This window comes from Streptomyces sp. NPDC090032, from assembly GCF_044748025.1.
Classification (GTDB): Bacteria; Actinomycetota; Actinomycetes; order Streptomycetales; family Streptomycetaceae; genus Streptomyces.
This window is the reverse complement of record NZ_JBIVFF010000003.1, coordinates 228,457-283,655: the sequence shown is the minus strand read 5'-3', so window position 1 is coordinate 283,655 and position 55,199 is coordinate 228,457. Positions and strand designations below refer to the sequence as shown.

At 71.7% G+C, this 55,199-nt stretch carries 55 protein-coding genes, 1 other RNA gene and 1 riboswitch (2 of these 57 only partly in view); of the genes, 29 read left to right on the top strand and 27 right to left on the bottom strand.

Annotated features, from left to right (window positions below):
- From ACIPWY_RS08355 to ACIPWY_RS08345, 3 genes are all read left to right on the top strand, one after another.
- On the top strand, positions 1-290 hold the end of the coding sequence (locus ACIPWY_RS08355; RefSeq protein WP_393698295.1) for an SDR family oxidoreductase. Its footprint begins 490 nt before the window's first position; only the last 290 of its 780 coding nucleotides appear in the window; its start codon lies off the left edge, out of view; it ends in the stop codon at positions 288-290.
- A 104-nt stretch (positions 291-394) separates the two neighbouring features.
- Entirely contained in the window at positions 395-856 is a 462-nt protein-coding gene (locus tag ACIPWY_RS08350) for a lamin tail domain-containing protein (RefSeq protein ID WP_389542979.1), read from the top strand.
- A 120-nt stretch (positions 857-976) separates the two neighbouring features.
- A complete protein-coding gene (locus ACIPWY_RS08345) occupies positions 977-1,855 on the top strand; it encodes a PhzF family phenazine biosynthesis protein (RefSeq protein WP_393698293.1) in 879 nt (292 codons plus the stop codon).
- Positions 1,856-1,898: 43 nt separating this feature from the next.
- Here ACIPWY_RS08345 and ACIPWY_RS08340 read toward each other — a convergent pair whose 3' ends face one another.
- On the bottom strand, positions 1,899-2,222 hold the full coding sequence (locus ACIPWY_RS08340; RefSeq protein WP_362899721.1) for a nuclear transport factor 2 family protein: 324 nt from the start codon (positions 2,220-2,222) through the stop codon (positions 1,899-1,901).
- A gap of 214 nt (positions 2,223-2,436) precedes the next feature.
- Between ACIPWY_RS08340 and ACIPWY_RS08335 the strand changes: the two genes are divergently transcribed.
- From ACIPWY_RS08335 to ACIPWY_RS08310, 6 genes are all read left to right on the top strand, one after another.
- Positions 2,437-2,997 (top strand): DoxX family protein, encoded by a 561-nt coding sequence (locus ACIPWY_RS08335; RefSeq protein ID WP_362899719.1) that lies wholly within the window; start codon positions 2,437-2,439, stop codon positions 2,995-2,997.
- Positions 2,998-3,020: 23 nt separating this feature from the next.
- Positions 3,021-3,389: a MazG-like family protein gene (locus ACIPWY_RS08330; RefSeq protein WP_393698290.1), complete on the top strand. Its 369-nt coding sequence runs from the start codon at positions 3,021-3,023 to the stop codon at positions 3,387-3,389.
- Between the two features lie 144 nt (positions 3,390-3,533).
- Positions 3,534-4,091, top strand: a complete 558-nt coding sequence (locus tag ACIPWY_RS08325) for an MOSC domain-containing protein (protein ID WP_362899715.1) — start codon at positions 3,534-3,536, stop codon at positions 4,089-4,091.
- Entirely contained in the window at positions 4,091-4,681 is a 591-nt protein-coding gene (locus ACIPWY_RS08320) for a GrpB family protein (RefSeq protein ID WP_390012692.1), read from the top strand. Before ACIPWY_RS08325 ends, ACIPWY_RS08320 begins: the two co-directional genes overlap by 1 nt.
- 131 nt (positions 4,682-4,812) lie before the next feature.
- Positions 4,813-5,667, top strand: coding sequence for a glycosyltransferase family 2 protein (locus ACIPWY_RS08315; RefSeq protein WP_401532671.1), 855 nt, complete (start codon positions 4,813-4,815; stop codon positions 5,665-5,667).
- 161 nt (positions 5,668-5,828) lie between these two features.
- A complete protein-coding gene (locus ACIPWY_RS08310) occupies positions 5,829-6,104 on the top strand; it encodes a DUF1876 domain-containing protein (protein WP_100592570.1) in 276 nt (91 codons plus the stop codon).
- A gap of 115 nt (positions 6,105-6,219) precedes the next feature.
- On the opposite strand, the gene rnpB is transcribed toward ACIPWY_RS08310, so the two are convergent.
- From rnpB to ACIPWY_RS08295, 3 genes are all read right to left on the bottom strand, one after another.
- An RNA gene (gene rnpB, locus ACIPWY_RS08305) (RNase P RNA component class A) lies at positions 6,220-6,639 on the bottom strand.
- A 32-nt stretch (positions 6,640-6,671) separates the two neighbouring features.
- Entirely contained in the window at positions 6,672-7,259 is a 588-nt protein-coding gene (locus ACIPWY_RS08300) for a Uma2 family endonuclease (RefSeq protein ID WP_401532490.1), read from the bottom strand.
- Positions 7,260-7,368: 109 nt separating this feature from the next.
- Positions 7,369-8,820, bottom strand: coding sequence for an RNB domain-containing ribonuclease (locus ACIPWY_RS08295; protein ID WP_362899707.1), 1,452 nt, complete (start codon positions 8,818-8,820; stop codon positions 7,369-7,371).
- 176 nt (positions 8,821-8,996) lie between these two features.
- Here ACIPWY_RS08295 and yaaA point away from each other — a divergent pair, with 176 nt between their 5' ends.
- Positions 8,997-9,803 (top strand): peroxide stress protein YaaA, encoded by an 807-nt coding sequence (gene yaaA / locus ACIPWY_RS08290; RefSeq protein WP_362899705.1) that lies wholly within the window; start codon positions 8,997-8,999, stop codon positions 9,801-9,803.
- Positions 9,804-9,886: 83 nt separating this feature from the next.
- Positions 9,887-10,504 (top strand): bifunctional 4-hydroxy-2-oxoglutarate aldolase/2-dehydro-3-deoxy-phosphogluconate aldolase, encoded by a 618-nt coding sequence (eda, locus tag ACIPWY_RS08285; protein ID WP_401532489.1) that lies wholly within the window; start codon positions 9,887-9,889, stop codon positions 10,502-10,504.
- A 70-nt stretch (positions 10,505-10,574) separates the two neighbouring features.
- Here eda and ACIPWY_RS08280 read toward each other — a convergent pair whose 3' ends face one another.
- The 4 genes from ACIPWY_RS08280 to ACIPWY_RS08265 form a co-directional block, all read right to left on the bottom strand.
- Positions 10,575-11,816 carry a bifunctional RNase H/acid phosphatase gene (locus tag ACIPWY_RS08280; RefSeq protein ID WP_362899701.1) on the bottom strand — a complete coding sequence of 414 codons (1,242 nt, stop codon included), beginning with the start codon at positions 11,814-11,816 and terminating at the stop codon, positions 10,575-10,577.
- An 8-nt stretch (positions 11,817-11,824) separates the two neighbouring features.
- Positions 11,825-12,568, bottom strand: coding sequence for a C4-type zinc ribbon domain-containing protein (locus ACIPWY_RS08275; protein WP_362900086.1), 744 nt, complete (start codon positions 12,566-12,568; stop codon positions 11,825-11,827).
- On the bottom strand, positions 12,565-13,422 hold the full coding sequence (locus ACIPWY_RS08270; protein WP_362899699.1) for a Nif3-like dinuclear metal center hexameric protein: 858 nt from the start codon (positions 13,420-13,422) through the stop codon (positions 12,565-12,567). The genes ACIPWY_RS08275 and ACIPWY_RS08270 overlap by 4 nt, the downstream gene beginning before the upstream one ends.
- A gap of 156 nt (positions 13,423-13,578) precedes the next feature.
- Positions 13,579-14,640 carry an ABC transporter substrate-binding protein gene (locus ACIPWY_RS08265; RefSeq protein ID WP_401532488.1) on the bottom strand — a complete coding sequence of 354 codons (1,062 nt, stop codon included), beginning with the start codon at positions 14,638-14,640 and terminating at the stop codon, positions 13,579-13,581.
- Positions 14,641-15,258: 618 nt separating this feature from the next.
- Here ACIPWY_RS08265 and ACIPWY_RS08260 point away from each other — a divergent pair.
- Together ACIPWY_RS08260 and ACIPWY_RS08255 are read left to right on the top strand one after the other, a co-directional pair.
- Positions 15,259-16,413: a hypothetical protein gene (locus ACIPWY_RS08260; protein ID WP_401532668.1), complete on the top strand. Its 1,155-nt coding sequence runs from the start codon at positions 15,259-15,261 to the stop codon at positions 16,411-16,413.
- 45 nt (positions 16,414-16,458) lie between these two features.
- On the top strand, positions 16,459-16,617 hold the full coding sequence (locus tag ACIPWY_RS08255) for a hypothetical protein (RefSeq protein WP_362899695.1): 159 nt from the start codon (positions 16,459-16,461) through the stop codon (positions 16,615-16,617).
- Positions 16,618-16,720: 103 nt separating this feature from the next.
- Here the strand turns inward: ACIPWY_RS08255 and ACIPWY_RS08250 are convergent, their stop codons facing one another.
- Both ACIPWY_RS08250 and ACIPWY_RS08245 read right to left on the bottom strand, forming a co-directional pair.
- The gene (locus ACIPWY_RS08250) at positions 16,721-17,662 is read right to left on the bottom strand and encodes a 3-oxoacyl-ACP reductase (protein ID WP_401532487.1); all 942 of its coding nucleotides are present in this window, start codon (positions 17,660-17,662) and stop codon (positions 16,721-16,723) included.
- Positions 17,663-17,687: 25 nt separating this feature from the next.
- On the bottom strand, positions 17,688-18,764 hold the full coding sequence (locus tag ACIPWY_RS08245; RefSeq protein ID WP_389543020.1) for a Zn-dependent alcohol dehydrogenase: 1,077 nt from the start codon (positions 18,762-18,764) through the stop codon (positions 17,688-17,690).
- A gap of 62 nt (positions 18,765-18,826) precedes the next feature.
- On the opposite strand from ACIPWY_RS08245, the gene ACIPWY_RS08240 reads away from it, so the two are divergent.
- Positions 18,827-19,624 (top strand): hypothetical protein, encoded by a 798-nt coding sequence (locus ACIPWY_RS08240; protein ID WP_393698096.1) that lies wholly within the window; start codon positions 18,827-18,829, stop codon positions 19,622-19,624.
- A gap of 6 nt (positions 19,625-19,630) precedes the next feature.
- Here ACIPWY_RS08240 and ACIPWY_RS08235 read toward each other — a convergent pair whose 3' ends face one another.
- A complete protein-coding gene (locus ACIPWY_RS08235; RefSeq protein ID WP_393698971.1) occupies positions 19,631-20,485 on the bottom strand; it encodes a MaoC/PaaZ C-terminal domain-containing protein in 855 nt (284 codons plus the stop codon).
- A 292-nt stretch (positions 20,486-20,777) separates the two neighbouring features.
- On the opposite strand from ACIPWY_RS08235, the gene ACIPWY_RS08230 reads away from it, so the two are divergent.
- From ACIPWY_RS08230 to ACIPWY_RS08215, 4 genes are all read left to right on the top strand, one after another.
- Complete coding sequence (locus tag ACIPWY_RS08230; RefSeq protein WP_393698094.1) at positions 20,778-21,776, top strand: ATP-binding cassette domain-containing protein; 999 nt, start codon at positions 20,778-20,780, stop codon at positions 21,774-21,776.
- Complete coding sequence (locus ACIPWY_RS08225) at positions 21,773-22,489, top strand: ABC transporter permease (RefSeq protein WP_362899687.1); 717 nt, start codon at positions 21,773-21,775, stop codon at positions 22,487-22,489. The genes ACIPWY_RS08230 and ACIPWY_RS08225 overlap by 4 nt, the downstream gene beginning before the upstream one ends.
- Positions 22,490-22,523: 34 nt before the next feature.
- Entirely contained in the window at positions 22,524-23,789 is a 1,266-nt protein-coding gene (locus ACIPWY_RS08220; protein ID WP_401532486.1) for a sensor histidine kinase, read from the top strand.
- Positions 23,790-24,074: 285 nt separating this feature from the next.
- A complete protein-coding gene (locus tag ACIPWY_RS08215; protein ID WP_362900080.1) occupies positions 24,075-24,707 on the top strand; it encodes a response regulator transcription factor in 633 nt (210 codons plus the stop codon).
- A 53-nt stretch (positions 24,708-24,760) separates the two neighbouring features.
- Here the strand turns inward: ACIPWY_RS08215 and ACIPWY_RS08210 are convergent, their stop codons facing one another.
- The 8 genes from ACIPWY_RS08210 to ACIPWY_RS08175 all read right to left on the bottom strand — a co-directional run bounded on the left by ACIPWY_RS08210 (position 24,761) and on the right by ACIPWY_RS08175 (position 36,427).
- Positions 24,761-26,215, bottom strand: a complete 1,455-nt coding sequence (locus ACIPWY_RS08210) for a DHA2 family efflux MFS transporter permease subunit (RefSeq protein ID WP_362899683.1) — start codon at positions 26,213-26,215, stop codon at positions 24,761-24,763.
- Positions 26,216-26,399: 184 nt separating this feature from the next.
- The gene (locus ACIPWY_RS08205) at positions 26,400-27,590 is read right to left on the bottom strand and encodes a thiolase C-terminal domain-containing protein (RefSeq protein ID WP_393698087.1); all 1,191 of its coding nucleotides are present in this window, start codon (positions 27,588-27,590) and stop codon (positions 26,400-26,402) included.
- Positions 27,591-27,669: 79 nt separating this feature from the next.
- Entirely contained in the window at positions 27,670-28,851 is a 1,182-nt protein-coding gene (locus tag ACIPWY_RS08200; protein ID WP_362899679.1) for an acyl-CoA dehydrogenase family protein, read from the bottom strand.
- 2 nt (positions 28,852-28,853) lie between these two features.
- Complete coding sequence (locus ACIPWY_RS08195; RefSeq protein WP_362899677.1) at positions 28,854-30,062, bottom strand: CoA transferase; 1,209 nt, start codon at positions 30,060-30,062, stop codon at positions 28,854-28,856.
- On the bottom strand, positions 30,055-31,710 hold the full coding sequence (locus ACIPWY_RS08190; RefSeq protein ID WP_401532485.1) for an acyl-CoA dehydrogenase family protein: 1,656 nt from the start codon (positions 31,708-31,710) through the stop codon (positions 30,055-30,057). The genes ACIPWY_RS08195 and ACIPWY_RS08190 overlap by 8 nt, the downstream gene beginning before the upstream one ends.
- Before the next feature lie 16 nt (positions 31,711-31,726).
- Entirely contained in the window at positions 31,727-33,067 is a 1,341-nt protein-coding gene (locus ACIPWY_RS08185; RefSeq protein ID WP_362899674.1) for an MFS transporter, read from the bottom strand.
- Between the two features lie 208 nt (positions 33,068-33,275).
- Complete coding sequence (locus ACIPWY_RS08180) at positions 33,276-34,196, bottom strand: LysR family transcriptional regulator (RefSeq protein ID WP_362899673.1); 921 nt, start codon at positions 34,194-34,196, stop codon at positions 33,276-33,278.
- A gap of 44 nt (positions 34,197-34,240) precedes the next feature.
- The gene (locus ACIPWY_RS08175; RefSeq protein ID WP_393698080.1) at positions 34,241-36,427 is read right to left on the bottom strand and encodes an acyl-CoA dehydrogenase; all 2,187 of its coding nucleotides are present in this window, start codon (positions 36,425-36,427) and stop codon (positions 34,241-34,243) included.
- A gap of 220 nt (positions 36,428-36,647) precedes the next feature.
- On the opposite strand from ACIPWY_RS08175, the gene ACIPWY_RS08170 reads away from it, so the two are divergent.
- Positions 36,648-38,405: an MFS transporter gene (locus ACIPWY_RS08170; RefSeq protein WP_362899671.1), complete on the top strand. Its 1,758-nt coding sequence runs from the start codon at positions 36,648-36,650 to the stop codon at positions 38,403-38,405.
- On the opposite strand, the gene pepE is transcribed toward ACIPWY_RS08170, so the two are convergent.
- Positions 38,368-39,096, bottom strand: coding sequence for a dipeptidase PepE (gene pepE, locus ACIPWY_RS08165; RefSeq protein ID WP_393698077.1), 729 nt, complete (start codon positions 39,094-39,096; stop codon positions 38,368-38,370). The genes ACIPWY_RS08170 and pepE overlap by 38 nt on opposite strands.
- 70 nt (positions 39,097-39,166) lie before the next feature.
- On the bottom strand, positions 39,167-39,988 hold the full coding sequence (locus ACIPWY_RS08160) for an IclR family transcriptional regulator (protein ID WP_362899667.1): 822 nt from the start codon (positions 39,986-39,988) through the stop codon (positions 39,167-39,169).
- A 176-nt stretch (positions 39,989-40,164) separates the two neighbouring features.
- On the opposite strand from ACIPWY_RS08160, the gene ACIPWY_RS08155 reads away from it, so the two are divergent.
- From ACIPWY_RS08155 to ACIPWY_RS08125, 7 genes are all read left to right on the top strand, one after another.
- Positions 40,165-41,130 carry a DUF1177 domain-containing protein gene (locus ACIPWY_RS08155; RefSeq protein WP_383889157.1) on the top strand — a complete coding sequence of 322 codons (966 nt, stop codon included), beginning with the start codon at positions 40,165-40,167 and terminating at the stop codon, positions 41,128-41,130.
- Complete coding sequence (locus ACIPWY_RS08150; RefSeq protein ID WP_362899663.1) at positions 41,127-42,497, top strand: cytosine permease; 1,371 nt, start codon at positions 41,127-41,129, stop codon at positions 42,495-42,497. Before ACIPWY_RS08155 ends, ACIPWY_RS08150 begins: the two co-directional genes overlap by 4 nt.
- Positions 42,494-43,819 (top strand): M20/M25/M40 family metallo-hydrolase, encoded by a 1,326-nt coding sequence (locus tag ACIPWY_RS08145; RefSeq protein WP_401532484.1) that lies wholly within the window; start codon positions 42,494-42,496, stop codon positions 43,817-43,819. Before ACIPWY_RS08150 ends, ACIPWY_RS08145 begins: the two co-directional genes overlap by 4 nt.
- A 129-nt stretch (positions 43,820-43,948) precedes the next feature.
- Positions 43,949-44,599: a class I SAM-dependent methyltransferase gene (locus ACIPWY_RS08140; protein ID WP_389543062.1), complete on the top strand. Its 651-nt coding sequence runs from the start codon at positions 43,949-43,951 to the stop codon at positions 44,597-44,599.
- A gap of 24 nt (positions 44,600-44,623) precedes the next feature.
- Positions 44,624-45,637: an N-acetylmuramoyl-L-alanine amidase gene (locus ACIPWY_RS08135; protein ID WP_362899658.1), complete on the top strand. Its 1,014-nt coding sequence runs from the start codon at positions 44,624-44,626 to the stop codon at positions 45,635-45,637.
- A gap of 150 nt (positions 45,638-45,787) precedes the next feature.
- Entirely contained in the window at positions 45,788-46,639 is an 852-nt protein-coding gene (locus tag ACIPWY_RS08130) for a hypothetical protein (protein WP_362899656.1), read from the top strand.
- A gap of 114 nt (positions 46,640-46,753) precedes the next feature.
- Positions 46,754-47,812 carry an LLM class F420-dependent oxidoreductase gene (locus ACIPWY_RS08125; protein WP_362899654.1) on the top strand — a complete coding sequence of 353 codons (1,059 nt, stop codon included), beginning with the start codon at positions 46,754-46,756 and terminating at the stop codon, positions 47,810-47,812.
- A gap of 30 nt (positions 47,813-47,842) precedes the next feature.
- On the opposite strand, the gene ACIPWY_RS08120 is transcribed toward ACIPWY_RS08125, so the two are convergent.
- The gene (locus ACIPWY_RS08120; RefSeq protein WP_362899652.1) at positions 47,843-48,430 is read right to left on the bottom strand and encodes a hypothetical protein; all 588 of its coding nucleotides are present in this window, start codon (positions 48,428-48,430) and stop codon (positions 47,843-47,845) included.
- A gap of 119 nt (positions 48,431-48,549) precedes the next feature.
- Here ACIPWY_RS08120 and ACIPWY_RS08115 point away from each other — a divergent pair, with 119 nt between their 5' ends.
- Positions 48,550-48,846 (top strand): hypothetical protein, encoded by a 297-nt coding sequence (locus tag ACIPWY_RS08115; protein WP_362899650.1) that lies wholly within the window; start codon positions 48,550-48,552, stop codon positions 48,844-48,846.
- Here ACIPWY_RS08115 and ACIPWY_RS08110 read toward each other — a convergent pair.
- Genes ACIPWY_RS08110 through ACIPWY_RS08100 form a run of 3 tightly spaced genes read right to left on the bottom strand, consistent with a single transcriptional unit; the run spans position 48,840 to position 52,041 of the window.
- Positions 48,840-49,925: a prenyltransferase gene (locus tag ACIPWY_RS08110; RefSeq protein ID WP_362899648.1), complete on the bottom strand. Its 1,086-nt coding sequence runs from the start codon at positions 49,923-49,925 to the stop codon at positions 48,840-48,842. The two genes, ACIPWY_RS08115 and ACIPWY_RS08110, sit on opposite strands and share 7 nt — an antisense overlap.
- Positions 49,922-50,653 carry a methyltransferase domain-containing protein gene (locus tag ACIPWY_RS08105; protein WP_362899646.1) on the bottom strand — a complete coding sequence of 244 codons (732 nt, stop codon included), beginning with the start codon at positions 50,651-50,653 and terminating at the stop codon, positions 49,922-49,924. The genes ACIPWY_RS08110 and ACIPWY_RS08105 overlap by 4 nt, the downstream gene beginning before the upstream one ends.
- Positions 50,647-52,041, bottom strand: a complete 1,395-nt coding sequence (locus ACIPWY_RS08100; RefSeq protein WP_362899644.1) for a glycosyltransferase family 4 protein — start codon at positions 52,039-52,041, stop codon at positions 50,647-50,649. The genes ACIPWY_RS08105 and ACIPWY_RS08100 overlap by 7 nt, the downstream gene beginning before the upstream one ends.
- A 236-nt stretch (positions 52,042-52,277) precedes the next feature.
- Here ACIPWY_RS08100 and ACIPWY_RS08095 point away from each other — a divergent pair, with 236 nt between their 5' ends.
- Positions 52,278-52,898 carry a TetR family transcriptional regulator gene (locus ACIPWY_RS08095; protein WP_362899642.1) on the top strand — a complete coding sequence of 207 codons (621 nt, stop codon included), beginning with the start codon at positions 52,278-52,280 and terminating at the stop codon, positions 52,896-52,898.
- Positions 52,899-53,003: 105 nt separating this feature from the next.
- Positions 53,004-53,180: riboswitch (TPP riboswitch) on the bottom strand.
- A 60-nt stretch (positions 53,181-53,240) separates the two neighbouring features.
- Here the strand turns inward: ACIPWY_RS08095 and ACIPWY_RS08090 are convergent.
- Both ACIPWY_RS08090 and ACIPWY_RS08085 read right to left on the bottom strand, forming a co-directional pair.
- Complete coding sequence (locus ACIPWY_RS08090; RefSeq protein WP_362899640.1) at positions 53,241-53,474, bottom strand: ferredoxin; 234 nt, start codon at positions 53,472-53,474, stop codon at positions 53,241-53,243.
- The gene (locus ACIPWY_RS08085; RefSeq protein WP_401532483.1) at positions 53,474-54,955 is read right to left on the bottom strand and encodes an aldehyde dehydrogenase; all 1,482 of its coding nucleotides are present in this window, start codon (positions 54,953-54,955) and stop codon (positions 53,474-53,476) included. The genes ACIPWY_RS08090 and ACIPWY_RS08085 overlap by 1 nt, the downstream gene beginning before the upstream one ends.
- Before the next feature lie 191 nt (positions 54,956-55,146).
- Between ACIPWY_RS08085 and ACIPWY_RS08080 the strand changes: the two genes are divergently transcribed.
- Positions 55,147-55,199 carry the 5' portion of an MBL fold metallo-hydrolase gene (locus tag ACIPWY_RS08080; RefSeq protein ID WP_393698064.1) on the top strand. It continues 985 nt past the right edge of the window, so 53 of the gene's 1,038 nt are visible here — the first part of the coding sequence; its start codon is at positions 55,147-55,149; its stop codon lies off the right edge, out of view.

The window sequence follows — 55,199 nt, the reverse complement described above, 5'->3', positions numbered from 1 at the left end:
ACACGACGACGAAGCACGCGCTGACCGGGCTGACGAAGTCGCTGTCCCTGGACGGGCGTCCGTACCGGATCGCGTGCGGCCAGATCGACATCGGCAACGCGGCGACCGACATGACGGAGCGCATGCAGACCGGGACCCTCCAGGCGAACGGAACGCTGGCGCCGGAGCCGGTGATGGATGTCGCGGACGTGGCGCGCACGGTCCGGCACATGGCCGAGCTGCCCCTGGAGGCGAACGTGCAGTTCGCGACGGTCCTGGCGACCAACATGCCGTACATCGGGCGTGGTTGAGGATTAATCTCCACAAGCGGAATGGGACCTACCGGCCCAATTCCGGGCAGCGCGACCCGTATGCTCGGCATCTCTCCATGGGAACTTCACATTCGGAGCACACCTTGCGCATACGTTCCGCGGCCCCGGCCGCTCTGGCGGCCGGCGTCCTGTCGGTCTCCCTGCTCGCCGCGTCCCCGGCCTCCGCGGCCGCCCACCAGGGCGGTCTGCACCTGGGTTACATCCAGTACGACAGCCCCGGCAGCGACAACCGGTCGAACTCGTCGCTGAACGCGGAGTGGGTGAACATCCACAACAACACCCGCTCCGCGATCCAGCTCAAGGGCTACAAGCTGAAGGACAACACCGGCTACACGTACACGTTCGGCAGCTACAACATCGGCGCCGGCAAGACCGTCAAGGTCCGCACCGGCAAGGGCACCAACGCCTCCGGTGTGCGGTACTGGGGCCGCGGCTCGTACGTCTGGAACAACACCGGCGACAAGGCCCGCCTCATCAAGCCGAGCGGCGCCCAGCTCGACTCCTGCTCGTGGGGTGACGGGCCCGGCGGAATCAGCTGCCACTGAGCCATTTGCGAGGGGGAAGGCGGGCAGCCGTTCCGCGTCCCGGGGCCAGGGGGGACCTGCCGGCGGGACCGCAGGAGAACCCGGGCCGCGCTGCGGCTGCCCGCGCTACGCTCCCCTGCCATGAACACCAACGCCGACGTGCTGCGATACACCGCCTTCACCACGGACCCCGAGGGCGGCAACCCCGCCGGGGTCGTGCTCGACGCGCGTGGGCTCGACGACGACGAGATGCTCGCCATCGCGGCCCGGCTCGGCTACAGCGAGACGGCGTTCCTGACCCCGGCGCCCGACAGCTCCCCGGCGCCCGGCAGCCCGCGACGCTCGTACACCGTGCGCTACTTCAGCCCCAAGGCCGAGGTCTCGTTCTGCGGGCACGCCACGGTGGCCACGGGGGTGGCGCTCGGCGAGATCGACGGGCCCGGCGACTACGTCTTTGCGACACAGGCCGGCGAGGTGCCGGTGACGGTCGCCCTGGGGGCCGACGGCACCCCGCGCGCGACGCTCACCAGCGTCGAGCCGCACATCACCGACGTGACGCCGGAGGACCTGGCCGAGGCGCTCGCCGCGCTCGGCTGGCCCGCCGCCGACCTCGACCCGGCGTTCCCGCCGCGCATCGCGTACGCGGGCGCCCGCCACCTCGTCCTCGCGGCCGCCACCCGCGCGCGGCTCGCGGACCTCTCCTACGACTTCGCGCGCCTCGAGGCCCTGATGCACCGCCTCGATCTCACCACGGTCCAACTGGTGTGGCGCGCCTCGGAGTTCGTCTTCCACGCCCGCGACCCGTTCCCGGTCGGCGGCGTGGTGGAGGACCCGGTGACGGGCGCCGCCGCGGCCGCGTTCGGCGCGTACGCGCGCGCACTCGGACTCGTCCCCTCCGACGCGGTCCTCACCCTCCATCAGGGCGAGGACATGGGCCGCCCGGGCGAGCTGACAGTGACACTGCGCGAGGGCGACCCGCGAGTCCGGGTGAGCGGCGCGGCGGTACGGATTCCCGGCTGACGCGAGCGGGGCCGGGCTGCCGGCCCGCACTACCGGCCGGGGGCTACGCCTGGCCGGTCTCGAAGCGGGTCACCTTGCCGCCCTCCACGACGAACTGCCACTTCGTCCGCATCTCGCCCCAGGCGTCGTTGCTGTAGCGGGCGGTGAGGGCGAGGCCGCCCGAGGACTCCTTCTCGATCTCCATGTGCCCGTGGGAGTCGAAGATCTCGCGCCCGGTCCACTCGTCGACGTCCCGGTCGGACCCGTCGTCGGACATCGTCGCGCCGGGCGCGAGGGCGGCGCGGAACGCCTCCCGGTCATGGGCGTTCACCGCGGTGACGAAGGCCCGGACCGCGGGGTCGCTGAGCTTCGTTGTCTGGATGGGCATATCGCCGTCTCCCGCCTCTCCTTCCGGCGCTACGGTGCCGGACCTTCCGGTCGTACGTCGCCGGGTCGGGACCCCGGCCGCACGGGGCCCGGGCCCCCGGCCCAGACTCACACCGCGGCCCGCGGCCCGCCACCCGAACGGGCCCGCGCACCGGGTGCCGTGGCCCGGCCTGCCGGACCGTAGAAGCATGACCTGTCACAAGCACCGTAGGACCATGACCTGCCACAAGCCTTGTGTGGACCGGAAAGACCTGGGACTGCTCGCCCTGCGTGTGGGCACGGGCGGTGTGCTCGCCGCGCACGGAGCGCAGAAGCTGCTCGGCTGGTTCGGCGGCCCGGGCCTGCGCGGCACGTCCGCCGGGATGGAGGCCATGGGCTTCGCCCCGCCGAAGGCGAGCGCCCTGGCCGCCGGTGTCGGCGAGGCGGGCGGCGGCATCCTGCTCGCCCTCGGCCTCGCCACGCCCGTCGGCGGGGCCGCCGCCGCGGGCACGATGGCCGGCGCGGTCGCGGTGCACGCGCCCAACGGCTTCTTCGCCCAGGGCGGCGGCTACGAGTACCCGGCCTTCCTCGGCTTCGTCGCGGCCGGACTCGCGGTGACCGGCGCGGGCCGCTACTCCCTCGACCATGCGCTCGGCCACGCCCTGGACCGGCACTGGATGGTCCCGGCCGCCCTCGTGGGCAGTGCCGCCGCGGCGCTCGCGGTGGTGGCGTCGCGCAACAAGCGGGTGAGCGGGGCGGGTCCTCGGGCGGATTCCGCGGACGGCACGGACGAGTAGCCCGTCCGTGGCAGGCTGCGGGTATGCCCGACTCCACGCAGCCCAGCGCCCAGCACGACCCCACGTACGACAGCGTGTGGGAGACCGTCGCCGGGCTGCGCGCCTGGCTCGACTCACACAACCGCCGCACCGGCGACGAGACCCTCCTGCTGCGGGTCCTCAAGCTGTCGGAGGAGGTCGGCGAGGTCGCCGAGGCGGTCATCGGCGCGATGGGCCAGAACCCGCGCAAGGGCGAGAGCCACTCCTGGCAGGACGTCGAGTCGGAGCTGTGCGACGTCGTGGTCACCGCCCTCATCGCCCTGCGCACCCTCACCCCGAACGCCCCCGAGGTGCTGGCGGCGCATCTGCGCCGGGTGGCGGAGAGGTCGCTCACTCCTCGATCGTCCGGCTGAACGGCAGCCCGGCGACGTACCGCATCCAGGCTTCCGCGCGCAGGGCCGGGGTTAGGCTCGGAACGGATCGCGGTCCGGACGGTCGCGATGACGGATCAGGCGGCCGGGGTCAGGGATCACCGGCTCGGAAACGGGGGCCCCGGTATGGGCAGGTTCGACGGTGGCACGGTCATCGCGGTCAGCAGTAACGAGACGTACTCCTTCACCAAGCCGAACCGGGAGAGCATCACGCTGCTCGGCGGGCTCGGTGTGGAGGGTGATGTGCACGCGGGCGTCACGGTCAAGCACCGTTCCCGCGTCGCGAAGGATCCGACGCAGCCGAATCTGCGGCAGGTCCACCTCATGCACGAGGAGCTGTTCGCGGAGGTCGCCGAGCAGGGCCACGAGGTCGCTCCGGGCGACCTCGGGGAGAACGTCACGACGACCGGGATCGACCTGCTCGCGCTGCCCGCGGGCACGCTCCTGCACCTGGGCGAGGGCGGCGCGGTCGTCGAGGTCACGGGCCTGCGCAACCCCTGTCTGCAGATCGACCTCTTCCAGGACGGACTGCTCAAGCGGGTCGTCGGGCGCGACGAGAACGGGGCGGTCGTCCGCAAGGGCGGGATCATGAGCGTGGTGCGGACCGGCGGCGTGGTGCGCCCCGGCGACGCGATCCGCGTGGTCCTGCCGGCCGAGCCACACGTCGCTCTGGAAGCCGTCTGATGACGACCGAGCCGGAGCTGCCCGTCGTCGTCCCCTACGACACGGCGTGGCCGGAGCGGGGCCGCGAGCTGTGCGCCGAACTCGGCGCGGCGCTCGGCCCGTTGGCGCTGCTGGTGCAACACATCGGCAGCACGTCGATCCCGGGGATGGCGGCCAAGCCGGTCTACGACCTCCAGGTGAGAGTCACCGACCTCGACGAGGCGGAAGCCGCTTTCGCGGGGCCCCTCGCGGACCTGGGCTTCCGGCTCTCCCCCTACCGCCGGGACCACGTACCGGCGGGCCTTGACGACCACCCGTCCCGCTGGGCCAAGCGCTTCTGGTCCCGCCGCGGCACGTCCGCCGATCCGGTCAACCTGCACGTACGCCTCGACGGCTCCCCCAACGAACGTCTCGCCCTGCTCTTCCGCGACTGGTTCCGCACCCACCCGGAGGCGGTCCCGGCCTACGCCCACTTCAAGTACGCGCTCGCCTCCCGGGTCGCCGACACAGGCACCTACGCCGACGTGAAGGACCCGGTGGTCGACCTGGTGGTGGCGGTCGCGGAGGCGTGGGCGGCGGAGACGGGGTGGACGCCGGAGCCCACGGTCTGACCCCAACTCCCCCTGGCTGCCGGGTGACTTCCCGGTGAACGGATACCATCGCGGGCACCGCACCGGGATGTCCGAGGAATGGGGAGTCGACCGTGGAGCAGCCGCCGCGTCTGGGCGTCGCGATCGTGACGATGGGCAACAGGCCCAGGGAGGTCGACGCCCTCCTGGCGGCGGTGGCGAAGCAGGACGTGGCACCGGCGCGGGTCGTCCTCATCGGCAACGGCTCCCCGCTGCCCGACTTCACCGGCTCCGGTCTGCCCTTCACCGTCACGACCGTGGAACTCGACGACAACCTCGGCTGCCCCGGTGGCCGCAACGTCGCTCTGGCGCGGCTACGCGACTTCGGCGACGTGGACGTGGCGGTCGAACTCGACGACGACGGGCTCCTCGTCGACGCGGACGTCTTCCGCACGGTCCGCGACCTGTACGCCGGTGACCCGCGGCTCGGCATCGTCGGCTTCCGCATCGCGGACGAGCAGGGCGAGACGCAGCGCCGCCACGTGCCGCGGCTGCGCGCGAAGGACCCGATGCGGGGCGGCGAGGTGACGGCGTTCCTCGGCGGCGGCCACGCGTTCTCGATGCGGATGCTCGCCGAGACCGGCGACTGGCCCGCCGACTTCTTCTTCACGCACGAGGAGACCGACCTGGCCTGGCGGGCCCTCGACGCCGGCTGGAAGGTCGTCTACGAGCCGTCGCTCCTGCTCCAGCACCCCAAGACGTCGCCCGCCCGGCACGCGGTCTACCACCGCATGACGGCCCGCAACCGCGTCTGGCTGGCCCGGCGCCGGCTCCCGCTCCCCCTGATCCCGCTCTATCTCGGCACCTGGACCCTCCTCACCCTCGCCCGCACCCGGTCCGCCGGGGGCCTGCGCGCGTGGGCGGGGGGCTTCGCGGAGGGCGTGCGCACGCCGTGCGGGGACCGTCGGCCGATGCGCTGGCGCACCGCGTGGCACATGACGCGGCTCGGGCGGCCGCCGGTGATCTGAGCCGGGACGGAGCGGCGGGGCGGGACGTGGCGTCGCGGGACGTGGCGTCGCGGGACGTGGTGTCGCGGGACGTGGTGTCGCGGGACGTGGTGTCGCTGGACATGGTGCGTCGCGGTGCCGACAGGCGCACCCTGGTAATAGCAGTCCCGGAGGTGATCGCGATGTCGGCACAGACCGCTGTCGGATGGCATGTCGAGCTGGAATTCGAGGAAGACACACATCGCACGCGTGCCGCCGCGCTCGTCCGGCTCCCCGACGGGAGCGAGGTACGGGCCCATGGTTACGCGAGCCGCCACCCCTCCGACGCGAACCAGCCGCGGGTCGGCGAGGAGGTCGCGGGCGCGAGGGCGCTCAACGAGCTGGCGATGAAGATGCTGACGAAGGCGCACGACGAGATCGACGAGGCGTCGGGACGGACGTCCCACACGTTGCGGTGATTCGTTGCAGGCGCCACGATTCATGGCGATGTAGCCCTCGGCCACCCGTAAGCCATGCGGTGCGCCGGTCCGGGGGCCTGGACGCCGAGCGGCGCCCGATCAGTGACCTGGACGGCAGACGAGTCGGGCTGTACGCCGGGTTTTGTCGCCCGGTCGCCTCGCGGCGGCCGGGGAGACGGCCATCCATCTAGGACCGGCGTTGCCGCCGGCCTCGTGCGGTCTACCCGCGGACTCGGGCGGGCAGCCCTCGAACGTCCGCGCAGAGCCACCTCTTCTTACGAGGAAGCGGCTCCTTTTGACCTTGCTCCAGGTGGGGTTTACCTAGCCGCCTGAGTCACCTCAGGCGCTGGTGGTCTCTTACACCACCGTTTCACCCTTACCGAGGGCCTTGCGGTCCCCGGCGGTCTGTTTTCTGTGGCACTGTCCCGCGGGTCACCCCGGGTGGCCGTTAGCCACCACCTTGCCCTGTGGAGCCCGGACGTTCCTCGGGAAAACCCTGGTGAAAGGGTCCTCACGCGACCGTCCGCCCGGCTCGTCTGCCGTGCCGACCATGGTACCCGCCGCAGCTCAGAGGAAATCCGCCGTGTCCAGGTCGAACCCGAAGAGTTCCGGCAGCGGGAGCGGCTTGCCGAAGGGAGCCGTACGGCTCTGCAGATAGTCGCGGCCCTCGGGCTCGCTGAAGAGCGTCACCGCCGAGGCGTCCCGGTCGACGAGGAGGTAGAGGGGGATGCCTCCGTGCGCGTAGCAGCGCCGCTTCGTCTCACGGTCCGCCTTCGGTCGGGTGGAGGTGACCTCGAGGACCATGGCCACGCCGTCGCAGGGCATCCAGGAGGCGGCGCCGCGGAACAGCCGTGCTTGAAGTGGCGCGAATATGGCGTCGGGAATGACGTGGTCGCGCGGACTGCCGGGGACGTCCTTCAAGGTCAGGCCCTTGTTCCCGGAGAACTGCATGTCCGTGAGCGAGCGCCTGATCACCTGGCTCACGATCAGGCTGATGTAGTCCTCGTGGTCCCCGTCCGGCGGCGGTGTCGCGACGATTTCCCGCTCGATCAGTTCCGCCCGGAAACCCTCCGGGGTGTCCAGGGCAAGGAAGCCTTCGAGCAGGACGTCTGCTTGCGTGAGCGACTCGTGCGGCTCGTGCGCCATGGCCGTCATGTCACGCCCCTCCCTCGGTCGCTCGCCAGACTCGGCCATCGAGGGATCCACCGTCCGTGAGATCGGAAGTCTTCCCTCGATCGTGGCACACGAGCAGGGCACAAGGGGCCTACGCGGGAGCGAACTGGACCTTCGCCGCCCCCGGGTCGGCCTGCGTCAGCCGTACCCGCAGCCGCTCCCCCAGCGGCAGCGGAGCCGTACCGCCCTCGATGCGGGCGACGACCGCGGGGTCGGTCAACTGGACGGTGCCGACGGCCGGTTCGTGGTCCTTCACGTCGACGACGCACGCCTCGAAGATGTCGCCGATCCGGTCCTTGAGGAGCGCCGCCTCGACGATGTCGACACAGCCGTGCTCGACGGCGTTGGCCCGGCGCGTGCCCTCCGCCATCTCCTTCGGCAGGGCGGGCAGCGCGGCGAGCACCCACTCCGGCGGCGCGGTGCCCGCGCTCGCGGCCAGGCACAGTTCGCAGGCGTAGCGGTCGGCGAGGCGGCGCAGCGGGGCCGTGCAGTGGGCGTAGGGCGCGGCGACGGCGGCGTGGACGGTGAGGTCCGGGAGCGTGCCGCCGCTGAACACGGTGTAGCCGGCGCCGCGCAGGAGCGTCGTGCACTCCTGGAGGAAGGCCGCGTGGTGCGGCTTCTTCGGGTCGAGCGAGCGGATGAGCTGTGCGTACGGGACGTGGTGCGGCCAGTCGATGTGCAGGGCGTGGGCCGTGCGGCGCAGGCGGCCGACGGCACCGTCGGGAGCGGCCGGCAGGGTGCGCAGGATGCCGGTGCCCGCGGCGAGCATGAGGTCGGCGGCGGCCATGCCGGTGAGCAGGGAGATCTGGGCGTTCCAGCCGTCGGCGGGGAGCGGAGCGCGGTAGCCGAGCTCGTAGCGGCCGTCGCGTTCGGTGATCTCCTGTTCGGGGACGTTGAGGGAGATGCCGCCGCGCTCCGTCTCCAGCTGTTCGCGCAGGCGCCCGATCTCACGCAGGAGCGCTACGGGTTCCTCGGCGCTGCCGTCGTCGATGGCCCGCTGCACGCCCTCGTAGTCGAGCTTCGCGCGGCTGCGGACGGTGGCGCGGGCCACGTCGGTCGCGACGGTGCGCCCGCCGGCGTCGAGGTCGAGCGTCCACAGGACGGCGGGGCAGGTCTGGCCGGGGAGCAGGCTGGCGGCGCCCTCGCTGAGCACGGTGGGGTGCAGCGGGACCTTCTCGTCGGGGAAGTAGAGCGTGGTGACGCGGCGGTGGGCCTCGGCGTCGAGGGGGCCGCCGGGCGTGACGTACGCGGCGACGTCGGCGATGGCGTAGCGGACCCGGTAGCCGCCGTCGCGGCGCGAGAGGTGCATCGCCTGATCGAGGTCGACGGAGGCCGGCGGATCGATCGTGAAGAAGGGGATGTCGGTGGCGTCCGCCCGGCCGGTGGGTGACGGTGGGTGCGGGGCCGCCGCGGCCCGTTCCGCCTCAGCGAGGGCGTCGGCCGGGAAGGCCCCGGGGACGTCCAGGGTCGTACGCAGTTCACGCAGTGCGGCACACAGCTGGGCCTCGGCTGCGCCGCTCATACAGAGATGACGGCGGGGCATGCACCGAGCGTAGGACGGGGCGCGGGCGTCGGCACCCCGTGACCGCAAGGCACCCGTGACCGCAAGGCACCCCACGGTCCCCGGCGCCCCGTGTTCCCCGGCACCCCTCTCCCTTCCGTACGCTTTCGATGGGGCCGCACCCCCGAATCCGCATCCCTGTCCCGAGGAGTCCGATCGTGCTCGTGCTGCTGCCGCCGTCCGAAGGCAAGGCCCCGTCGGGTCGCGGCGCCCCGCTGAAGCCTGAGTCGCTGTCCCTGCCGGGACTCGCCGGGGCGCGGCAGGCCGTGTTCGACGAGCTGGTCGAGCTGTGCGCCGCCGACGAGGACAAGGCGCGCGAGGTGCTCGGCCTCAGCGAGGGGCTGCGCGGCGAGATCGCGAAGAACGTGGAGCTGCGCACCGCGGGCGCGCGCCCCGCCGGTGAGATCTACACGGGTGTCCTCTACGACGCGCTCGGCCTCGCCACCCTGGACACGGCGGCGAAGCGCCGGGCGACGCGTTCGCTGCTGGTCTTCTCCGGTCTGTGGGGCGCGGTGCGGGTGAGCGACCGGATTCCCTCGTACCGCTGCTCGATGGGTGTGAAGCTGCCGGGGCTCGGGGCGCTCGGCGCGCACTGGCGCAAGCCGATGGCCGAGGTCCTTCCCGAGGCGGCCGGGGACGGGCTCGTGCTCGACCTGAGGTCGTCCGCGTACGCGAGCGCGTGGAAGCCGAAGGGTGAGGTCGCGGGGCGTACGGCGACGGTGCGGGTGCTGCACGCGCAGACGGATCCCGTGACCGGCGTGGAGAAGCGCTCGGTGGTGTCGCACTTCAACAAGGCGACGAAGGGCCGGATCGTCCGCACGCTCCTGGAGACCGGCACCACGCCCGCGGGCCCGGCTGAGCTGGTCGAGGCGCTGCGGGATCTCGGCCATGTGGTGGAAGCGCAGGCGCCCGCGAAGGCGGGGACGGCGTGGGCGCTCGACGTGGTGGTGACCCAGATCCACTGAGCACCACCCTCACGCACATTCATTCATTGCAGCATGCGCAACGCCCTTTGCGCATGCTGCACACAGCGGGGCAGGATGGCCCCATGACTGATTCCTCCGTGCTCGATCTCGCCCCCGTCGTACCCGTCGTCGTCGTGGAGGACGTCGCCGACGCCGTGCCGCTCGCGCGGGCGCTCGTCGCGGGCGGCCTGCGGGCGATCGAGGTGACGCTGCGGACGCCGGCCGCGCTCGACGCGATCCGCGCCATCGCGGACGAGGTGCCGGACGCCGTCGTCGGCGCGGGCACGGTCATCTCGCCGCAGAACGTCGCCGACTCCGTCGCGGCCGGTGCGCGCTTCCTGGTCAGCCCCGGCTGGACGGACTCGCTGCTCGACGCGATGAAGGGGTCCGGGGTGCCGTTCCTGCCGGGCGTCTCCACGACGTCGGAGGTCGTGGCGCTCCTGGAGCGCGGGGTGGGCGAGATGAAGTTCTTCCCCGCCGAGGCCGCGGGCGGTGTGCCGTATCTGAAGTCGCTGGCGGGTCCGCTGCCGCAGGCGCGGTTCTGCCCGACCGGCGGGATCTCGGTGACCTCGGCCCCGTCCTACCTCGCGCTGAAGAACGTGGGCTGCGTGGGCGGCAGTTGGATGTTGCCGGCGGACGCGGTGGCGGCGAAGGACTGGGGCCGGATCGAGGAACTGGCCCGCGAGGCGTCGGCTCTCTGAGGCGCCGGCCCCGGTGGATCCAGCCCGTCCGGCGCTTGAGGACCGGGGTCCGGGGCAGGGCCCCGCGACGTCAGCGCAGGTGCGCCGTCTCGTTCAAGAGCCGCACGCTCGCGTTGCCGTCGCCGTAGTACGCGACCGCCGAGAGCGACGCCGCCGAGAGCTCCATCCGGAACAGTGACTCCGGCGGCGCGCCGAGCGCGAGCCGTACGAACGTCTTGATCGGCGTGACGTGCGTGACGAGGAGGACCGTGCGTCCCGCGTACTGCGCGACGAGCCGGTCCCGCGTCGTGGCGACCCGGCGGGCGACCGCCGCGAAACTCTCGCCGCCGCCGGTCGGTTCGGCCTTCGACGAGGCCAGCCAGGCGTTCATGTCGTCCGGGTAGCGCTCGCGGACCTCCCCGAAGGTCAGCCCCTCCCACGCCCCGAAGTCCGTCTCGCGCAGGCCTTCTTCGATGGTCACGTCGAGCCCGAGGCGGGCCGCGACGGTCCGCGCCGTCTCCTGGCACCGCTTGAGCGGCGAGGAGACGATCGCCTGCACGGTGCCGCGCGCGGCGAGCGCCGCGGCCACCCGCTCGGCCTGCGCGCGCCCGGCCGCCGACAGCTCGGGGTCGCTGCCGCCGGAGCCGGAGAACCGCTTCTCGGGTGTGAGCGCGGTCTCGCCGTGCCGCAGGAGTACGAAGGTGGCGGGCGCCCCGAGATCGGGCGCCGCCGACCAGCCCTGGGACGCGGTGCCCGCCACGTTCTGCGCGGCCCGCGCGTCCGTGCCGCCCCGCGTGCCCGCGAGTGCGGCCCGCGCCTTCGCCGCCCCGGCCGCCGCGTCCCCAGGCGGAGCCCCCCGGTCCGTCTGGGGACGCGGTGCATCGAGCTCGGCGGTCGAACGCGAGGCCTCCCACTGCTTGCCCCGCTTGCCCGCGTCCATCGCCTCGTTGGCAAGCCGGTCCGCGTGCTTGTTCCGCTCGCGCGGGATCCACTCGTACGTCACCTGCGACGCAGGCAGCACGGTCGCCGCCTCCGCCGCGAGGGGCCGCATGTCGGGGTGCTTGATCTTCCAGCGGCCCGACATCTGCTCGACGACGAGCTTGGAGTCCATCCGGACGTGCACCGACGCCGTCGGGTCGAGGGCGTGGGCGGCGCGCAGGCCCGCCACGAGCCCCCGGTACTCGGCGACGTTGTTCGTGGCGATGCCGATGTACTCGGCGGCCTCGGCCAGGGTCTCCCCCGTCGCCGCGTCGATGACGACCGAGCCGTAGCCCGCGGGCCCCGGGTTGCCCCGGGAACCGCCGTCGGCCTCGACGATGAACTCCCGCACCACGAAGGCTCCTACAGGCCGGACTCGGACGTGCGCACCAGGATCCGGTGGCAGTTCTCGCAGCGCACCACGGAGTCGGCAGCCGCCGCCCGCACCTCGTTCAGCTCGGTGATGTTCAGCTCCAGCTGGCAGCCCTCGCAACGGCGCTGGTAGAGGCGGGCCGCACCGACGCCGCCCTCCTTGATCCGGAGCTTGTCGTAGAGCTTCAGCAGGTCGGCGGGGACGGTGCCGGAGACGACCTCGCGCTCCTTGGTGACCGAGGCGGCCTCGCCGTCGATCTCCTCGAAGGAGGCGTCGCGGCGGGCCGTCGCGTCGTCGATCTTGCCCTGGACGGAGGCGACCCGGCCGGTCAGCTCCTCGAAGCGCTCCTGCGCGGACTCGCGGCGCTCCATGACCTCGAGGACGACGTCCTCCAGGTCGCCCTGGCGCTTGGCGAGCGAGGCGATCTCGCGCTGGAGGTTCTCCAGGTCCTTGGGGGACGTGACGGCGCCGGAGTCCAGGCGCTGCTGGTCGCGGGCGGCGCGCTGGCGGACCTGGTCGACGTCCTGCTCGGCCTTGGTCTGCTCGCGGGCGCAGTCGCTCTCCTCCGTCTGCGCGGCGACGTGCAGGTCGCGCAGCTGCGTGAGGTCCTTGTTCAGCGACTCGATCTCGGCGTGCTCGGGCAGCGACTTGCGCTTGTGCGTGAGCTGCGACAGTCGTACGTCCAGGGCCTGGACGTCGAGAAGTCGGATCTGGTCGGCGGGCGCGGCGTTCAGTTGGGGGCTCCAGTTGGGATCGGTGTGGCGTTGGACGCCGCGTGGGCGGTCCAGGGGTCGGTGACCGTCTTCGAGACGTGGACGCGAAGTCCCCATCCGTTGCGGTCGGAGATCTCGTCGAGCTGGGCGGCCGCCAGCTCGCACCAGGGCTGCTCGGTGGCCCAGTGGGCGGCGTCGAGCAGGGCGAGGGGGCTCTGCTCACGTGCCTCGGACGCGGGGTGGTGGCGCAGGTCCGCGGTGAGGAAGGCGTCGACGCCCGCGGCGCGCACGTCGGCGAAGAGGCTGTCGCCGGAGCCGCCGCTGACGGCGATCGTGCGGATCGTCGCGTCGAGGTCGCCGGAGACGCGGATGCCCTGCGCGGTGGCGGGCAGCCGGTCGGCGGCCAGGCCGGCCAGTTCGCGCAGGGTGAGGGGGTGTTCGAGTTCGCAGATCCGGCCGAGTCCGCGGCGGCCCGCGGGGTCGGTCGGGTCCGGCACGAGGGGGCCGGTGACGCGGAAGTCGAGGGCGCCCGCGAGTGCGTCGGAGACGCCCGGGTCGGCGCTGTCGGCGTTCGTGTGCGCGACGTGCAGAGCGATGTCGTTCTTGATCAGCGTGTGGACGACGCGGCCCTTGAAGGTGTCGGCGGCGACGGTCGTCGTGCCGCGCAGATAGAGCGGGTGGTGCGTGACCAGCAGGTCCGCGCCCAGCTTCACCGCCTCTTCGACGGTCTCCTGAACGGGGTCCACGGCGAACAGGACCCGGAGGACCTCGGCGTCGGGATCGCCGGCGACCGTGCCGACCGCGTCCCACGACTCGGCCCGCTCGGGGGGCCACAGCTTCTCGAGCGCGGCGATGACTTCAGACAGACGGGGCACGGTGAAAGGCTACCTTCCCTCCATGCCCCGTCGGCCCTGGCGCACATCCGGCCGCGGCCGGGGCCGGTACGGGCTCACGTACCGCTACCGGCCGGGGACGGTCGGCTACTTGGCGAGGTGAAACGGCGGACCGCTTGCCGAGGTGAACGGCGGGGACTACTTGACGAGGTAGCCGTGCAGGTCGTCGAGGACCTCGTTCGCGGCGGTGACGCCGAGCCCCAGGTACCAGGTCTCGTCCGGGACGTCCTTGGCCTGTCCGTTCTTCACGGCGCCGAGCTTCTTCCACAGCGGGTTGCCCTCGGCGGTGGCGCGGTCGGTCTTCTTCGCGTCGCCGTAGACACCGGTGAAGATCCAGTCGGCGTCGGCCTGGTCGATCTTCTCCGGGCTGACCTCCGCGGCGAGGTCCACGACCTGCTGGTTCTTGGGGCGCGGGATCCCGGCGTCGTCGAGGATCGTGCCGATGAAGGACGCCTTCGCGTAGAGGCGGATCATGCCGGGCATGTAGCGCAGCATCGTGACGGTGGGCTTCTTCTCACCGATGTCGTCGCCGAGCTTCTTCGCCTTCTTCTCGTAGGCGGCGAGGTTCGCCTTCGCCTCGGCGGTCTTGTCGAGGGCGGACGCGTTGAGGAGGTAGTTCTCCTTCCACGTGAAGCCGGGGCGGATGGAGAACACCGTCGGGGCGATCTTGGAGAGCTGCGGGTAGAGCTTGGCGGCGCGCAGCTCGCTGCCGAGGATCAGGTCCGGGTGGAGATTGGCGATCGCCTCCAGGTTGAGGGAGTTGATCGTGCCGACGTCCTTGGGGGTGCCCGCCGTCTTCTTCAGGTAGGACGGGACGCCGTCGTCGCCCTCGGTGGGGGCGTAGCCGACGGGCTTGACGCCGAGCGACGCGACGTTGTCCAGCTCGCCGACGTCGAGGACGACGACCCGCTTGGGCTGCGCCTTGAGCTCGGTCTTGCCCATGGCGTGCTCGACGGTGCGCGGGAACTGGCCGGCCTTGGCGGTCGTGCCCATCTCGGCGGTCCGCGAGGCCGCCTTGGCGAAGTCCTCGCCGCCCTGGGCGACAGCCTTGGAGCCGCTGCCGTTGTCGGACTTGCCGGAGCCGGCGGAGGAGCCGGAGCCCGAGTCGCCCGACCCGCAGGCCGCCAGCGACAGGGCTGCTGCCACGGCGAGGGCTACGGCGGCGGTGCCGCGGGTGCGAGGGCTTGTTCGCAGGGCCATGGGTGTTCCAGCTCCGAACTTCGTGGCGTCAGGCCGCCGTCATGATGGTTAGGCAAACCTAACATCAGGCACTTCCGGACGTGCCAGCACATCCGACCCACCCCTTTCAGGCAGATACGGACATGGCCACCCTTTGGTGTGAAGCCTGCGCCGCGAGTGCCACGGCAGCGCGTGCGAAAACTAGCTTCGGCTCGGACGAACCGGAGGTGAGTGATCCCCATGACGGCCTTGGCGATCGAGCCCACGACGGAGCCGGAGAGCGGACCGGGCCCGGCGCGCGGCCCCGCCCCGGACAGCGGACACGAGCCGGAGAACGCACAGGACCCGGACCCGGAGCCGGGCGCAGACGCGGCCTCGGACGCGTACGCGTACGCGGACCGGGAGAACGGGCAAGCGCCCGAGCGCGGACCCGCCACGGATTACGGGCGGACCCCGGAGCGCGAACCCGACACCGGGTACGGGCACGCCCCGGACACCGACCTCGGCACCGGTCCCGGATCCGGCACCGATCCGCGGCTGGACGGCGCCCCAGAACCGGAGAGCACCCCGGGACGGGACAGCACCCCAGCACCGGACAGCCCGCGAGCCCCGGAGAGTGACCCCCCGCCCGCTCCCCCGATGCCCCTTCCCCCCACGCACCACCGCGCGCCCGCCCCCCTCACCCACCGCCCCGCGTGCGTCATCACCGTCGACGGGGCCTACGCCGCGCGGCTCGCGTCCGACGGGACATCCTGGTTTCCGGAGCGGTGGACCCTGGACGGGCCGGAGCCGTACGCGGTGCCGTTGCCCGGGAATCAGCCGGAGGAGCCGGGGACCGAGGTCGTGCCGATGGGCGACGGGCGCGTCCTCATCCGGCGCGTGGTGGACGGCCGGCACTCCTTCTCCCTGCTGTACCCGACGGGTCCGCGAACGGGCGAGGTGCCTCTCGGGGCCGTGAGCGGCGGGCAGTTGACGCTGCTTCCGCCGGCTCCGGGCGGCCGATGCGCGTACGCCATCACCGTGGGCGAGCGGTCGACGGGTGTGTGGATGGTCGCGGGCGGGGCGTTCGGGCCCGAGTTCGTGGCCGAGGTCCCCGGTCGCTGTTCGGGCGGGGTGTGGCTGGATCGCGCGGGCCGGATGCTGGCTCTGGACCGCTCCCTCGACGGGGGTCCCGTCAAGGCGGTCGCGGTGGACCTGGGGCGGGGTGGCGAGGTCACGCCGCTGCTCCAGATCGCGGAGTCCAGCGCGGACCGCCTGATGCTCGCCGATCCGGACAGCGGGCTGCTCCTGATCCGCTCGGACGCACCGTCGCCCGGTCATGAACGTCTGGGCTGGGGCGTGTTGGGCTCGACGCTGCCGGTGCGCTTCCCGGAGTGCCTGCGTCTGACGGACCGCACGGTGACGCCGTTCGCGATCCAGCCGGGGCAGACGCTGATGCCGGAGAGCTGCGCGGTGGCGCTGCGGATCGACGGCGCCGCGGGCACCTGGCTGGGCCTGTGGCGGCCCACCGACCGTCAGATGCATCAACTCGCGCCCCCGCACGGCTGGTTGGCGGGCACGGGGTTCTGGACGCGCGACGGTGAACTGCAACTCCCGTACGCCACCGAGTCGGTGCCCTGCGGGATCGCGCGCACGTCGGTGCCGGAACCCGTGGAGGAAATAGGGGAACAGGTTCCGCAGACGGTGCCCGAGCCGCCCTCGGCGGCCCGTCCCGTCCCGCTCCAGCAGGCTCCTCTCGCCGGTCTCATGCGACGCGCGACAACCGCCGGGACAACGGCGGCACCCGCCGGTTAGACTCGCCCGGCTGTTTGAAGGATCTTGTTACGGGGTGAGTTTTCGATGGCCGAGACGATGAACGCGGCGATGACCACGACGGAGTCCAGGGAGGCGGCGGACCGGTCCGCCGGTCCCGGCCGGCACCGTGGTGGCGTGTCCTCGCGCGACGAGAACGCGGCGCCGCACGGGCGGCACCGGAAGGTCCAGTCCGACCAGGGCTGAACGGCATGACAGAGGGGCCCGGAACCACATGGTTCCGGGCCCCTCTGCCATGAGGTCACATGGATCACATGGATCACATGGGGTCACATGGGGTCACATGGGGTCAGGCGTGTTTGAGGCCGAGCACCTCTGCCGCGGCGAACGTCTCGTTCGGCGGCCGGTCCGCGTAGTGCGGGGTGAGCAGCGCGTCCAGCTCCTCGTAACTGAAGGCGTCCTTCTCGGTGTCGAACTTGGCGGAGACCTTGGGGCGTTCGACGACGGCGACCAGGCCGCCGTGCACGACGAGCAGCTGGCCGTTGACGTTCCCGGCGGCCGGGGACGCGAGGTAGCCGACGAGCGGGGCCACGTGTTCGGGGGCCAGCGGGTCGAGCTCACCGGCTCCGGGCTCCGCGAAACCGGCGAAGACGTCCTCGGTCATACGGGTGCGGGCGCGCGGGCAGATGACGTTGGCCGTGACGCCGTACTTGCCGAGGGCGAGAGCCGTGGAGGTCGTCAGGCCGACGATGCCGCCCTTGGCCGCCGCGTAGTTGGGCTGTCCGGCCGAACCGGCGAGGAAGGCCTCGGACGAGGTGTTGACGATGCGGCCGTAGACGGGTGAGCCCGCCTCCTTCGAGCGGGCGCGCCAGTGGACGGATGCGAAGTGGCTGGTGTTGAAGTGCCCCTTGAGGTGGACGCGGATGACCGAGTCCCACTCGTCCTCGCTCATCGAGAAGATCATGCGGTCGCGCAGGATGCCCGCGTTGTTGACGAGGATGTCGAGCTTTCCGTACGTGTCGATGGCCAACTGGACGAGTTCGCGGGCCTGTTCGTGGTCGGCGACGTCGCCGAGGTGGGCGACGGCCTGCCCGCCCGCGGCCCGGATCTCGGCAGCGACCTCCTCGGCCGGGGTGGCGTCGGCGCCGCCCGAGCCGTCGCGGCCAGGCTGGCCGAAGTCGTTCACGACGACGCTCGCGCCCAGCCGGGCGAGTTCGAGCGCCTCCGCCCGGCCGAGGCCGCGGCCCGCGCCGGTGACGATCGCGGACAGGCCGGCGAGTGGCTGTGACATCAAAGTCCTCTCAGAGCAAGGAAGTTCAGATTTCGATGCAGGTGCGCAGTGCCGCGCCCGTCCGCATCTGGTCAAGGGCTTCGTTGATCTCCGCGAGCGGTACGCGGTGCGTGATGAGGCTCTCCAGGTCGATGCGGCCGGCCCGCCACAGGGAGATGGCCCGCTCGTAGGAGGTCAGGACGTCGCCGCCGCCGTACATGGACGGCAGGATCTTCTTCTCGTCGAAGAACAGCTCGAACATGTTCAGCTGGAGGAAGTCGTCGAGGGCGCCCGCGCCGACGACGCACAGGGTGCCGCCGCGCCGGGTCGTCTCGTAGGCGGTGCGGGCCGTGGCGGACTTGCCGACGACCTCGAAGACGTAGTCGAAGCCCTCGCCCGCGGTGACGCGCTGCTTGGCGTCGGCGAGTTCGTCCGGGGACACGGCCTCGGTGGCGCCGAACTTCAGGGCGGCCTCGCGGCGTGACGCGACGGGGTCCACGGCGACGATCTGCGCGGCGCCCTTGAGCCGGGCGCCCTGGATCGCGGAGATGCCGACGCCGCCGCAGCCGATGACGGCGACGGACGAACCGGCCGCCACGTCCGCGGTGTTGATGGCGGCGCCGAGCCCGGTGGTGACGCCGCAGCCGATGAGGGCCGCGATGTCGAAGGGCACGTCGTCGGGGATGGGCACGGCGCAGCCCGCGTCGACGACGACCTCCTCGGTGAAGGTGCCGGTGCCGGCGAAGCCGAAGACGTCACCACCGGGGCGCTTGAAGTTGGGGGTGCCCGCGTTCATGAACCCGGCGAGGCAGAGCTGGGTCTGGCCGCGTTTGCACGCCGGACAGGCGCCGCAGGCCGGGAGCCAGCAGACGAGGACGCGGTCACCGGGCTTGACGTTCGTGACGCCGTCGCCGACGTCGACGATCTCGCCGGCGCCCTCGTGGCCGGGGATGAAGGGGGCGGGCTGCGGCAGCACGCCGTTCATCGCGGACACGTCGGAGTGGCACAGTCCGGTGGCCCTGACCCGGATCTTCACCTTGCCGGGACCGAAGCCCACCGCCTCGACGTCGTCGAGTACCTCGAGTTTGTCCTGGCCTATCTCGTGCAGTACGGCTGCGCGCATGGCGTGCGGCTCCTCTCCCGAAGGGGGCATTCAACTTCTGTTTTTTCTGCGCATTACTACGCATGGGCGTGTATGTCCGCGCCCCGCTCTGCTCGGTATTCCCCGTCACCCCGACCATCCCCATGGACGCCGCGCCGGCGCACGGGGTGATCGGCGTGGACACCAACGCCGACCACCTCGCCGCCTGGCGGCTCGACACCCATGGCAATCCGACCGGCCGGCCCCGACGCTTCTTCTACGACCTGACCGGCACCGCCCAGCACCGCGACGCCCAGGTCCGGCAGGCCCTCACCCGGCTGTTGAACTGGGCCAAGTCCTGTGGCGTCGCCGCCGTCGCAGTCGAAGATCTGGACTTCGCGACGGAGAAGACCCGCGAGAAACACGGACGCAAGCGCCGCTTCCGCCGGCTGATCTCCGGCATGCCCACCGGCAAACTCCGTGCCCGCCTCGCCTCCATCGCCGACCGGACGGGCATCACGGTCATCGCCGTGGATCCGGCCTGCACCTCCAACTGGGGCGCGCGGCACTGGCAGAAGCCCCTCACCAGCAGGACCAGGAAAACCAGCCGTCACGATGCCGCGAGCATCGCCATCGGCAGGCGCGCCCGAGGGCACTCGATCCGGCGACGGACGGCACCGCCCCCACACGAGCGGAGCGATCGTGTGGGGCATCGGACCATCCAGGCCGACCAGTGTGCTCTTGGGGGTGAGGAACCCCGCCCCTGCATTCCCGGACCACGGACACGATCCGTGCCGCCCGGACGCGGGGCGAACGCGGGGGACCAGTGTGCCCAAAACCGTTCGGGGCACACGGCTGAGCATGGGTTCTGGCAACAGGACTCACTCCCGCTCAGTCTCTAGGAACGGTCAGGCGTGTTCGACGATGGTGTCGGCGAGTACGGGCGCCTCGTCCCGCTCGACGGCGGTGACCGTGACCTGGATCCGGCCCTCGGAGCGCCACATCCGGATCCGCAGCGTCTCGCCCGGGAAGACGACCCCGGTGAACCGCGTCGCGTAGGACCGCACGCGGGACACGTCGCCGTCGAGGAGGGTGTCGACGACGGCCTTGAGCGTCATGCCGTACGAGCACAGGCCGTGCAGGATGGGCCGGTCGAAGCCGGCGAGCTTGGCGAACTCCGGGTCGGCGTGCAGCGGGTTCCAGTCCCCGGAGAGCCGGTACAGGAGCGCCTGGTCCTCGCGGACGGGGCGGTCGACGGTGCGGTCGGGTTCGCCGGTGGGTGCTTCGACGCGGGCGGACGGGCCGCGGTCGCCGCCGAAGCCGCCCTCGCCGCGGACGAAGATCTGCGCGTCGCTGGTCCACAACGGCCCGTCGGCGTCGGCGACTTCGGTGCGCAGGACAAGGATGGCGGCCTTGCCCTTGTCGTAGACGGCGGCGACGCGTGAGGTGGAGGTCGCGCTGCCCTTGACGGGGATGGGGCGGTGCAGTGCGACGCTCTGGCCGCCGTGCAGGACGTGGGCGAGGTTGACGTCGACGCCGGGGGCCGAGAGGCCGCCGACGACGCCCATGCGGGCGCCCGCGACGGTGGCGAAGCTGGGCAGGACGTGCAGCCGGGACTCGAGGGTGTAGCGCAGCTCGTCGGGGTCGGTTGCGGGGGTGCCCGCGCCCAGGCCCAGGTGGTAGAGCTGGATGTCCTTGTGGTCCCAGGTGATCTCGGCGGACCGGGGTTCGGCGGCTACGGCCTTGGCGGCGTCGATCGGCATCAGACTCAAGACTCCTTGTGCGGGGAAGACCTCGGTGCGGCCGTCCGCACCGTCGGTCGCACCGAGGTCGTTGCTGGGCCGGAGGAACCCCGTGCTGGAGGGATCCTGGTGGAACGCCACGCGCCCGTTCTAGAACGCGTTCCAGTCCGGCGATCCCATGTATAGCCAAGACCACGGCAGTTGGGAAGACTCCTGACGCCATGTCAGATCCGGCGGCCGTGACATTTGTACTGCCCGGCTCCGTACAACCGCCATCTGCCGCGCGCGGCCCCGCGCCCGTAGCGTCCTTGCCATGACGATGACAGACGGGACACCGGTGGCCGTGTCCTTCACGGGGGCGGTCAAGACGTTCGGCGCGGTGCGCGCCGTGGACGGGGTCGATCTGGAGATCCGGCGCGGCGAGACCGTCGCCCTGCTCGGCCGCAACGGCGCGGGCAAGTCCTCCACGATCGCCCTCCTGCTCGGCCTGGACGAGCCCGACGAGGGCTCGGTCTCGCTCTTCGGCACGTCCGTGGCGCAGAGCGTTCGCGCCGGGCAGGTCGGCGCGATGCTCCAGGAGGGCCGCGCGGTCCCCCGGGTCACGGTCCGCGAACTGGTCTCCTTCGTGGCGGGCCGCTACCCCGCGCCGATGCCGGTCGCCGACGCGCTCGCGCTGGCCGGAATCGAGGAGCTCGCCGGAAGGCGGGTCGACAAGCTGTCCGGCGGCCAGACCCAGCGGGTCCGGTTCGCCGTGGCCCTGGCCGGCAACCCGGCCCTGCTCGTGCTCGACGAGCCGACGGCCGCGCTCGACGTCGAGGCGCGACACGCGTTCTGGGCGTCGATGCGGGCGTACGCGCGGCGCGGTCACACGGTGCTCTTCTCCACGCACTACCTGGAGGAGGCGGACGCACACGCCGACCGGATCGTGGTGATCGACCACGGCCGGATCGTCGCCGACGGCAGCGGCGAGGAGCTGAAGCGCGCCGCGGGCGGCAGTCTCGTCTGTATCGACCTGGCCGGGCGCGGCACGGAGGGCCTGTCGCTGCTGCCGGGCGTGACGGCGGTCGAGGTCCGCGGGGACCGGGCCAGGCTGCGGACGGACGACTCGGACGCGACGGTGATCGCGCTGGCCGAACTGGGCGCGATCCGGGGCCTGGAGGTCGCCCCGGCCTCACTCGACGACGCGTTCATGGCGTTGACCAGCAGCTCCGACGACGACCGCACCGATCGCACTTCCGACAGCCGTCCCGACGGCGGTTCCGAGAACCGTCCCGGCAGCGGTTCCGACACGGATCTGGAGACGGTTCGATGATCGACTACATCAGGCTCGAAGTGCGCAGGACCCTGCGCGACACCATGTTCGTGATCTTCGGTGTCGGGATGCCCGTGATGATGTACCTGCTGTTCACCAACCTCGGCGAGAACGACCCCGAGTGGAAGACGGTCTCCATGGTCGGCATGGCCGCGTACGGCGCGGTGGGCTCGGCCCTCAGCACCGGCGGCGGGGTCGCCGAGGACAAGACGATCGGGTGGCTGCGGCAGCTGCGGGTCACCCCGATGACGCCGCGCGAGGTCGTGGCGGGCCGGGCCCTGACCGGGTCCGTGACGGTCCTGCCGTCGATCGCGGCGGTGCTCCTCGCGGGCGGTCTGGTCAACGGGGTGCGGCTGGACGTGTGGCAGTGGGCGGCCATCACCGTGCTGCTGTGGCTCGGCTCGATCCCCTTCACGCTGCTCGGTCTCGGCAACGGCTACCGGCTGACCGCGCAGACCACGGGTGTCGCGAACATGGTGTGCAACCTGGGGCTCTCCGTCCTCGGCGGCCTGTGGTTCCCGATCGCGCTCTTCCCCGGCTGGCTGCGGTCCGTGTCGTCGTACACGCCGACGAACCGGTTCGCGCAGCTCGGCACGGCCGTCGCCGACGGGCACGCGCCGACGGCCGCCGCGGTCGGGGTGCTCGCCGCCTGGCTGCTGGCCTTCGGTTCGTACGCTGTGGTGTCGTACCGCAGGTCCGCGCGGACCGTCTGAACGACGGACCGTCTGAACGGGGAGCAGGGGAACCATGTCCTGGATGCACCGAGTCACCTGCCGGACGCACGAGCTGCGGGACGCCCGCAAGCAGTGGAAGTCGGACCGGGACGTGTGGAAGGCGGAGTGGCGGGCCCGGCGCAAGGGGGGCTCGCCGACGGATCCCATGGGGCCGCCGCCCAACGGGTTCTCGCTGCTGCCCTGGCTCCTGATGGGGCTCGGGGCGTTCTCGAACCTCCTCCAGGGCAAGACGGCCAACCCCTGGATAGGCGCCATCGGCTTGTTCGTCTTCAACAGCCTGTACATCTCGGTCGTGTTCCAGGCATTCGACAAGAGGCGGCGCGAGGCCCGCTACACGCTCCTGGCGCTGATCGCGATGGGCCTGCTCACCTGCGGGCTCGCGATCACCTACGGCGGCAGCTGGCTGATGTTCTTCCCGCTGCTCGGCCTGGCGACGGGCGCGGTCGCGCGGGGGCGGCGCCTCGGCCAGGTCGCCCTCGGCCTGAGCGCGCTCGCCGGGACCATCGGCGGTCTCAAGGAGGGCTGGGACGCGGTCAACATCGCGTACGGCACGTTCCTGTCCACGATGGTGACCGCCGCGATCCTCTCCCTGTCCGAGGCGGTACGTGAACTGCGCGCCGCCCGCGAGGAGTTGGCGCACCGGGCGGTGGAGCAGGAGCGGCTGCGCTTCTCCCGCGACCTGCACGACCTGCTCGGGCACACGCTGTCCGTGATCGTGGTGAAGTCGGAGGCGGCCCGCCGGCTCGCGCACCGCGACCTCGACGCGGCGCTCACGCAGGTGTCGGACATCGAGTCCGTCGGCCGGCAGGCGCTCACCGAGATCCGCGAGGCGGTCACCGGCTACCGCGAGGGCAGTCTCAGCACGGAGCTCGACCGGGCCCGCTCAGCGCTCACGGCCGCCGGGATCGAGCCCGTCGTACGCCAGTCGGGCCCGCCGCTCGCCGCACAGACGGAGGCGCTGCTGGGCTGGGTGGTACGGGAGGCGGTCACGAACGCGGTGCGTCACAGCGGGGCGGCACGCTGCGAGATCTCCGTGGACGGCACCCCGGAGCGCGTACGGCTCAGGGTGCACGACAACGGACGCGGCGCCGCCGCCGAACCGCCGGAGCCGGGCATCGGCGGCACGGGCCTGAAGGGCCTGACCGAGCGCCTCGGCGCGGCGGGCGGCTCCTTGGAAGCGGGCCCGGCGGCGCGCGGCTTCACGGTGACGGCCGAACTCCCGGTTCTTCAGGGCGAAGTGGAGCCGGACGCGGTGCTGGAGCCGGAACGCGCGCGCTGAGGCTCGGGCACTGCGAGTGTGCGACCGCCCGGGGCTGCGGCGGGGAGAGAACCCGCCTGCGTCGGAATCGGTCGTGTCCTGGCATCCACCTCGGCCAGCAGTACCGATGACGGAGGATTCGTGCCGCAGACACCGAGGGTCTTGCGGGTCTCTGCGGGCCTCGGCCGGCTGCCCCAGCTCTTCGAGCGACTGCAGAGCGCCGAACCTGTTCCGGAACGGGCCTCCGCGCCCGATCAGTTCGAGTGACCCGCGGCTGCCACCCATACCCTGTTCCCCGTGAACGAGATGCCCCGGGATCACCGGCCCGCCAAGTCCGTACGCGTCCTCCTCGCCGAGGACCAGGGCATGATGCGGGGCGCTCTCGCGCTGCTGCTCGGGCTTGAGGAGGACATCGAGGTCGTTGCGCAGGTCGCGACGGGGGACGCGATCGTCGGTGCGGCCTTGGAGTCGCGGCCCGACGTGGCGCTGCTCGACATCGAACTGCCGGGCCGCAGCGGCCTGGACGCGGCGGCCGACCTGCGTGCGGAGTGCCCGGACTGCCGGGTCCTGATCCTGACGACGTTCGGCAGGCCGGGGTATCTGCGCCGGGCGATGGAGGCGGGCGCGGCCGGTTTCCTGGTGAAGGACGGTCCGGTGGAGGATCTCGCGGAGGCCGTGCGGCGGGTTCTGCGGGGTGAGACGGTCATCGACCCGGCGCTCGCCGCCGCCGCGCTGAGCGCGGGCCCTAATCCGCTGACGGCCCGCGAGTGCGACGTCCTGAAGGCATCGGTGGACGGTGCGACGGTCTCCGACATCGCGGGGAGACTGCATCTGTCGGAGTCGACGGTGCGTAACTATCTGTCCTCGGCCATCGGCAAGACAGGGACCCGTAACCGCATGGAGGCGATGCGGGAGGCGCGGCAGCAAGGGTGGCTCTGAACGCTCCCGCGCCACGGGGCTCCACTCCGGACCCCCGCCCCGAACCCCGCTCCTCAAGCTCCCCCGGACTCCGTCCGGGCGGACTCCCAGGCGCTTGATTTTCCGCCCCGCGGCATCCACGTCACCAGCAGAACCACCGCCACCAGCAGGATTCCCGCACCCCACCGGAACGCGGCCGCGTACCCGTTGGTGAGGTCCTCGGGCCCGGTTCCCCCGGCGGACCGGCCGGCCGCCACGGTGGACAGGATCGCGAGGCCGAGCGAACCGCCCAGTGTGCGCGAGGTGTTGATGAGTCCGGACACCAGACCGGCGTCCCCGGGCGCGGCGCCCGAGGTCGCGAGCGAGGCGAGGGGCGTCATCGCGAGGCCTGCGCCCAACATCATCACCATTCCGGGCAGCATGATCCCGGTGACGTAACTGCCGTGCGGGCCCATCGTCGACTGCCAGGTGAACCCGGCGGCCGTGATGAGGACGCCGGACACGGCGACGGCCCGTGCTCCGGCGCGGCGCATCAGACGCGGGGCGAACTTGGATCCGGCGACGACGGCGAGCGAGCTGGGCACCAGGGCGAGGCCGGCCTCGATCGGGGTGTAGCCGAGGACGTTCTGCGCGTACAGGGTCATGAAGAACCACATCGCGAAGCTGCCCATGCCGCACACGAACATCGCCGCGTTGGCCGCGGCGACCGCGCGGACGCGGAACAGGCCGAGCGGCATCAGCGGCAGCCGGGTGCGCGCCTCGACGGCGAGGAACGCCACGATCAGCGCCAGGGCGACGCCGAGCGGCACCAGGGTCGCGGCGGCGCCCCATCCCTCGGCCTCGGTCTGCACGACTCCATAGGCGAGGGTCGCGGTGCCCGCCGTGACGAGGACGGCGCCCGGCAGGTCGAGGCGCCGCTCGCCGCCCGCCTTCGACTCCTGGATCCAGCGGGCGGCGGCCGTGAGCACCAGGGCGCCCAGGGGGACGTTGATCAGCAGCACCCAGCGCCAGTCGAGGCCTTCGGTGAGCACGCCGCCGACGAGGCCGCCGGCCGCGCCGCCGCCCGCCCCGACGGCCGTCCACGTCGCTATGGCCCGGGCGCGGGCGGCGCCCTCGGGGACGGCGGACGTCAGGATGGTGAGCGTCGACGGCGCGAGGACCGCGGCGCCGAGCCCCTGGACGGCGCGCGCGGCGAGGAGCTGCCAGCCCTCCTGCGCGACGCCGCCGGCGAGCGAGGCGAGCGTGAAGAGCCCGAGCCCCACGAGGAACATCCGCTTGCGCCCGAACAGGTCGCCGGCCCGCCCGCCGAGCAGCATGAACCCGGCGAACGCGATCGAGTAGGCGTTGACCACCCATTGCAGCCCGGTGGCGCTGAGCCCCAGGTCCGCGCGCATGGACGGCAGGGCGACGTTGACGACGGAGACGTCGAGGACGACGAGGAACTGTCCGGCGCAGGCAGCGGCCACGATGAGCCAGGTGGGCGGCGCGGCCTTGCGGGCTGTCGCGATGTCGGCAGGGGCTTCAAGCATGAGTGTCATGGTCGCAGGCGGGGGACGGGCCGTACATCCGGATTTCGGCGCACCCGGCGCTGGTCCGCAGGGACTAGGTCCTGGTCCGGACGAGAGGCCGCCCCACGTCATGTCGTCACCCTTCCGTTCGCCCCGGTGACGACAGGACTGACGGCCAGACCGACGACAAGGCTGACGACCAGACCTAGGACCTGCGCAGCATCGTCACCACGGCGGCGCCGCCGAGTCCGATGTTGTGGGCCAGTCCCACGCGGGCGTCCGTGACCTGGCGCGCCCCGGCCTCTCCCCTCAACTGCCAGGTGAGTTCGGCCGCTTGGGCGATGCCGGTGGCGCCGAGCGGGTGGCCCTTGGAGATGAGGCCGCCCGACGGGTTCACGACCCAGCGTCCGCCGTACGTCGTCGCGCCCTCCTCGACGAGCTTTCCGGAGGCGCCGGGCGCGCACATGCCGAGCGCCTCGTAGGTGAGCAGTTCGTTGACGGAGAAGCAGTCGTGCAGTTCGATCACGTCGACGTCCTCGATGCCGAGCCCGGACGTCTCGTAGACGCGGGTGGCGGCGGCGCGCGACATGGGCTGTCCGACGACGTCGATGCAGGACCCGGAGGCGAAGGACTCCCCGGTGTCCGTCGTCATCGCCTGCGCGGCGATCTCGACGGCTTTGTCGCCCAGGTCGTGGAGTTCCACGAAGCGCTCCGACACGACGACGGCCGCCGCGGCGCCGTCCGAGGTGGGCGAGCACTGGAGCTTGGTGAGCGGCGCGTGGATGGTCTTCGCGGCGAGGATCTCGTCGACGGTGTACGGGTCCTGGAACTGGGCGTACGGGTTGTTCACGGAGTGCCGGTGGTTCTTGGCCCCGACGGCGGCGAGCTGGGCCTCGGTCGTGCCGTACTTCTCCATGTGCTCGCGGGCCGCGTCGCCGAAGATCTGGGCGGTGGGCGGGGACATCTCGAAGCCGTGCTTCGCGGCCATGATTCCGTAGTGCCTGGCTACGGGGGATGTCTTGAAGTCCCCGCCGTCGGCTCCCCCGCCGAGCGCGCCGCGCTGCATCTTCTCGAAGCCGAGCGCCAGTACGCAGTCGTTGATGCCGCCCTCGACGAACTGCCGGGCGAGCATCAGCGCGCTCGATCCCGTTGCGCAGTTGTTGTTGACGTTGTAGACGGGGACGCCGGTCAGGCCGAGTTCGTAGACCGCGCGCTGCCCGGCCGTGGAGGCCTGGAAGCAGTAGCCGACGGGGACCTGCTCCACGTCCTCGTACCCCACACCGGCGTCCGCGAGGGCGGCCGCGCCGGCCTCCTTCGCCATGTCCCAGTACTGCCAGTCACGACTCTCGGGCTTCTCGAACTTGGTCATTCCGACGCCGACTATGTACGACCTCATGGCTGTGGAACCCTCCTGCCACTATCTGACGATGCGTCAGATAGTGGCAGGAGGAGGCTCATGAGGGAAGGGCGGGCTCCTAGCGGAAGGCCGCGTGACCCGTCAGCGCCTGGCCGAGCGCGAGCGTGTGCATCTCGGTCGTGCCCTCGTAAGTGAGCACGGACTCCAGGTTGTTGGCGTGGCGGATCACCGGGTACTCCAGCGAGATGCCGTTGGCGCCGAGGATCGTGCGGGCGGTGCGGCAGATCTCGATGGCCTCGCGCACGTTGTTCAGCTTGCCGAAGCTGATCTGCGCCGGGTGGACACCGGCGGGTGAGTCCTTCAGGTCGGCCAGGCGCAGCGCCGTCAGCGTCGCCTTGTGGAGTTCGAGCGCCATGTCGACGAGCTTCTGCTGCGTGAGCTGGAACGCGGCGATCGGCTTGCCGAACTGCTCGCGCTGGCCCGCGTACGTGGCGGCCGCCTGCCAGGCCGAGCGCGCGGCGCCGGTGACGCCCCACACGATGCCGTAGCGCGCCTCGTTCAGGCAGGTCAGCGGCGCGCCCACGCCGCGCGCCTCGGGGAGCTGGGCCGACGCGGGCAGGCGTACGCCGTCGAGGACCAGCTCGCTGGTCACGCTGGCCCGCAGCGACATCTTGTGCTTGATCAGCGGCGCCGAGAAGCCGGGGGTGTCGGTGGGCACGACGAAGCCGCGCACGCCGTCCTCGGTCTGCGCCCACACGACGGCGACGGCCGCGACCGAGCCGTTCGTGATCCACATCTTGCGGCCGTCGAGGACCCAGTCGTCCCCGTCGCGGCGGGCGCGCGTCGTCATGGACGACGGGTCGGAACCGTGGTCGGGCTCGGTCAGACCGAAGCAGCCGATGGCCTCGCCCGCCGCCATGCGCGGCAGCCACTCCTGCTTCTGCTCCTCGGAGCCGAAGCGGTGGATCGCGAACATGGCCAGCGAACCCTGCACGGACACGAAGGAGCGCAGACCCGAGTCCGTCGCCTCCAGCTCGCGGCACGCGATGCCGTACGCGCGGGCCGACATGCCGGCGCACCCGTAGCCCTCCAGGTGCATGCCGAGCAGGCCCATCTTGCCGAATTCGCGGGCGAGTTCGGGCAGGTCAGGCAGCTCCCCGCTCTCGAACCACTCGGCGATGTGCGGCTCGACCTTGTCGTCGAGGTACTGGCGGACCGTGTCGCGCACGGCTCGCTCCTCGTCGGTGAAGAGCGCTTCGAGGTTCAGCGGGTCGACGGGGTCGAGGGCGGCGAACGGCATGATCAGGCTCCTTGAGGGTGGTCGAGCAGGCGGTCGATGGCGGACTCGTCGTAACCGAGTTCGGTGAGTATGTCCCGGCTGTGCAGGCCGAGGGTGGGCGGGGCGGTGCGCACCGCGGGGCGCTCGCCGCGGAAGGTGACGGGGAAGGCGACCTGCTGGAGCGGGCCCACGTCCGGGTGGTCGACCTTCTGGACCATGCCGAGCGCCTCGGTCTGCGGGCAGTCGTAGACCTCGTCGAGGGTGCGGATCGGCGCGACGGGGACGCCGCGCGGCTTCAGCAGGGCGCACCAGTTGGCCACGGTGTCGTCGACGAGGACGGACTCCAGTTTGGCGTTGAGGGCCGTACGGTGCGTGACGCGGGCGCGGTTGGTGGCGAAGCGCGGGTCGTCGGCCCACTCCGGGTGGCCGAGCGCCTCGCTCAGCTTGCGGAAGAGGCCGTCGCTGCCGACCGCGATCACGAAGTGCCCGTCGGACGCCGGGTAGGCCTGGTACGGGACGAGGCTCGGGTGGCCGGAGCCGAGGCGGGTGGGGCGCTCCCCGGTGGCGAAGTAGCCGGTCGCCCAGTTGATGTGCAGGGCGAGCTGGGACTCGTACAGGGAGGTCGTGACGTACTGGCCGTGGCCCGTGCGCTCACGTTCCACGAGTGCCGCGTTGACGCCGATCAGGCCGAAGAGGGCCGCGCCGAGGTCGCCCATCGCGTAGCCGGCCTTGACGGGCGGGCCGTCGGGTTCGCCGGTCAGGGACATCAGGCCGGCCGACGCCTGGGCCACCATGTCGTAGCCGGGCTCGTCGCGCAGCGGGCCCGTGTCGCCGAACGCGGAGATGTGCAGGATGACCAGCCGCGGGTAGCGCTCGCTGAGTTCGCGGTAGTCGAAGACGCGGGCGAGCGAGCTGCCGGGGCGGAAGTTCTCCACCATCACGTCCGCGTCGGCGAGCATGCGGTGGACGGCCTCCTGTCCCTCGGGGGACTTGAGGTCGAGGGTGACGGAGCGCTTGTTGCGGTTGGCGGCCAGGTAGTAGGTCGCGTCGGGGCCGTTGAAGGGCGGGCCCCAGGCGCGCGTCGGATCGCCGCCGTCGGGGTGCTCGACCTTGATGACGTCGGCGCCGAGGTCGGCGAGCGACATGGTGACGTAGGGCCCGGCGAGGATCTTGGACAGGTCCACGACCTTCATACCGGCCAGCGGTGCGGCGGGGCGGGGCTGCTCAGACATGTACGGCGACCTCCTTGGCCGGGGAGAGCGTGACCTGTCCACCCTCGGCCAGTTCGGCCAGGTGGTCCAGTGCGAGGCGGGGCGGGGTGTCCGGGGCGTCGAGGAGCGCCGTGCAGGTGCGGGCGACGAGGAGGGCGCGGCCGTTGCCGGTGGTCTCCGCCTCGTGGGCGGCCTGGTCGTACAGGAGGGTCTCCATGACGGCGCGCGTGAGCTCGTCCGCGTACCGGCCGATCCTCATCTCCTGCTCGTCGGCGGGGAGTTCGAGGAGCGCGTCGCCCTTCTTGCGCAGCAGTTCCCAGCGACCCCGCGTCTCGGCGCGGTCGCCGTACGTGTCGGCGAGGGTGCGGTGGGCCCCCTGGCGGCGCATGCAGCGCAGCACGTCGAGCGCGATGACGTTCGAGGAGCCCTCCCAGATGGAGCCGAGGTGCGCGTCGCGCACGAGCCGGGGGTCGACCCAGTCCTCGATGTAGCCGTTGCCGCCGCGGATCTCCATGGCCTCACCGGTGACGGAGCGGGCGCGCTTGCACAGGGTGTGCTTGGCGAGCGGGGTGAGGACGCGGACCAGGTCGCGGGCAGTCCCGTCGCCGTCGTCGGCGGCCGTGAGCTCGGCCGCGGCCTCCAGGACGAGCGCGAGCGCCCCCTCCGTGTCGATGATCATCGGCAGGAGCGTGGCCCGCATCAGGGGCTGCTCGAAGAGCGGCTTGCCGAAGACGTGGCGTGCGTGGGTGTGGTCGACGGCCTCGCGGACGGCGCGGCGCATCAGGGCGGTGGCGCGCATGGCGTTGGACAGCCGGGAGACGTTGAGCATCTCGGCCATCTGCCGGAATCCGTCGGTGAGCCGGCCGACGGGGGTCGCGTACGCCTCCTCGAGGGTGACCTCGCCGCTCGCGATGGACTTCGAGCCGAGCTTGTCCTTGAGGCGGTCGATGCGGATCGCGTTGCGGGTGCCGTCGGGGCGCAGGCGCGGGACGAGGAACATGCCGAGGCCGCGGGTGCCCTCGCCCTGGCCGGGGACGCGGGCGAGGGTGAGGATCACGTCGGCGCCCGGGTTGGACGCGAACCACTTCTTGCCGGTGAGCGTCCAGTGCGCGCCCTGGTCGGTGGCGACGGTCTCCGTCAGGCCGACGTCCGTGCCGCCCTGCCTCTCCGTCATGAACATCGCGCCCGTGGCCCGCAGTTCGGGGTCGGTGGAGGAGAGTGCGGCGATCTCGGCCGCGTACCGCTCGGGGTCGAACAGGCGCAGGATGCGCGCCGCCGAGTCCGTCATGGACAGCGGGCAGGCCATGCCGAACTCGGACTGCACATAGAGGTACGACAGGGCGTACTTGACGGTGTGCGGGACCTTGGACGGCCAGCCGTGGACGCCGGGGCGGTGCGACATCGCGGCGAGCCCGAACTCCTCGTAGGCGATGGCGGCGGCGCGGTCGTGGGCCGGGTGGTACTCGATCTCGTCGACGCGTTCGCCGCCCGGGGCGTACTGGACCAGGCGCGGCGGGTTGGCGTCGGCGAGCGCGGCTTGCCGGTCGAGGTCGCCGGCCGCGAGCGCGCCGAGTTCGGTCAGGAGCGGCTCGACGCGGGCGCGGTCGTCGGTGGACAGGACACGGTCGAGGAAGGGGCGCAGCGCGGGGTCGCGGTCGGCGTAGTTCATGGTGGATCTCTCCGGGTCAGGCGTGGGAGGCGGTGCGGGTGGCGGCGGCCGGCTGTGGCGCGGCGGCGGCGGTACGGGCGAGCAGCGGCAGGACGCCGGCGAGGGTCACGAGGGTGTAGCCGAGGCCCAGCGCGACGACGGGCCAGATCGAGCCGGTGGCGTTGAGCAGAAACTGGGAGACGATCGGCGCCGTCCCGGCGAACAGCGTCGTGCACAGCTGGTACGAGAGGGACATGCCCGTGTAGCGGACCTCGACGGGGAAGACCCGGGCGAGGATGCCGGCGAGCGCCGCGTAGTACATGGCGTGCGGGAAGGTGGCGAGGCCCATGCCGAGGACGGCCAGCCAGAAGTTGCCGGTCCCGACGAGGACGAACATGAGCGGCAGCACGACGAATTCGGGCAGCAGCATCCACAGCACGGCTTTGCGTACGGGCCACTTGCTCGCGAGGACGGCACCGAAGGGCTGCACGATCACCTGCACGACCAGCGCGAGCGAGATCACGGTCAGGAACGACGTGCGGTCGAAGCCGAGGTCGGAGGTGGCCCAGGACAGGGCGAACGTCGTCTTGACGTAGGTGATCGCGACCCCGGCCGTACCGGCGAGCATCCCGAGCAGGACCAGCATCGGCGAGCGGGTCAGGACGTCCTTGATGGGCAGCTTGGACGTCTGCTTGCGTTCCAGGGCGGCAGCCATCTCGGGGGTCTCGGCGAGCCGCAGGCGGATGAACAGGCCGACGGCGACGAGCACGGCGGAGAAGAGGAACGGGACGCGCCAGCCCCACGACTCGAAGGCGGCGTCCGGGAGTTGGGCGATGCCGAGGAAGGCGAGCGTGGCGAGGAGGTTGCCGACCGGGGAGCCCTGCTGGGCGAACGCCCCGTACAGGAGCTTGCGCCTGGGCGGGGCGTACTCGGTGGCGATGAGGACGGCGCCGCCCCACTCGCCGCCCATCGCGACGCCCTGGATCATGCGCAGCAGGACGAGGAGGACGGGCGCGGCGGCGCCGATCTGCGCGTAGCCGGGGAGCAGGCCGACGCAGAAGGTGGCGGCGCCCATCATGGTGAGCGTGGTGACGAGGGCCTTCTTGCGGCCGTACCGGTCGCCGAAGTGGCCGAAGATCACGCCGCCGAGGGGGCGGGCCAGGAAGCCGACCCAGAAGGTGGCGAAGGCGGCGAGGGTGCCTACGGCGGGCGAGGCCTCGGCGAAGAAGATCTTGCCGAGGACCAGAGCGGATGCGGAGCCGTAGATGTAGAAGTCGAACCACTCGATGGTGGTGCCGACGAAGGCGGTGACACCGGCGCGGCGGGCGTCACGGGCCTGGGTTGCGCTGACCCCGGGGACTGGGGCGTCGTGCTGCATGACGAGCGTCCTCTCGTAGCGGCATCCCGCTGGGAGGGGACGGGCCGGAGGGGGCGGGGCCACCGAGCGGCCGGTGCCTGTCCACGCTCCACGCCCGGCGCTCATCGCTCCGTCGCGAGACGTGGATCACTCTGCACCCGCTCATTAGGATGTGTCCAAGACCAATACCGGAGTCCAGTCAGACGTCATCCGTCAAAATGCCGGGGGATCATCCGGATCCGGTGGCGTCGGGCGCGTCCGGGGGTGTCGGCAGGACCGCCTCCGCCACGCGCAGGACCGCCTGGAGGGGCGCCGACCGGTTTCCGGTGCGCCAGCCGAGGGCGATGGGAAGCACCGGCACGTCGTCCCCGACCAGCGGGCGGAACACGACGTGTTCCAGATGGATGGCGCGCGCGGACGCCACGACGACGGCGAGCCCGACGCCCGCGCCGACGAGGGCGAGCATGTTGTACGAGTCCGGCGCCTCCTGCGCGATCCGGGGCGCGAACCCGGCGTCGTGGCAGGCCTGCACCATGGCCTCCCGCACGGCGGAGCCGCGGGCGACCGGGAACGTCACGAACTGCTCGTGAGCCAGCTCGGAGAAGTGCACCTCGTCCTGCCGGGCCAGCGGATGGCTGTCGGGCAGCGCGAGCACGAGGCGCTCCATCCGCACGACGCGCGCGGTGATCCCGCGCCGCACGGGGAGCGCCACGAACCCCACGTCGAGCGACCCGTCCGCGATCCTGCCGAGCGCCTCGCCGGTGTACGTCTGCCCCTCCAACACCAGCTCGATACCGGGGAGTTCGGAGGTGACGGCGCGGGTCAGCAGCGGCAGCGCCGAGTAGCTGCTGGCCCCGGCGAAGCCGACGGTGACCCGGCCCACCTCCCCGAGGTGCGCGGCCTGCACGGTCCTGCGCACGGCCGACGCCTCGGCGAGCAGATGCCGGGCGGGCCCGAGCAGCGCGTGCCCGGCCGCGGTGAGCCGCACGGTCCGCGTGGTCCGGTCGAACAGCTTGACGCCCAGGTCCCGTTCGAGCAGCTTGATCTGCTGGCTGAGGGGCGACTGCGCGATGTGCAGGCGCTCGGCGGCCCGCCCGAAGTGCAGTTCTTCCGCGACGGCGACGAATCCTGAGAGGTGTCTGAGCTCCACGCGGCGACGATACGGCCCGCCCCACAGCCTTCAGCCTTCAGCCTTCAGTCCCGAGGCAACCCCAGAATCCGCTCGGCCACCACGTTCAGCTGCACCTGCGTCGTGCCGCCGGCGATCGTCAGGCAGCGCGACATCAGGAACCCGTGCAGCGCCCGCTCCCCCGCCCCCTCGCGCAGGGCGCCCTCGGGGCCGAGGAGCTCCAGGGCGAGTTCGGCGACCTTCTGCTGGTGCGGCGTCTGCACCAGTTTCCGCACGGACGCCCCCGGGCCGGGCTCCGCCCCCGCCACCTGCCGCATCGTCGTCCGCAGCCCGATGCAGCCCAGCGCATGCGCCTCCGCGGCGAGCGCGCCGATCCGCGCCCGGTACGCGCCGTCGAGGCTCGCGGCGCGGTCGATCAGCGCCTCCAGGCCCGTGTCGAAGGTCAACTGGTCGGCCATGTGGACCCGTTCGTTGCCGAGCGTGTTCCGGGCGACGCGCCAGCCGTCGTCCACCTGCCCCACCACGGCGTCCTCGGGGAGCAGCACGTCGTCGAAGTACACCTCGTTGAAGAGCGAGTCCCCGGTGATCTCCTTCAGGGGCCGTACGTCGATGCCCTCGGTCCGCTTCATGTCGACGACGAAATAGGTGAGGCCCTTGTGCTTGGGGGCGTCCGGGTTCGTGCGGGCGAGCAGGATCCCGTGGTCGGCCCACTGGGCCGCGCTCGTCCACACCTTCTGCCCGTTGACCCGCCAGCGCCCGTCCTCGGTGCGCTCGGCCCTCGTCCGCAGCGAGGCCAGGTCGGAACCGGCGCCGGGTTCGGAGAACAGCTGGCACCACAGGACGTCGCCCAGGAGCGTGGGCAGGAGGTAGCGGTCCCGCTGCTGCGGGGTGCCGTAGGCGAGGAGCGAGGGGACGACCCAGGTCCCGATGCCGAGGTCACTGACGCGGACGCCCGCGGCGGCGAGTTCCTGCTGTACGGCGAGCTGCTGGACGGGGCCCGCGCCGAGGCCGTACGGCTCGGGCAGGTGCGGCGCCGCGTAGCCGGTGGGGGCGAGGGCGCGACGGGCCGCGGCCGGGTCGAGGCCGCGGATCCCCTCGACGGCCTCGCGGGCCGCCGCCCGGAACGCCTCCGCCTCGGCGGGCAGCTCCAGGCGCAGCTCGCGCCGCGCCCCGCCCTCCGCGAGCCGCACCGCCCGCAGCCGGTGCGCGTCCCCCGCGCCGAGCAGCTGCCGCGCGACGACGGCCCGCCGCAGATAGAGATGGGCGTCGTGCTCCCAGGTGAACCCGATCCCGCCGAGGACCTGTACGCAGTCCTTGGCGCAGGAGTAGGCGGCGTCGAGCGCGGCCCCGGCGGCGAGGGAGACGGCCAGCTCACGCACCTCGGCGGAACCCTGCGCTTCGGCGTCCCCCGCCGCCCGCGCCGCGTCCCACACCAGGGCCCGCGCCTGCTCGACCCGGACCAGCATGTCCGCGCACAGGTGCTTGACGCCCTGGAACTGCCCGATCGGCCGCCCGAACTGTTCCCGCACCTTCGCGTACTCGGCCGCCGTGTGCAGCGCCCATGCCGCGACGCCGCACGCGTCGGCCGCGAGGACGACGGAGGCCAGGTCACGGGCGGTGGCCGTGTCGACGGCGAGGATCCGGCCGGCCGGCACGAGGGCGCCCCGGGCGGTGATCTCCGCGGTGGGGCGGGTGGGGTCGGCGCTCTCGTGGACGCGGATCCCGATTCCGGCGGTGCCCGCGTCGACGGCGGCCCATACGGTCCCGGTCGCGGACTCGGCGGCCAGGAGGAGCAGGTCGGCGTCGCCGCCGGACAGGACGGGCGGCGCCACCCCGTCGAGGACGAGCCCGTCGGACACGGTGACTGCGGTGAGCGTTCCCGTACCGAGGGCGGCGGCACCGATGCGGTCGCCGGACGCGAGGGACGCGGCGAGGCCGGCGGCTCCCGCGTGGCGCAGGATCAGCGAGGCGGCGGCGTTCGCCGCGAAGGGGCCGGGCAGCGCGGCCCGGCCCGCCTCTTCGAGGACGACGGCGAGGTCGACGAGGTCGCCGCCCCCGCCGCCGTACTCCTCGGGCAGATGGAGGCCGAGCAGCCCTTGTCCGGCGAGGCCGTCCCAGTGGGCGGGGCGGCCCGCAGCGACTGCGGGGGCGTCGAGCAGTTTGCGCACTTCCTCGGGCGGTACGGCGCGTGCGAGCCAGCCGCGTACGGCGTCCGACAGCTCCTCTTGCTCCTGCGTGATCGCGATGCCCATGCGGCGCACGGTAGAACACGTTCCAATCTGACGGAAGGTCAGAAGCAGTTTCCGCGACCCCCGGGCATGTAATCAAAAGGTAAAGACCGTCAAGTCTTGCCCTTGTACGACGCCCGTCGGAATAGTCGCCCCAGGTAACGGGTTCAGGTTCACGTACCCGACGCGCGAAACCCGCCGGCCGCGCGACGCCTGAAATCTCTGCCTCCGGAGGCCCTACGTAATGACGCAGACGACCCAACAGCCGACCGCGCAACGCGGAATACGCGGAGTCGTCCCCGTACTCGCCTTCGCCGGCATCACCGTCGCGGTGATGCAGACGCTTCTCGTCCCGGTCATCAAGGACCTCCCGGTCCTGCTCGGCACCGCCCCCTCCAACGCGACCTGGGTCCTGACCTCGACCCTCCTCGCGGGCGCCGTCTCCACCCCGATCATGGGCCGCCTCGGCGACCTCTACGGCAAGCGCCGGATGCTCCTCACCAGCCTCGCGATCATGGTCGTCGGCTCGCTCGTCGCGGGCTTCACCAGCGACCTCATCGTGATGATCGTGGGCCGCGCCCTCCAGGGCTTCGCCATGGGCGCCATCCCCCTCGGCATCGGCCTGATGCGCGACGAGCTGCCGCGCGAGAAGCTCGGCTCCGCGATGGCCCTCATGAGCTCCTCCATCGGCGTCGGCGGCGGACTCGCCCTCCCGCTGGCGGCCCTCGTGGCCCAGCACGCCGACTGGCACGCCCTCTTCTTCGGCGCGGCGGGCCTCGGCGTCGTCGCCATCCTGCTCACCCTGATCTTCGTCCCGGAGAGCTCGGTCAAGGCCCAGGGCAGCTTCGACGTCCTCGGCGCGATCGGTCTGTCGGCCGGACTCGTCCTCCTGCTGCTGCCGATCACCAAGGGCAGCGACTGGGGCTGGACCGACCCGATGACGCTCGGCCTGTTCGGCGCGGCCTTCGCCGTGCTCGTGCTGTGGGGCGTCATGGAGCTGAAGCTCAAGGCCCCGCTCGTGGACCTGCGCACCACCGCCCGGCGCGAGGTGCTCCTCACCAACCTCGCCTCGATCATGGTCGGTGTCGCGTTCTACGCGATCTCGCTCGTCCTGCCGCAGCTCCTCCAGCTTCCGAAGGCCACCGGCTACGGCCTCGGCCAGTCGATGGTCGTCGCGGGCCTGTGCGTGGCACCGCTGGGCCTCACGATGATGTTCACGGCCCCCGTGTACGCGCGCCTCTCGGCGAAGTACGGCCCGAAGATCACCCTGATCCTCGGCATGCTGATCATCGCGGTCGGCTACGGCGCCGGCCTCGGCCTGATGAGCGCCGCCTGGCAGACCATCGTCATCTCGGTGGTCGTGGGCGCCGGCATCGGACTCGCGTACTCCTCGCTGCCCGCCCTGATCATCGGCGCCGTCGACGCGTCCGAGACGGGTGCGGCCAACGGTCTCAACACCCTGATGCGGTCGATCGGCACCTCGGTGTCGAGCGCCGTGATCGGCATGGTCCTCGCCAACACGGCGAACCACGTCGGCGGCGCGGCCGTGCCCACCATGCACGGCTTCCGCGTCTCGTTCCTGATCGCCACGGCCGCGGTCGCCATGGGCGTCCTGCTCGCCGTCTTCCTGCCGAAGCAGCGGCAGGCGACCAAGCCGCAGCTGCGCGCCAGCAGCGAGGAGGACGCCGCGCTGGAGCGTGCCGAGGAGGTTCTCGGAGGCTTCCGCGGCCAGGTGCTCGACGCGGCGGGCCTGCCCGTCTCCCGGGCCAAGGTCACGCTGATCGACCGGCGCGGCCGCCAGGCGGGCGCCGCCCTCACCGACCACGAGGGCCGTTACGCCCTGGAGGTCCCGGCAGGCGGCTCGTACGTGCTGGCCGCCACCGCCGCCGGGCACGCGCCGCGGGCCTCCGCGGCGACGCACCACGGCGAGGACCGGGCGGTCGACGTCGACCTGGCCCTTGAGCTCATCGCGCAGGAGAGTCGAACCGCGGCTCAGCACTGAGCAGTCCGGAGACATCGGAGCCGACCGGCAGCTCCTCGGGGGACGCGCCGCGGGTGAAGAGGCGGGCAGCACGCTCGCCCTCGACCGCGGCGCGTTCGCCGTTCACCCGCAGCCAGGATCCCTCGCGCAGGCCGAGCACCGGCACGTCGTTCTCCTCCAGGAACTCCGTGAGGCGCTCCTCGCGGGTCTCGCCCTTGTGCGTGGAGGCCGGGTCCGGGTCCAGGTAGTGCGGGTTGATCTGGAAGGGGACGAGGCCGAGCGCCTCGAACGACGGGGGCTGCACGATCGGCATGTCGTTGCTCGTCCGCAGGCTGGGCGCCGCCATGTTCGTGCCGGCGCTCGCGCCCATGTAGGGCAGGCCCGCGCCGACCGACTCGATCAGGGCGTCGCGCAGGCCGGTGCGGTAGAGCGCGCTCAGCAGCCGGAAGGAGTTGCCGCCTCCGATGAACACGGCGTCGGCCGCGGCGAGTTCGGCCACCGGGTCGTCGCCCTCGTGGACACCGCGCACGCCGATCCCGGCGCCTTCGAGCGCACCGCGCACCCGGTCCGTGTACGTGTCGTGGTCCGCGAGCGCGTACGGAACGAAGGCGAGACGGGCCTTCGGGGGCAGGAACCCGGTGACGGTGTCCAGGGCGTGGGCGAGGTAATCGCGGCCGTACTGGGTGGAGTTGGAGAGCAGCAGCAGGTTCAAGGGAGTAACTCCTCAGGGGTGGTTCAGGACTTCAGGACTGCGCGGGGCCCTGAACTTCAGGACCGGGGCTTCAGGACTGGGTGGCGCGCGGTTTGCGCGTGCGCTGCGGAGGGTGCGTGAGCCGCTTCTCCAGGAGGCTCGCGGCCTTGCGCAGGGCGTCGAGCCGCCCCTCGGGCCCGTCCGCGAAGCGCTCCTTGGCGCCGCCGAGGCTGAGGCTGCCGTAGGGCTCGCGGCCCAGGAAGACCGGCACGGCGACGGTCGCGATCCCGGCGTCGTACTCGCCGACCGTCCAGGCGTATCCCTGGGCACGCACCTGCACCAGCTCCCGCTCCAGCTCGTCGGGGTCGGTGACCGTGCGGTCGGTGAAGCGGGCCATGGGGCGGCCGCGGAAGAGGCGGTGACGCTGCTCGTCGGGCAGGAACGCGTAGAACGACTTGGCCGTGGCTCCGGCGTGCGCCGGATACAGCTCGCCGACCAGCGGGTAGTAGCGCAGCGGCCCCGACTCGCCCTCGACGGCGGCGACGCAGCGCATGTGGAAGCTGTCCGGCAGACAGAACAGGACGGTGTCGCCGGTCGCCCGGCCCAGTTCCTCCAGGACGGGTGCGGCGAGCAGTTCGAGCGAGCCCGAGCGCTCCCAGAGCCGGCCGAGCCGGAGCACGGCGGGCCCGATGCGGTAGCGCCGGGTGGCCGGGTCGGAGACCAGGAAACCGCGGCCCGCGAGTGTCGAGAGCAGCCGCTGGGCGACCGAGGTGTCCCAGCCGAACTCGGCCGCCACCTCCGTCACGCCCCAGTCGGGCCGCGTCCGCTCGAAGGCGAGCAGCACCAGCAGGGCGCGGTCGACGGTCTGCAGCGCGCCGGCGGGCGTCCGCCGGTCCAGTGGGATCTCACTCATCCCGCCGCTCCTCTCTCATGATCCCCGACGGATCTCTGTATCTCGTCGGCCATCTCACCATTCAGACCTGAATTGCAGATAACGGGAAACAGTTGCCGACAACGCTAGCCGATCCCGACTCTGCTGTCAGCACCACCCGACCTGGAGTGAGTGTCGGGAGCGAGAGAGGCCGCCCAATGCTGAAGTACGTCCTTGACATCGTCGAACTCCTCGACGACCCGAACGCCGACGGCAAACGCGCCGTGGAGTACCTCGACTCGGTCGCGGGCCCCGAGGGCTGCGGCGCCGAGGTCACCACCGTCACCGGCGAGCGCGGCTCGACCGACTTCGTGCTGGTACGCATCCCGGGCAGCACGGGACGTACGAGCGGCGGCTCGTCCCGCACGCTCGGCGTGGTCGGCCGGCTCGGCGGCGTCGGCGCCCGGCCCGAGATGACGGGCCTGGTCTCCGACGCGGACGGCGCCGCCGCCGCGCTCGCCACCGCGGCCAAGCTGCTCGACATGCGCCGCAAGGGCGACGTGCTGCCGGGTGACGTCATCGTCGCCACGCACATCTGCCCGGACGCGCCCACCGCGCCGCACGACCCGGTCCCCTTCATGGACTCCCCGGTCGACATCGCCACGATGAACCGGCACGAGGTCACCGGCGAGATGGAGGCCGTGCTCTCCATCGACACCACCAAGGGCAACCGGATCATCAACCACAAGGGCCTGGCCCTGTCCCCCACCGTCAAGGAGGGGTGGGTGCTGCGGGTCAGCGAGGCGCTCGGCGAGCTGCTCGCGGTCGTCACGGGTGAGCCCTTGGTCACATACCCGGTGACCACGCAGGACATCACGCCGTACGGTAACGGTGCACATCACATCAATTCGATCCTCCAGCCGGCCACGGCGACCCCCGCTCCGGTCGTCGGCCTCGCGGTCACCTCGGCCGCCGCGGTCCCCGGCTGCCAGACCGGCGCGAGCCACGAGACCGACATCGCCAGTGCCGCACGCTTCGCCGTCGAGACGGCCAAGGCGTACGGGGGCGGCCGGCTCGACTTCCACGACGAGGCGGAGTTCGACAACCTCGTGAGCCGTTACGGCTCCCTGTCCCACCTTCAGACCCTCGGCCGTGAGAGCCGTGAGCCCCGGGAGTCCTCATGACCGCCACCGGCACCGAGACCAAGCGGCTCGGCAGCGACGACTACTCGCTGACCCGCGTCCCGCGCGACCAGCGCCTCGGCTTCTGGACGATGCTGCTCCAGTGGCTCGCCCAGTCGGGCTCCATCTCGCAGTTCACGCTGGGCGCCACCATCGGCGTCGGCATGACCTTCGGGAACGCGTTCCTCGCCTTCACGCTCGGCGCGGTCATCCTCGAAGTGGTGATCTTCGCGATCGGCCTGGCCGGTATGCGCGAGGGACTCGCGACCCCGATGCTCACCCGCTGGATCGGCTTCGGCCGCAACGGCTCCGCGCTGGTCAGCTTCGTCATCGCGGTCAGCCTCGTCGGCTGGTTCGGCGTGCAGAACACGATCTTCGGCAACAGCGTGTCCGCGCTCATCGGCGGCCCGTCGTGGATGTGGTGCGTGGCCGCGGGCCTCGCCATCACGGTCCTGGTCATCTTCGGCTTCCGCTACATGGCGCTCTTCGCGAAGATCGTCACGCCGCTGTTCTTCGCCCTGGTCGCCTGGTCGGTCACGAACGCCCTGATGGACCACTCCATCGGTGACCTGATCAGCTCCCCGGCGCCGGGTCAGACGATCCCGCTCGCCGTCGCGGCCACCGCCATCGCGGGCGGCTACATGACCGGCGCGATCGTCTCCCCCGAGATGACCCGCTACAACCGCAAGGGCTCGCACGTCTTCCTGCAGAGCGCCTCGTCGATGATCCTCTCCGAGTACATCGTCGGCCTCACGGGCGTACTGCTCGGCCACCTGGTGAAGTCCAGCGAGGTGTCGCACATCGTGCTCTCCACCTCGGGCGCCTTCGGTGTGATCGTGGTCCTGATGTCCACCGCGAAGATCAACGACTGGAACCTGTACGGCTCCTCGCTCGGCGTCGTCAACTTCTTCCAGGTCGTCTTCGGCAAGCGCCTGCACCGCGGCGCCGTCACCATCGTGCTCGGCCTCGCGGGCACCCTGCTCTCGGCGGTCGGCATCATGACCCACTTCACCGAGTTCCTGTCCGTGCTCGGCGTCGCCATCCCGCCCATCGGCGGCATCATCGTGGCCGAGTACTGGGTCGTACGGCGCCAGCGCAAGCCGCTCGACGAGACCCGCGAGGCCGGAACACTGCCCGCGACGTCGCCGACCTGGGTGCCCCTGTCGATCGTGATCTGGATCGCGGCGTTCTGCGTCGGCAAGTACGTGACCGTCGGCATCCCGGCGCTCAACTCGCTGGCCACCGCCTTCGTCCTGTATTCCGTCCTCGGGCTCCTCGGCCTCGTGCGGCCGTACGGCACCTCCACCCTGGACGACGAGGACACCACCGTCCCCGCCGCCCCCGAAGCGACCCCTGTGGGAGCGGCATGAACACCCCCGGCGCCCTGACCCCCGCATCCGAAGAGGCCCAGGCCGAGGTGGTCGGGCTGTGCGCGGAGCTGATCCGCTTCGACACCTCCAACCCGACGAGCGACGAGCGCGCCTGTGCCGACTGGGTCGTGGACCGCCTCGCCGAGGCCGGCATCGAATCGACGCTCGTCGAGAGCGCGCCGGGCCGGGCGAACGTCATCGCCCGTATCCCCGGCGCGGACAGCACCCGCGGCGCCCTCCTCGTGCACGGCCACCTCGACGTCGTGCCCGCCGACGCCGCCGAATGGCAGGTGCCGCCCTTCTCCGGCGAGATCCGCGACGGCTACCTGTGGGGCCGCGGTGCGATCGACATGAAGGACACGGTGGCCGTGATGCTGGCCACCGCCCGCCACTTCGCCCGCACCGGCACCCGCCCCTCGCGGGAGATCGTCCTCGCGTTCCTAGCCGACGAGGAGGCGGGCGGCAAGTTCGGCGCGCACTGGCTCGTCGAGCACCACCGGGAACTCTTCGCCGGCGTCACCGAGGCCATCGGCGAGGGCGGCGGATTCTCGTACGCGATCGACGACACCCGGCGCCTCTACCCCATCGAGAACGCCCAGCGCGGCATGGCCTGGATGGAGCTCACGGCGACGGGCCGGGCCGGCCACGGCTCGTCCCCCAACGACGAGAACGCGGTCACCGACCTCGCCGAGTCCCTCACCCGCATCGGCCGCCACACGTTCCCGATCCGCCTGATCGAGCCCGTACGGGCGCTGCTGGCCGAGGCCGCCGCGCTCAAGGGCGTGGAGATCGACTTCGAGGCCGAGGACCTCGACGCCGAACTCGCCGGGCTGGGACCGGTCGCCGACTTCATGCAGGTGGTGCTCCGCAACTCCGCGAACCCCACCATGTTCACGGCCGGCTACCAGACGAACGTCATCCCCGGTAAGGCCACCGCCCGCGTCGACGGCCGCTTCCTGCCCGGCCACGAGCAGGAACTCATCGACACCATCGACGAGTTGCTCCTGCCGTCCGTGCGGCGCGAGTGGGTCAACCACGACATCGCCATGGAGACGACGTTCGACGGCCCGCTCGTCGACGCCATGTGCGAGGCCGTGCGCGCCGAGGACCCCGACGGCCACCCGGTCCCGTACTGCAACCCGGGCGGCACCGACGCCAAGGCCTTCACCAAGCTGGACATCCGCTGCTTCGGGTTCAAGGGCCTCAAGCTGCCGCACGACCTGGACTACGGCCGCCTCTTCCACGGCGTCGACGAGCGCGTCCCGCTGGAGGGCCTGCGCTTCGGCGTCCGCGTCATGACCCGCCTCTGGCAGAGCTGCTGAGACCTCCGGCCCTGCCCCTGTGAACGCCCCTGACCCGGGCTCACCCCCCGTACGCCCCCGCCGCAGCCGGCAGCGGGGGCGTACGGCAGCATGGGCGGACCACATGTACGTACGACCTACGGGGGACCCATGAGCGCGGCGCCCAAGCCGGAGATCCTCGCCGCCTTCGAGGCCGCCAAGGGGTTCATGCCTCTCGGTGAAGGCCTCGCGCTCCATGCTGCCGCCACCGAGGCCGCCGCGCTCGGCCTGCCGCTCCTGGAGGTCGGCACGTACTGCGGGCGCTCCACGATCCTGCTCGCCGACGCGGCCCGCCAGGCCGGCGTGAGCGCGCTCACCGTGGACCACCACCGCGGCAGCGAGGAGCAGCAGCCGGGCTGGGACTACCACGACCCGGAGACCGTGGACCCGGTCGTCGGCCGCATGGACACCCTCCCCACGTTCCGGCGCACGCTGCACGCGGCCGGCCTGGAGGACCACGTCGTGGCCCTGGTGGGCCGCTCCCCGCAGGTCGCCGCCGTCTGGGGCGGCAAGCTCGGCCTCGTCTTCATCGACGGCGGCCACACCGACGAGCACGCCACCGCCGACTACGAGGGCTGGGCCCCGCACGTCGCCGAGGGCGGCCTGCTCCTCATCCACGACGTGTTCCCGGTCAAGATCGACGAGTGGACGGGCCAGGCCCCGTACCGCGTCTACCTCAGGGCCCTGGAGTCCGGCGCGTTCACCGAGGTCTCTGCGACGGAATCCCTGCGCGTCCTGCGCCGAACAGGCACCGGGATCTGAAGAAGGACCGTTAGGCTCACCCACGTGTCATACGTAGGCCCGGACAGCGACGGTTTCTTCGACGGCGACGGGGACGGCCCCCGGCGGCCGCGCCGGTTCAGCGGTGGTCCGCTGACCGTGGCGCTCGCCGCGCTCGTGCCCACGGCTCTCGCCGGGTGGCTGATCTGGCAGGTGGCGGGCGGTCCGGGCGAGAGCGAGCCCGCGAAGACCCTGCCCGCCGCGAGCCGGTCGTCGACGGCGGGCACGGACACCACGTCCCCCTCCCCGTCGAAGTCCGACGACGGGAAGAAGGGCACCAGGTCGCCGAGCGCCACCGCGTCGAAGTCGAAGCCGCCCGCCTCTTCGTCGAAGCCCGCCGGATCCGGCCCCCTCAAGGGCAAGGTCGTCGTCATCGACCCGGGTCACAATCCGGGGAACTTCCAGCACACCGCGGAGATCAACCGGCTCGTCGACATCGGGACGAACCGCAAGGAATGCGACACGACCGGCACGTCCACCAACGCCGGTTACACCGAGGCCCAGTTCACCCTCGACGTCTCGCGCCGGCTGCGCACGCTGCTCCAACAGCAGGGCGCCACCGTCGAGTTGACCCACAACGGTGACCGCTCCTGGGGCCCGTGCGTGGATGAGCGCGCCCGGATCGGCAACAAGGCGCACGCGGACGCCGTGATCTCCGTGCACGCCGACGGCTCCGCGGCGGGCAACCGCGGCTTCCATGTGATCCTTCCCGCATCCGTGAACTCCGGTTCCGCGAACACCACGGCGATCGCCGGCCCTTCGCGCGACCTCGGCGAGCGCGTCGCGGGCAACTTCCTGCGCGCCACGGGCTCGGCCCCCTCCAACTACATCGGCGACCGCACCGGCCTCGACGTGCGCAAGGACCTGGGAGGTCTCAACCTCTCGACCGTGCCGAAGGTGTTCATCGAGTGCGGCAACATGCGTGACGCGAAGGACGCGGCCCTGCTGACGAGCGGCACGTGGCGACAGAAGGCGGCGCAGGGGATGTCTGACGGAATCGTGAGTTTCCTGCGCGGGTAGTTCTCACCCTGCGGATCTCGGCAGACACCTCCGCCGAGCGGACGATAGTGTCTCCTTACGATGTGGGGCCACCCCCGCGCTTCGCACGGCACAGCAGCGACAGCGACGCCTCCGCCGACGACCGGACGACTGACGAAGGACCGACCTGAAGTGAATATCCGCTCCCTCACTCGAGGCGACGGCGTGGTGATCGGAGCAGCGGTGTTGCTGTTCATCGCCTCGTTCCTCGACATCTATTCGATCGACGGGAACTCCAGCAACGAAAGCCTCCCGAACGCCTGGGAGAGCGCGCCGCTCCTGTTCAGCGTCTTCCTCGCGGGCGTCATCGCCGCGGTGCTGATCGTCGTCGCCCGGGGGCTGCCCAACGTGCCGAAGGTGGCCGGTCTCGACCTCGGCCAGTTCGGCATCGCGCTCGCCGTGTTCGCGGCATGGAGCGCGCTGGGGAACATCTTCGACCCGGCGGGTGGCTGGAACAACATCGGCACGTTCCCGGACAACGCGTTCGGTGCCGGTACGGGCGCGATCCTCGGCCTGATCGCCGCTCTCGTGCTCGCGGGTGCCGCCGTCGCCACGCCCCTCGTGCCCGCGCTGAAGGCGGCCCTCGTCGGCGCCCCGCGCCCGCAGGCCCCGCAGCCGTACGGCGCGCAGCCCGCCGGTGCCTACGGCTACCCGGGCGCCCAGCAGCCGGGCCAGCCCTACGGCGCACAGCCCGGCCAGCCCGGCCAGCCCGGTCAGCCCTACGGTGCCGCCCAGCCGCAGCAGCAGGCGGCGCCCGCGCCGCAGGCCGCGCAGGCCCCGGCCGGCGACTTCTCGCCGTTCTGGTTCGCGGTGCCGGTGCCGCGTCCGCTGTACGCCGAGGACGGCTCCCCGACGCCGATCGCCGAGCTGGCGCCCGGCACGTGGTACCTCGCGGTGGAGCAGCGTGGTCCCGGGCTTGTCGCCCAGACCCAGGACGGTCGTCGTGGTGTCCTGCAGGACACGACGGGGATCCAGCGCGGCTGACGTCGCCCGGCCTTCTCCGTCACGGCCCCTCACCCGTCTTCCGGGTGGGGGGCCGTTGTCGTACAGTCGCCCCCGGAACCATGAGCTGACGCTTCGTCAGAAAGGGGCAGGGCCATGCGACTCGGACTCGCGCTCGGCTACTGGGGCCGCGGTCCCGATCCGCGTCACCTCGAACTCGCCCAGGAGGCCGAGCGGTTGGGGTACGACTCGGTGTGGACGGCCGAGTCCTGGGGCAGCGACGCGTTCACGCCGCTGACGTGGATCGCGGCGCACACCTCGCGCATCCGCCTGGGCACGGCGATCGCGCAGATGGCCGCCCGCTCCCCCACGACGACGGCGATGCACGCGCTCACCCTCGACCACCTGTCCGGCGGCCGCATGATGCTGGGGCTCGGCCTGTCGGGGCCGCAGGTGGTGGAGGGCTGGTACGGGCGGCCGTTCCCGAAGTCCCCGCTCACGGCCACCCGCGAGTACGTCGACGTGGTGCGGCAGGTGCTGCGGCGCGAGGGTCCGGTCGAGATGGACGGACGTTTCCACGCGCACCCCTATCGCGGCGAGGACGCCACCGGCCTCGGCAAGCCGCTGAAGCCGATCACGCACCCTCTGCGCGCCGGTCTGCCGATCCTGCTCGGTGCCGAGGGCCCGAAGAACATCGCGCAGACGACCCGCATCGCGGACGGCTGGCTACCGCTGTACTGGTCGCCGACGCGCACGGACGCGTACGAGGCCGCCCTCACGGAGCTCCCCGACGACTTCATGATCGCGCCGATGGCCCGGGTCACGGTCTGCGACGACGTCGCGGAGGGGCTGCTGCCGGTGAAGGCGATGCTGGGCTTCTACATCGGCGGCATGGGCCCATACAAGGGGCGCGCGGAGCGCTCCATCGGGGGCGGTGGTCGGGCGACGGGTGGGAGGAACTTCCACGCGGACCTGATGGCGCGCATGGGGTACGCGGACGAGGCCCGCCGGGTCCAGGAGCTCTTCCTCGCGGGACGGCGCGAGGAGGCCGTACTGGCCGTGCCGGACGCCTTCGCCGACGAGATCTCGCTGGTCGGCCCGCGCGCCCGGATCGCCGAACGCCTCGAACTGTGGCGCAAGGGCCCGGTCACCGACCTGCTCGTCCTGGCCCCGGACCCGCAGACGCTGCGGGTCCTCGCGGAGCTCAACTCGTAGCGCAAACCGCCCAGTTGAAGGGTTGTGGCGCTACGACCCCGAGGTCAGCTCCTTGGTCGACGGCACCTTGTCCTTCACCTCGGCGCCCGCGCTCTTGCCCGCGTCCTTCACCGAGTTGATGACATCGTCGAAGGAGTTGACCGCGCCGTCCGTGCCGTCGCCCTTGCGCAGCTTGGACGGCAGGTCCTTCAGCTTGTCGATGCCCGCCGTGAGCGGCGCGACGGCCTTGGAGAGCAGCGGGTCACCCTTCGCGTTCTTCACGGCCGCCTTCAGCCTGTTGTACGCGAACGCGCCCGCGACACCCGCCTTGACGAGGGCGAGCTTGCGCCCGTGGGCGCCCTTCTTGAACTTGCCCTTGCGGTACGGCTTCACGATCCACTGGTAGGTCGCGCCGGCCGCGAGCCCCGCGTTGGCGACGAAGCGCGTCTTGGCGAACTTCTGCTTCTCGGCGGAGCTGGTGGGGCTCGGTTCCGCCACATCCGCGGCCACGGATGCCGACGCCTTGGCCTTGGCCTTCGTCGTGTCGTTGCCGCTGCACGCCGTCCCGCCCACCAGGAGGGCGGAGCTGACGGTCAACGCCACGACGGCGCGGCGTATGGGCAGGGTGGAACCGGTCACGACGAACCTCCAGGTCAGGGTGCTGCTGCTCCCTGGCAGCGTCCCCCGACACCTACGCCTGCGCTACTCGGGCGAGCCCGTACGGGTTTCGCCCGCTCCGGAGCGGTAATCCGTGCTTCATGTCTCCCAGACAAGCAACCCGAGGCACCAACCAAGCCGCGACGATCGTGATGGTCGTCGCAGACATCCTGGCCGTCATCCTCGGCCTGTGGATCCTGATGTACCTGCTGGACGCCAACCGCGCCAACTCCCTGGTGCAGTTCATCCACGACGCCGCCCTGTGGCTCGCCGGATGGTCGCACGACCTGTTCACGTTCGACGACGAATGGGCACGGGTGGTCGCGGGCTACGGCCTGGCGGCACTGGTGTACCTGTTCGTCGGGCACTTCGTCGCGGGCCGGCTGCGCCGCTACTGAGCCGGGCTGCCCTCGCAGCAGTCCGGTTCGAAGCCCGCCGGGAGGCGGCCGCCGAACACCGAGCACGTGGCCTCGTCGCCGCCGAGCGCGGCGACGGCGAGCAGCACCGAACCGGCTGTCCACGCGGTCAGCTCCCTGGGCCATATCGCCCGGTCGTCGAAGACGTAGCCGGTCCAGTACAGGCCCGACTCCGGGTCGCGCAGGTGCTGGATCGACTGGAGGATCTCCAGAGCGCGGTCGGACTCGCCCACCGCCCACAGGGCGAGGGCGAGTTCGGCGCTCTCGCCGCCGGTGACCCACGGGTTGGGGACGACGCACCGCACACCGAGCCCGGGGACGACGAAGCGGTCCCAGGACCCCTGGATGCGCTCCTCGGCCTCGGCACCGATGAGGGCGCCGCCGAGGACGGGGTAGTACCAGTCCATCGAGTAACGGTTCTTGTCGAGGAACCGTTCGGGGTGGCGGCGGATCGCGTGCCGCAGGCTGCCCGCCGCCAACTCCCAGTCGGGCTGGGGCTCTTCGCGCTCTTCGGCGATCGCGAGGGCGCAGCGCAGCGCGTGGTGCACGGACGAACTGCCGGTCAGGAGCGCCTCGTCGACGGGTGTCCCGTCCGGCTCGCGCTTCCAGCCGATCTGCCCGCCGGGCTGCTGGAGCCGCAGCACGAACTCCATGGCCGCGTACACGGTGGGCCACATGCGGTCGAGGAAGGCGTCGTCGCCGGTGGAGAGGTAGTGGTGCCAGGCGCCCACGGCGACGTAGGCGACGAAGTTGCTCTCGCGGCCGTGGTCGGTGATGTCGGCGGCGTCCCCGTCGGCGTAGGCCGCGTACCAGGAGCCGTCCTCGTTCTGGTGGCGGGCGAGCCAGTCGTAGGCGCGTTCGGCGGCGTCGTGCTCGCCGGCCGCGTCGAGGGCCATGGCGGCCTCGGTGTGGTCCCACGGGTCGAGGTGGTGGCCGCGGAACCAGGGTATGGCGCCGTCCTCGCGCTGCACGGCGAGCAGCCCGCGGACGGTCGCGGCGGCCTGATCGGCGGTCAGTACGCCGGGCAGGACGAGGTGTTCGGTCTTCTCCGGGCTCGTCACGCCTCGGCCTTGGGCAGGTGCGGCTTGGTGGCGTACGCGACGAAGCTCTTGCCGACGACCGGGTTGAGGAGCTGCTCGGTCACCCGGGTGAGCGCCGGCTTCTTCATGATGTCCCAGACCAGGAGCTTGTGGTACGCCCGCACGGGCAGCGCCTTGTCGTTGTCGACGCCGAACGCGCACTTCAGCCACCAGTACGGCGAGTGCAGGGCGTGCGCGTGGTGGGTGCCGTACGGCTTGAGGCCCGCCTCGCGCATCCTGGCGAGGAGTTCGTCCGCCTTGTAGATGCGGATGTGGCCGCCCTCGACCTCGTGGTAGGCGTCGCTGAGGGTCCAGCAGACCTTCTCGGGGCCGTAGCGGGGCACGGTCACGGCGATGCGGCCGCCGGGCTTGAGGACGCGGACCATCTCGGCGAGCACGCCCTTGTCGTCGGGGATGTGTTCCATCACCTCGGAGATGATCACGACGTCGAACGAGGCGTCCGGGAAAGGGAGGTTGAGGGCGTCGCCCTCCATGGCGGTGGCCGTGGCGCCTGCGGGGGCCTCACCAGCCTCCTTCATCGCGGCGAACCACTTGGCGACCTCGCGGATCTCCTCGCCGTTCTGGTCGAGGGCGACCACCTGGGCCCCGCGCCGGTAGCACTCGAACGCGTGCCGCCCGGCTCCGCAGCCGAGGTCGAGGACGCGGTCGCCTGCGGCGAGCGGGAAGCGGGTGAAGTCGACGGTCAGCACGTGGCCCTGCTTTCGCGGTCGGATCCTGCACGTTCGAGAGGGGTGGTGGCCGCGGCGCCGAGGGGCCGGCCGGCCGAGCGGGCGATGGACTCGCGGTAGAGCTCGGCGGTGCCGAGCGCCGCGCGGGCCCAGGTGAAGTTCCCGAGGACGCGTTCACGTCCGGCGGCGCCGAGCCGCGCCCGCAGCTGCGGGTCGTCCAGGAGTCTGCCGAGCGCGGTGGCCAGGGCTCCCGCGTCGCCGGTGGGCACGGCGAGGCAGGTCTCCCCGTCGGGCCCGGCGACCTCGGGGATCGCTCCGCCGGTGGTGGCGACCAGGGGGGTGCCGGTGGCCATGGCCTCCGCGGCGGGCAGCGAGAAGCCCTCGTACAGGGAGGGCACGCAGGCGACCTCGGCCGACCGTACGAGGTCGACGAGTTCGGCGTCGGTGATGCCCTTGACGAAGGACACGGCGCCTTCGAGGCCGTACTTCTCGATGGCCGCGGCGACGGGCCCGTCCTCGGCGCGCTTGCCGACGACGACGAGGTGGGCGGCCGGGTTCTCGGTGCGGACCTTGGCGAGCGCCTCGACGAGGAAGACGAGTCCCTTGAGGGGGACGTCGGCGCTGGACGTCGTCACGATGCGGCCCGGCACCTCGGCGACCGAGGGGTCCGGCGAGAAGAGGTCGGTGTCGGCGCCGATGTGCACGACACGGATCCGGTCCTGGCGCACGCCGAGGTGGTCGACGATCTCCTGGCGTGAGGTCCCGGAGACGGTGAGCACGGCCGGCAGGCGGCGGGCGACGCGCTTCTGCATCCGCGTGAACGCGTACCAGCGCCGCACGGAGGCGCGCCGCTTCCAGTCGGGCGCGGCGTCGATCTCCAGCTGCCGGTCGACCGTGATGGGGTGGTGGATCGTGGTGACGAGGGGGGCGCCGAGCGCGGCGGGCCCGCCCAACAGGCCGTAGCCCAGGGTCTGGTTGTCGTGCACGACGTCGAACTCGCCGCGCCGCGCCCGCAGATGACGCCGGGCGCGCAGCGAGAACGTGAGGGGTTCGGGGAAGCCGCCGGTCCACATGGTGCCGACCTCGAGCGCGTCCACCCAGTCGCGGTACTCGTCGCGCTTGGGGGTGCGGAACGGGTCGGGGCTGCGGTACAGGTCGAGGCTGGGCAGCTCGGTGAGCCTGAGCCCCTCCAGGTCCTCGCCCTCGTCGAGGACGGGGTAGGGCTGGGATCCGATGACCTCGACCTGGTGCCCCAGCCGGGCGAGTTCGCGGGACAGATGGCGTACGTAGACGCCCTGCCCGCCGCAGAACGGGTTCCCCTTGTACGTAAGGAGAGCGATACGCAACGGACGGTCACCATCGGCGGAGGACCCGGCCCGGGGGCCCGCCTCCACGGCCTCAGCGGTCACTCGTGGCCCCCTTCTCGCGGCACGTTCACGCGAGACTACGCGTGGGCGGTAATCTAGAACAAGTTTCAGAGTTGCCAGCTCTTTGATGCTTCAAGGAGCACAGAATCTACCGGCAGGTAGCCTCGCTGTAACGCTCGGATCAGGTGATTCGCGCCACGACGGAGCCCCCGCTCCCCTGCCATGATGAGCCTCTCGAAAGCACCGGATTACGGCTTGACAGCCACGGAACGGGACACATGACAGCGGAAGCGAAGACAGCACATCCGGCGTCGCCGCCCCTCACCGAGCGCCAGGAGGCGCGCCGCCGCCGCATCCTGCACGCGAGTGCCCAGCTGGCCAGCCGCGGCGGGTTCGACGCGGTGCAGATGCGCGAGGTCGCCGAGTCCTCGCACGTCGCGCTCGGCACGCTGTACCGGTACTTCCCGTCCAAGGTGCATCTCCTCGTGGCGACGATGCAGGACCAGCTCCAGCACATGCACTCCACGGTCCGCAAGCGCCCGCCCTCGTCCGACCTGCCCTCGGAGCGGGTCGCGGAGACCCTGATGCGGGCCTTCCGCGCGCTCCAGCGCGAGCCGCACCTGGCGGATGCGATGGTGCGCGCCCTGACCTTCGCCGACCGCAGCGTGAGCCCCGAGGTCGACCAGGTCTCCCGGCAGACGACGGCGATCATCCTGGACGCGATGGAGCTGGACGACCCGACCCCCCAGCAGCTCTCCGCGGTCCGCGTCATCGAGCACACCTGGCACTCGGCGCTCATCACCTGGCTGTCGGGGCGCGCCTCGATCGCGCAGGTGAAGATAGACATCGAGACGGTGTGCCGGCTGATCGACCTCACGACGCCGGACGCCAAGAAGTAGGCGCACCGGCGCGGTTCACGGCCGGGAACCCTGGACCCCGTGCCGCGAGCGGCGCCGGGGCCCAGGACAGACCCGGAGGCCAGGGAACATCCCGGGGCAGAGAAAAAACCTACGAGACGGGTTCCCTGCGCCGGCATGGTCCGGATCAGGTGTTAGGGGTCGCCGTCCGGCTCTGCTACTGCCTTCCGGCCTCTCAGCCCTACCGTCGACGTCGGCCACGGCGGATGCCGTTTGCATCGCGCCACAGTCGGCTACTCCGGTGGGACTCCCTCACTCGCCTCATAGGCCAATACCAGAATAGACCGCACATGTCGTGATGCAACCCACCAAAGGGGACTTTTTTCAATCCTCTGGCGGAAAGACCGACTCCCCGCTGCCCAGTAGCGTGATCATGACGGCTTCCACGGGGCAGCCCTCCGCCGCCGCCAGGATCTTCTCGTTGGCGTCGGCCTCCGCCTCGACCGGCCGGGACTGCCTGCCGGAGTCGAGACGGAAGGCGTCCGGAGCGTGGTGAACACACTGGGCCGAGCCGATGCAGACGCCCCGGTCGACCTCGACGTGCCAGCGGTCCCCCATCACGCCTCCCAGCCGGCCGGCAGGTGGATCATCTTGTGCTCCAGGAAGGCGCTGTACCCCTCGGGCCCGAACTCCCGGCCCAGACCGGAGTTCTTGTAGCCGCCGAAGGGGCCGAGCATGTCGAGGCTGAAGGTGTTCACGCTGTACGTGCCGGTGCGCACCTGTCGCGCGACGTCGATGCCGTGCGCGACGTCGGCCGTCCACACACTGCCGCTGAGCCCGTAGTCGGAGTCGTTGGCGATCTTCACCGCCTCGGCCTCGTCGCCGTACGGGAGCAGGCAGATGACCGGGCCGAAGATCTCCTCGCGGGCGACGCGCATCGAGTTGTCGACGTCTCCGAAGAGGGTCGGCTCGACGTACCAGCCCCGTTCGAGCCCGGCCGGACGGCCGCCGCCGGTGAGGATCTTGGCGCCCTCCTCCTGGCCGATGCGGATGTAGTCGAGGGAGCGGCGCTGCTGGCGCTCGGCGACCAGCGGCCCGACCTGGGTCGCCGGATCGAGCGGGTCGCCGACGACGAGCGCGGCCGCCGCCTCGGTGAGGGCATCGGCGAACTCGTCGTAGCGGGAGCGGGGCAGGAGGATGCGGGTCTGGGCGACGCAGGCCTGGCCGTTGTTCATCCAGGCGGACTGGACGATGCCGGGGACGGTCGTCGCGAGGTCCGCGTCCGGCAGGACGACGGCCGCGGACTTGCCGCCGAGTTCGAGGGTGACGTGGGTGAGGTTGCGGGAGGCGACCTCCATGACGCGCCGGCCCGCGGCCACGGATCCGGTGAAGGAGACCTTGTCGACGCCGGGGTGCCCGACGAGGTACTCGCTGACCTCGCGGTCGGCGGGAAGGATGGACAGGACGCCCTCCGGCAGGCCCGCCTCCGTCGCGATCTCGCCGAGCAGATACGCGTCGAGCGGCGACTCCGGCGACGGCTTGAGGACCACGGTGCAGCCGGCGAGCAGCGCGGGCGCGAGCTTGGCCGCGGCCACGAACTGCGGGACGTTCCACGGGACGACGGCCGCCACGACGCCGACCGGCTCACGCCGCACGAGGATCTTCCCGAGCGCGCCGTCGCGCGTCTCCTCGTACGTGAAGTTCTTCGCGACGGTGATCGCGGAGTCCCACACCATCATCGCGCCGAGGGCCTGCGCGAGGACGCTCCACGAGTACGGGGAGCCGTTCTCCGAGGAGATGAGGCGGGCGATCTCCTCGTGCCGTACGGCGATCGCGTCCTTGATGCGCGTGACCACCGCGATCCGCTCGTCGAGCGGGAGCCGCGGCCAGGGTCCCTCGTCGAACGCCCTGCGGGCGGCGGCGACCGCCCGGTCGACATCGGCGGGCGCGGCGTGCGGCACGCGCCCGAAGACCTCGCCGGTGTGCGGGGAGATCACCTCGATGACGTCCGTGCCGGACGGCTGCGTCAACTCCCCGCCGATGTAGAGCTGTCCGTGTTCCACGAACTCGTGCTCAAGCCGTTCCCCATGCCCGGTCATGACCGACCGCCTCTCGCGGGACGTTTTCTGACACTGCATCAGAACCTTTGGAAACTGATACCAGTTCCAGTTCCAGGAGTCCACGGATCGGCACGGCGACCGTCGGACAACAAGTCGGCCCGGGCGACCATTGGAACAAGTTCTATTACAGTGACGGGAGTTCGCGGTCGTCGTACGAGAGGTGGGACCCGATGACGCAGGTGACCGACCACGGAGGAGGCGTCCGGTCCCTTCGGGTGCCGAT

Coding starts and splice junctions, on each gene's coding strand:
- ACIPWY_RS08345 (WP_393698293.1), top strand. CDS start 977: ATGAACACCAACGCCGACGTGCTGCGATACACCGCCTTCACCACGGAC.
- ACIPWY_RS08340 (WP_362899721.1), bottom strand. CDS start 2,222: ATGCCCATCCAGACAACGAAGCTCAGCGACCCCGCGGTCCGGGCCTTC.
- ACIPWY_RS08335 (WP_362899719.1), top strand. CDS start 2,437: ATGACCTGCCACAAGCCTTGTGTGGACCGGAAAGACCTGGGACTGCTC.
- ACIPWY_RS08330 (WP_393698290.1), top strand. CDS start 3,021: ATGCCCGACTCCACGCAGCCCAGCGCCCAGCACGACCCCACGTACGAC.
- ACIPWY_RS08325 (WP_362899715.1), top strand. CDS start 3,534: ATGGGCAGGTTCGACGGTGGCACGGTCATCGCGGTCAGCAGTAACGAG.
- ACIPWY_RS08320 (WP_390012692.1), top strand. CDS start 4,091: ATGACGACCGAGCCGGAGCTGCCCGTCGTCGTCCCCTACGACACGGCG.
- ACIPWY_RS08315 (WP_401532671.1), top strand. CDS start 4,813: ATGGGCAACAGGCCCAGGGAGGTCGACGCCCTCCTGGCGGCGGTGGCG.
- ACIPWY_RS08310 (WP_100592570.1), top strand. CDS start 5,829: ATGTCGGCACAGACCGCTGTCGGATGGCATGTCGAGCTGGAATTCGAG.
- ACIPWY_RS08300 (WP_401532490.1), bottom strand. CDS start 7,259: ATGACGGCCATGGCGCACGAGCCGCACGAGTCGCTCACGCAAGCAGAC.
- ACIPWY_RS08295 (WP_362899707.1), bottom strand. CDS start 8,820: ATGCCCCGCCGTCATCTCTGTATGAGCGGCGCAGCCGAGGCCCAGCTG.
- eda (WP_401532489.1), top strand. CDS start 9,887: ATGACTGATTCCTCCGTGCTCGATCTCGCCCCCGTCGTACCCGTCGTC.
- ACIPWY_RS08265 (WP_401532488.1), bottom strand. CDS start 14,640: ATGGCCCTGCGAACAAGCCCTCGCACCCGCGGCACCGCCGCCGTAGCC.
- ACIPWY_RS08260 (WP_401532668.1), top strand. CDS start 15,259: ATGCCCCTTCCCCCCACGCACCACCGCGCGCCCGCCCCCCTCACCCAC.
- ACIPWY_RS08255 (WP_362899695.1), top strand. CDS start 16,459: ATGGCCGAGACGATGAACGCGGCGATGACCACGACGGAGTCCAGGGAG.
- ACIPWY_RS08250 (WP_401532487.1), bottom strand. CDS start 17,662: ATGTCACAGCCACTCGCCGGCCTGTCCGCGATCGTCACCGGCGCGGGC.
- ACIPWY_RS08245 (WP_389543020.1), bottom strand. CDS start 18,764: ATGCGCGCAGCCGTACTGCACGAGATAGGCCAGGACAAACTCGAGGTA.
- ACIPWY_RS08240 (WP_393698096.1), top strand. CDS start 18,827: ATGGGCGTGTATGTCCGCGCCCCGCTCTGCTCGGTATTCCCCGTCACC.
- ACIPWY_RS08235 (WP_393698971.1), bottom strand. CDS start 20,485: ATGCCGATCGACGCCGCCAAGGCCGTAGCCGCCGAACCCCGGTCCGCC.
- ACIPWY_RS08230 (WP_393698094.1), top strand. CDS start 20,778: ATGACGATGACAGACGGGACACCGGTGGCCGTGTCCTTCACGGGGGCG.
- ACIPWY_RS08225 (WP_362899687.1), top strand. CDS start 21,773: ATGATCGACTACATCAGGCTCGAAGTGCGCAGGACCCTGCGCGACACC.
- ACIPWY_RS08220 (WP_401532486.1), top strand. CDS start 22,524: ATGTCCTGGATGCACCGAGTCACCTGCCGGACGCACGAGCTGCGGGAC.
- ACIPWY_RS08215 (WP_362900080.1), top strand. CDS start 24,075: ATGCCCCGGGATCACCGGCCCGCCAAGTCCGTACGCGTCCTCCTCGCC.
- ACIPWY_RS08210 (WP_362899683.1), bottom strand. CDS start 26,215: ATGCTTGAAGCCCCTGCCGACATCGCGACAGCCCGCAAGGCCGCGCCG.
- ACIPWY_RS08205 (WP_393698087.1), bottom strand. CDS start 27,590: ATGAGGTCGTACATAGTCGGCGTCGGAATGACCAAGTTCGAGAAGCCC.
- ACIPWY_RS08200 (WP_362899679.1), bottom strand. CDS start 28,851: ATGCCGTTCGCCGCCCTCGACCCCGTCGACCCGCTGAACCTCGAAGCG.
- ACIPWY_RS08195 (WP_362899677.1), bottom strand. CDS start 30,062: ATGTCTGAGCAGCCCCGCCCCGCCGCACCGCTGGCCGGTATGAAGGTC.
- ACIPWY_RS08190 (WP_401532485.1), bottom strand. CDS start 31,710: ATGAACTACGCCGACCGCGACCCCGCGCTGCGCCCCTTCCTCGACCGT.
- ACIPWY_RS08185 (WP_362899674.1), bottom strand. CDS start 33,067: ATGCAGCACGACGCCCCAGTCCCCGGGGTCAGCGCAACCCAGGCCCGT.
- ACIPWY_RS08175 (WP_393698080.1), bottom strand. CDS start 36,427: ATGGGCATCGCGATCACGCAGGAGCAAGAGGAGCTGTCGGACGCCGTA.
- ACIPWY_RS08170 (WP_362899671.1), top strand. CDS start 36,648: ATGACGCAGACGACCCAACAGCCGACCGCGCAACGCGGAATACGCGGA.
- ACIPWY_RS08160 (WP_362899667.1), bottom strand. CDS start 39,988: ATGAGTGAGATCCCACTGGACCGGCGGACGCCCGCCGGCGCGCTGCAG.
- ACIPWY_RS08155 (WP_383889157.1), top strand. CDS start 40,165: ATGCTGAAGTACGTCCTTGACATCGTCGAACTCCTCGACGACCCGAAC.
- ACIPWY_RS08150 (WP_362899663.1), top strand. CDS start 41,127: ATGACCGCCACCGGCACCGAGACCAAGCGGCTCGGCAGCGACGACTAC.
- ACIPWY_RS08145 (WP_401532484.1), top strand. CDS start 42,494: ATGAACACCCCCGGCGCCCTGACCCCCGCATCCGAAGAGGCCCAGGCC.
- ACIPWY_RS08140 (WP_389543062.1), top strand. CDS start 43,949: ATGAGCGCGGCGCCCAAGCCGGAGATCCTCGCCGCCTTCGAGGCCGCC.
- ACIPWY_RS08125 (WP_362899654.1), top strand. CDS start 46,754: ATGCGACTCGGACTCGCGCTCGGCTACTGGGGCCGCGGTCCCGATCCG.
- ACIPWY_RS08115 (WP_362899650.1), top strand. CDS start 48,550: ATGTCTCCCAGACAAGCAACCCGAGGCACCAACCAAGCCGCGACGATC.
- ACIPWY_RS08095 (WP_362899642.1), top strand. CDS start 52,278: ATGACAGCGGAAGCGAAGACAGCACATCCGGCGTCGCCGCCCCTCACC.
- ACIPWY_RS08090 (WP_362899640.1), bottom strand. CDS start 53,474: ATGGGGGACCGCTGGCACGTCGAGGTCGACCGGGGCGTCTGCATCGGC.
- ACIPWY_RS08085 (WP_401532483.1), bottom strand. CDS start 54,955: ATGACCGGGCATGGGGAACGGCTTGAGCACGAGTTCGTGGAACACGGA.